This window comes from uncultured Amnibacterium sp., from assembly GCF_964250715.1.
Lineage (GTDB): Bacteria > Actinomycetota > Actinomycetes > Actinomycetales > Microbacteriaceae > Amnibacterium.
In genome coordinates this window covers 1-49186 of the sequence record NZ_CAXUGX010000014.1, presented here as the reverse complement: position 1 = coordinate 49186, position 49186 = coordinate 1, and the positions used below count along the sequence as shown (strand labels likewise).

General features: G+C 71.1%; 46 protein-coding genes and 3 tRNA genes. 21 read left to right on the top strand and 28 right to left on the bottom strand.

Annotation, left to right across the window (positions count from 1 at the left end):
• Positions 1-74, top strand: a tRNA-Ile gene (locus ACFE7H_RS12630).
• A gap of 348 nt (positions 75-422) precedes the next feature.
• On the opposite strand, the gene ACFE7H_RS12625 is transcribed toward ACFE7H_RS12630, so the two are convergent.
• From ACFE7H_RS12625 to ACFE7H_RS12605, 5 genes are all read right to left on the bottom strand, one after another.
• Positions 423-495, bottom strand: a tRNA-Ala gene (locus ACFE7H_RS12625).
• Positions 496-541: 46 nt separating this feature from the next.
• Positions 542-1933, bottom strand: a complete 1392-nt coding sequence (locus ACFE7H_RS12620; RefSeq protein WP_375401593.1) for a S8 family serine peptidase — start codon at positions 1931-1933, stop codon at positions 542-544.
• A gap of 110 nt (positions 1934-2043) precedes the next feature.
• Entirely contained in the window at positions 2044-3816 is a 1773-nt protein-coding gene (locus tag ACFE7H_RS12615) for an endonuclease/exonuclease/phosphatase family protein (protein WP_375401592.1), read from the bottom strand.
• 233 nt (positions 3817-4049) lie between these two features.
• Positions 4050-7511: a bifunctional proline dehydrogenase/L-glutamate gamma-semialdehyde dehydrogenase gene (locus ACFE7H_RS12610; protein ID WP_375401591.1), complete on the bottom strand. Its 3462-nt coding sequence runs from the start codon at positions 7509-7511 to the stop codon at positions 4050-4052.
• Positions 7512-7647: 136 nt separating this feature from the next.
• Entirely contained in the window at positions 7648-8355 is a 708-nt protein-coding gene (locus tag ACFE7H_RS12605; RefSeq protein ID WP_375401590.1) for a hypothetical protein, read from the bottom strand.
• Positions 8356-8505: 150 nt separating this feature from the next.
• On the opposite strand from ACFE7H_RS12605, the gene ACFE7H_RS12600 reads away from it, so the two are divergent.
• Positions 8506-9045, top strand: a complete 540-nt coding sequence (locus ACFE7H_RS12600; protein WP_375401589.1) for a peptidylprolyl isomerase — start codon at positions 8506-8508, stop codon at positions 9043-9045.
• Between the two features lie 54 nt (positions 9046-9099).
• Positions 9100-9837 carry a rhomboid family intramembrane serine protease gene (locus ACFE7H_RS12595; RefSeq protein ID WP_375401588.1) on the top strand — a complete coding sequence of 246 codons (738 nt, stop codon included), beginning with the start codon at positions 9100-9102 and terminating at the stop codon, positions 9835-9837.
• A 128-nt stretch (positions 9838-9965) separates the two neighbouring features.
• Here the strand turns inward: ACFE7H_RS12595 and ACFE7H_RS12590 are convergent, their stop codons facing one another.
• Entirely contained in the window at positions 9966-10214 is a 249-nt protein-coding gene (locus tag ACFE7H_RS12590) for a cell division protein CrgA (RefSeq protein WP_375401587.1), read from the bottom strand.
• Between the two features lie 67 nt (positions 10215-10281).
• Between ACFE7H_RS12590 and ACFE7H_RS12585 the strand changes: the two genes are divergently transcribed.
• Complete coding sequence (locus tag ACFE7H_RS12585) at positions 10282-10929, top strand: anthranilate synthase component II (RefSeq protein ID WP_375401586.1); 648 nt, start codon at positions 10282-10284, stop codon at positions 10927-10929.
• On the opposite strand, the gene pknB is transcribed toward ACFE7H_RS12585, so the two are convergent.
• The 7 genes from pknB to ACFE7H_RS12550 are packed head-to-tail and all read right to left on the bottom strand — an operon-like array spanning position 10907 to position 19808.
• Positions 10907-12649 (bottom strand): Stk1 family PASTA domain-containing Ser/Thr kinase, encoded by a 1743-nt coding sequence (gene pknB / locus ACFE7H_RS12580; RefSeq protein ID WP_375401585.1) that lies wholly within the window; start codon positions 12647-12649, stop codon positions 10907-10909. The two genes, ACFE7H_RS12585 and pknB, sit on opposite strands and share 23 nt — an antisense overlap.
• Before the next feature lie 10 nt (positions 12650-12659).
• Positions 12660-14495, bottom strand: coding sequence for a serine/threonine-protein kinase (locus ACFE7H_RS12575; protein ID WP_375401584.1), 1836 nt, complete (start codon positions 14493-14495; stop codon positions 12660-12662).
• Entirely contained in the window at positions 14492-15949 is a 1458-nt protein-coding gene (locus ACFE7H_RS12570) for a peptidoglycan D,D-transpeptidase FtsI family protein (protein ID WP_375401583.1), read from the bottom strand. The genes ACFE7H_RS12575 and ACFE7H_RS12570 overlap by 4 nt, the downstream gene beginning before the upstream one ends.
• Positions 15950-15951: 2 nt before the next feature.
• Entirely contained in the window at positions 15952-17343 is a 1392-nt protein-coding gene (locus tag ACFE7H_RS12565) for an FtsW/RodA/SpoVE family cell cycle protein (protein ID WP_375401582.1), read from the bottom strand.
• Entirely contained in the window at positions 17340-18581 is a 1242-nt protein-coding gene (locus tag ACFE7H_RS12560; protein ID WP_375401581.1) for a Stp1/IreP family PP2C-type Ser/Thr phosphatase, read from the bottom strand. Before ACFE7H_RS12560 ends, ACFE7H_RS12565 begins: the two co-directional genes overlap by 4 nt.
• Positions 18578-19108, bottom strand: coding sequence for an FHA domain-containing protein (locus ACFE7H_RS12555; RefSeq protein ID WP_375401580.1), 531 nt, complete (start codon positions 19106-19108; stop codon positions 18578-18580). The genes ACFE7H_RS12560 and ACFE7H_RS12555 overlap by 4 nt, the downstream gene beginning before the upstream one ends.
• A 22-nt stretch (positions 19109-19130) precedes the next feature.
• Positions 19131-19808 (bottom strand): FhaA domain-containing protein, encoded by a 678-nt coding sequence (locus tag ACFE7H_RS12550; RefSeq protein ID WP_375401579.1) that lies wholly within the window; start codon positions 19806-19808, stop codon positions 19131-19133.
• Between the two features lie 180 nt (positions 19809-19988).
• Here ACFE7H_RS12550 and ACFE7H_RS12545 point away from each other — a divergent pair.
• Positions 19989-20072, top strand: a tRNA-Leu gene (locus ACFE7H_RS12545).
• A 215-nt stretch (positions 20073-20287) separates the two neighbouring features.
• Here ACFE7H_RS12545 and ACFE7H_RS12540 read toward each other — a convergent pair.
• From ACFE7H_RS12540 to nucS, 10 genes are all read right to left on the bottom strand, one after another.
• Entirely contained in the window at positions 20288-20476 is a 189-nt protein-coding gene (locus ACFE7H_RS12540; RefSeq protein WP_375401578.1) for a hypothetical protein, read from the bottom strand.
• Between the two features lie 73 nt (positions 20477-20549).
• Positions 20550-20759, bottom strand: a complete 210-nt coding sequence (locus tag ACFE7H_RS12535) for a DUF2945 domain-containing protein (protein WP_375401577.1) — start codon at positions 20757-20759, stop codon at positions 20550-20552.
• 77 nt (positions 20760-20836) lie between these two features.
• The gene (gene zwf, locus ACFE7H_RS12530; protein WP_375401595.1) at positions 20837-22312 is read right to left on the bottom strand and encodes a glucose-6-phosphate dehydrogenase; all 1476 of its coding nucleotides are present in this window, start codon (positions 22310-22312) and stop codon (positions 20837-20839) included.
• Between the two features lie 60 nt (positions 22313-22372).
• Positions 22373-23041 carry an HAD hydrolase-like protein gene (locus ACFE7H_RS12525; protein WP_375401576.1) on the bottom strand — a complete coding sequence of 223 codons (669 nt, stop codon included), beginning with the start codon at positions 23039-23041 and terminating at the stop codon, positions 22373-22375.
• 59 nt (positions 23042-23100) lie between these two features.
• A complete protein-coding gene (locus ACFE7H_RS12520; RefSeq protein ID WP_375401575.1) occupies positions 23101-24105 on the bottom strand; it encodes an NADP-dependent oxidoreductase in 1005 nt (334 codons plus the stop codon).
• A 100-nt stretch (positions 24106-24205) separates the two neighbouring features.
• A complete protein-coding gene (locus ACFE7H_RS12515) occupies positions 24206-24922 on the bottom strand; it encodes an anti-sigma factor (RefSeq protein ID WP_375401574.1) in 717 nt (238 codons plus the stop codon).
• Complete coding sequence (locus ACFE7H_RS12510) at positions 24903-25454, bottom strand: RNA polymerase sigma factor (protein ID WP_375401573.1); 552 nt, start codon at positions 25452-25454, stop codon at positions 24903-24905. The genes ACFE7H_RS12515 and ACFE7H_RS12510 overlap by 20 nt, the downstream gene beginning before the upstream one ends.
• Before the next feature lie 190 nt (positions 25455-25644).
• Entirely contained in the window at positions 25645-26382 is a 738-nt protein-coding gene (locus ACFE7H_RS12505; RefSeq protein ID WP_375401572.1) for a DUF4397 domain-containing protein, read from the bottom strand.
• Between the two features lie 110 nt (positions 26383-26492).
• Positions 26493-26978, bottom strand: coding sequence for an SHOCT domain-containing protein (locus ACFE7H_RS12500; RefSeq protein WP_375401571.1), 486 nt, complete (start codon positions 26976-26978; stop codon positions 26493-26495).
• Positions 26979-26999: 21 nt separating this feature from the next.
• On the bottom strand, positions 27000-27695 hold the full coding sequence (gene nucS, locus ACFE7H_RS12495) for an endonuclease NucS (protein ID WP_375401570.1): 696 nt from the start codon (positions 27693-27695) through the stop codon (positions 27000-27002).
• A gap of 99 nt (positions 27696-27794) precedes the next feature.
• Here nucS and ACFE7H_RS12490 point away from each other — a divergent pair, with 99 nt between their 5' ends.
• Together ACFE7H_RS12490 and ACFE7H_RS12485 are read left to right on the top strand one after the other, a co-directional pair.
• Positions 27795-29729, top strand: a complete 1935-nt coding sequence (locus ACFE7H_RS12490; RefSeq protein WP_375401569.1) for a M13 family metallopeptidase — start codon at positions 27795-27797, stop codon at positions 29727-29729.
• On the top strand, positions 29726-30634 hold the full coding sequence (locus tag ACFE7H_RS12485) for a serine hydrolase (protein ID WP_375401568.1): 909 nt from the start codon (positions 29726-29728) through the stop codon (positions 30632-30634). Before ACFE7H_RS12490 ends, ACFE7H_RS12485 begins: the two co-directional genes overlap by 4 nt.
• Before the next feature lie 45 nt (positions 30635-30679).
• On the opposite strand, the gene ACFE7H_RS12480 is transcribed toward ACFE7H_RS12485, so the two are convergent.
• Positions 30680-32035 carry a glutamyl-tRNA reductase gene (locus tag ACFE7H_RS12480; protein ID WP_375401567.1) on the bottom strand — a complete coding sequence of 452 codons (1356 nt, stop codon included), beginning with the start codon at positions 32033-32035 and terminating at the stop codon, positions 30680-30682.
• Positions 32036-32157: 122 nt separating this feature from the next.
• Here ACFE7H_RS12480 and hemE point away from each other — a divergent pair, with 122 nt between their 5' ends.
• The 11 genes from hemE to ACFE7H_RS12425 all read left to right on the top strand — a co-directional run bounded on the left by hemE (position 32158) and on the right by ACFE7H_RS12425 (position 41690).
• The gene (gene hemE / locus ACFE7H_RS12475; RefSeq protein WP_375401566.1) at positions 32158-33204 is read left to right on the top strand and encodes a uroporphyrinogen decarboxylase; all 1047 of its coding nucleotides are present in this window, start codon (positions 32158-32160) and stop codon (positions 33202-33204) included.
• Positions 33201-34553 carry a protoporphyrinogen/coproporphyrinogen oxidase gene (locus ACFE7H_RS12470; protein WP_375401565.1) on the top strand — a complete coding sequence of 451 codons (1353 nt, stop codon included), beginning with the start codon at positions 33201-33203 and terminating at the stop codon, positions 34551-34553. The genes hemE and ACFE7H_RS12470 overlap by 4 nt, the downstream gene beginning before the upstream one ends.
• A 105-nt stretch (positions 34554-34658) precedes the next feature.
• Positions 34659-34946, top strand: a complete 288-nt coding sequence (locus ACFE7H_RS12465) for a YtxH domain-containing protein (protein WP_375401564.1) — start codon at positions 34659-34661, stop codon at positions 34944-34946.
• An 8-nt stretch (positions 34947-34954) separates the two neighbouring features.
• A complete protein-coding gene (locus ACFE7H_RS12460; RefSeq protein WP_375401563.1) occupies positions 34955-35374 on the top strand; it encodes a phage holin family protein in 420 nt (139 codons plus the stop codon).
• Complete coding sequence (locus ACFE7H_RS12455; protein WP_375401562.1) at positions 35364-35666, top strand: DUF3618 domain-containing protein; 303 nt, start codon at positions 35364-35366, stop codon at positions 35664-35666. Before ACFE7H_RS12460 ends, ACFE7H_RS12455 begins: the two co-directional genes overlap by 11 nt.
• Positions 35667-35738: 72 nt before the next feature.
• On the top strand, positions 35739-36401 hold the full coding sequence (gene hemQ / locus ACFE7H_RS12450) for a hydrogen peroxide-dependent heme synthase (RefSeq protein ID WP_375401561.1): 663 nt from the start codon (positions 35739-35741) through the stop codon (positions 36399-36401).
• 13 nt (positions 36402-36414) lie between these two features.
• A complete protein-coding gene (locus ACFE7H_RS12445) occupies positions 36415-37575 on the top strand; it encodes a ferrochelatase (protein ID WP_375401560.1) in 1161 nt (386 codons plus the stop codon).
• Positions 37572-38546: a hydroxymethylbilane synthase gene (gene hemC, locus ACFE7H_RS12440; protein ID WP_375401559.1), complete on the top strand. Its 975-nt coding sequence runs from the start codon at positions 37572-37574 to the stop codon at positions 38544-38546. The genes ACFE7H_RS12445 and hemC overlap by 4 nt, the downstream gene beginning before the upstream one ends.
• Positions 38543-39334, top strand: coding sequence for a uroporphyrinogen-III synthase (locus ACFE7H_RS12435; RefSeq protein WP_375401558.1), 792 nt, complete (start codon positions 38543-38545; stop codon positions 39332-39334). Before hemC ends, ACFE7H_RS12435 begins: the two co-directional genes overlap by 4 nt.
• Positions 39331-40311: a porphobilinogen synthase gene (gene hemB / locus ACFE7H_RS12430; protein WP_375401557.1), complete on the top strand. Its 981-nt coding sequence runs from the start codon at positions 39331-39333 to the stop codon at positions 40309-40311. The genes ACFE7H_RS12435 and hemB overlap by 4 nt, the downstream gene beginning before the upstream one ends.
• Positions 40308-41690 carry a glutamate-1-semialdehyde 2,1-aminomutase gene (locus ACFE7H_RS12425; RefSeq protein ID WP_375401556.1) on the top strand — a complete coding sequence of 461 codons (1383 nt, stop codon included), beginning with the start codon at positions 40308-40310 and terminating at the stop codon, positions 41688-41690. The genes hemB and ACFE7H_RS12425 overlap by 4 nt, the downstream gene beginning before the upstream one ends.
• Before the next feature lie 20 nt (positions 41691-41710).
• Here the strand turns inward: ACFE7H_RS12425 and ACFE7H_RS12420 are convergent, their stop codons facing one another.
• The gene (locus tag ACFE7H_RS12420; protein WP_375401555.1) at positions 41711-42889 is read right to left on the bottom strand and encodes an esterase-like activity of phytase family protein; all 1179 of its coding nucleotides are present in this window, start codon (positions 42887-42889) and stop codon (positions 41711-41713) included.
• 190 nt (positions 42890-43079) lie between these two features.
• Between ACFE7H_RS12420 and ACFE7H_RS12415 the strand changes: the two genes are divergently transcribed.
• The 3 genes from ACFE7H_RS12415 to ACFE7H_RS12405 are packed head-to-tail and all read left to right on the top strand — an operon-like array spanning position 43080 to position 46119.
• The gene (locus tag ACFE7H_RS12415) at positions 43080-43838 is read left to right on the top strand and encodes a sugar phosphate isomerase/epimerase family protein (RefSeq protein WP_375401554.1); all 759 of its coding nucleotides are present in this window, start codon (positions 43080-43082) and stop codon (positions 43836-43838) included.
• Entirely contained in the window at positions 43835-44959 is a 1125-nt protein-coding gene (locus tag ACFE7H_RS12410; protein ID WP_375401553.1) for a Gfo/Idh/MocA family protein, read from the top strand. The genes ACFE7H_RS12415 and ACFE7H_RS12410 overlap by 4 nt, the downstream gene beginning before the upstream one ends.
• A 17-nt stretch (positions 44960-44976) precedes the next feature.
• The gene (locus ACFE7H_RS12405) at positions 44977-46119 is read left to right on the top strand and encodes a Gfo/Idh/MocA family protein (RefSeq protein WP_375401594.1); all 1143 of its coding nucleotides are present in this window, start codon (positions 44977-44979) and stop codon (positions 46117-46119) included.
• A gap of 30 nt (positions 46120-46149) precedes the next feature.
• Here ACFE7H_RS12405 and ACFE7H_RS12400 read toward each other — a convergent pair whose 3' ends face one another.
• The 3 genes from ACFE7H_RS12400 to ACFE7H_RS12390 form a co-directional block, all read right to left on the bottom strand.
• Entirely contained in the window at positions 46150-47514 is a 1365-nt protein-coding gene (locus ACFE7H_RS12400; protein WP_375401552.1) for a DUF222 domain-containing protein, read from the bottom strand.
• Between the two features lie 345 nt (positions 47515-47859).
• Positions 47860-48894, bottom strand: coding sequence for a Gfo/Idh/MocA family protein (locus ACFE7H_RS12395; RefSeq protein WP_375401551.1), 1035 nt, complete (start codon positions 48892-48894; stop codon positions 47860-47862).
• Positions 48891-49186: sugar phosphate isomerase/epimerase family protein (locus ACFE7H_RS12390; protein WP_375401550.1), on the bottom strand; the 296-nt coding region annotated here is incomplete at its 5' end. The genes ACFE7H_RS12390 and ACFE7H_RS12395, both read right to left, overlap by 4 nt.

The following is a 49186-nucleotide window of genomic DNA, read 5'->3' as shown; positions in this document are numbered from 1 at the left end:
GGGGCTATAGCTCAGGCGGTTAGAGCGCTTCGCTGATAACGAAGAGGTCCCAGGTTCAAGTCCTGGTAGCCCCACGTGCCCATGGCGCCGCCGCCGCTCCTGCGGCGGCGCGTCGTGGGCAGTCCGCTTCGGCCGGGAACCGGCCTTCGCTCCCGTTCCAGAGGTCGGCCGGCGGGCCGTCGTCGGCGGTCCGAGCCGGCGTTGGGCGGCGGGAATCGGCTCTGAGCGAAGGACCCGGACTGCCCACGACACGCGCCGCAGCCGACCTCGGGTACGGAAGCGGAGGCCGGTTGCCGGCCGCAGCGGACTACCCACGACCCGCGCCGCCGCCGACCTCGGGTACGGGAGCGGAGGCCGGTTCCCCGCCGCAGCGGACTACCCACGACCCGCGCCGCAGAAGCGGCGGCGCGGAAATAAGCACGTGGAGACGAGGGGAATCGAACCCCTGACCTCCTGCTTGCAAAGCAGGCGCTCTACCAATTGAGCTACGCCCCCGGGCGGTGACTCCATGATGCCGTACTCGGCGTGCGGGTGACGGGCGTCAGTTGTGGGACTTGGCGAGTGCCTTCACGAACTTCGGGGCGTTGATCGTGCCCCAGCCGGAGGCCAGGTCGTAGCCGCGCTTCGCCGTGTAGCCCTTGATGCCGCCGAAGGAGTTGTTGCCGCGAGTGACATCCACGATGCCCTTGCTCGCCTTGCCATCCAATTTGTACAGGGCGGCGTTGATGGTGCCGAGCCGATGTTCGGCGAGCTGGTCGGCCAGGGCGACGACGCCGGCGAAGATCGGGGTCGCCTCGCTGGTACCGCCGACCAGGTAGTAGCCGGCTGGCAGGTTGGGGACGTTCGGCAGTCCGAGGTAGACGAGCGCCGAGCCGTCGACGGCGGCGCTCATCGAGATGTCCGGGGTGCCGCGATGCGACCCGGTGATCTTCTTGACTCCGTTCTGGAACGCGGGCCGGGAGAAGACCTTCGACGTACCGCCACCGCCGGCGCCGTAGCCGTCGTTCCACACCACGTCCTTCTGCAGCCGATCGCCGGAGAGGGCGAGCGAGAGCTGCGTGCCGCCGATGCTGGTGACGAGCGGGTCGCTGGATGGCCAGGAGTCGACGCGGTGGGAGTAGAGCGTCTCGCCGTCGCGCTTGACATCGGTGACGCCGGTGTCGCCCGATGCACCGAGGACCGTGATGTGCGCTTTTGCGGCCGACTTGAAGACGGCGCGCAGCCGCCCGATATCGCCCTTGGGATCGGGGAACGTGTTCTCGGTCGCTCCGAAGCTCTGGCTGATCACGTCGGCCAGGCGATGGTCGACCACGTACCGCTCGGCCTGGACGATCTCTGGAAACCCCTGGATGCCCTCGGCCTCCGAGACCGGTGTCTCGACCAGCAGGATTGTCGCATCCGGCGCGATCGCGTGGGCGTATTCGACGTCGAGCGTGGTCTCGAACGCCCAGTCCTGCTGCTCGATGTTCGACGGATCGAACGCCGGCACTACCCCGACGGGCTGGATGATCTGCACCTGCGTGTGGGCCAGCCCGAAGTCGGTATCGAAGACGTCGAGGTCCTGCTGGATGGTGGGCGACCCGAACGCGTCCACGATGGCGATGGTGCGGCCGCGCCCGGTGACGCCCTGTCGGTACAGGGTGTTGAAGCCGTACGCCCTGCGGTACTGCTTCGGCGAGTAGCAGGCCACGCCGAAGGCGGTCTGGCAGTTCGCGGTCGTCGGCGGCGTCTCGGCGCGGTGGGTGAACTTGTGCGGCACGTTCGCCGACGCGGGGACGGGCACCGGGAGCGGGGCAGCCGAGGCGGGCAACTCCGTGCCTGCTGCGCTTACCCCCGATGCGCCGACCCCCGATGCGCCGACCAGGACGACGGCGATGGCGACCGCGGTCACCGACGCGGCGAGCCGTCGTCGGATGTGGGAAGCCAGGCGCACGGACGCTCCTCGAGTCGCAGGGGTGGGTGCGCTCAACCTACGAGCAGGTGCCCGCCCCGCCAAACGCCGACGCGGGATCGTGACCGATCAGGACCGGATCGGCTCCCGAGTCACTGCGGGTCGCCGATCCCGATGCTCGCCAGCTGCAGGTTGTGATCGCTGCCCTGGTACGACTTCTGGAATCGTTCGCCGTCGATGTGCAGCACGTTCGCGTACGAGTACGACCTGGCGTTGCCGTGCGTCAGGATGAAGTCGATGCGGCTGGTGTTGTAGCGGTGCGGCACCGCGGTGGTCGGATAGCCGGGGTCGGTACCCCCGCCGCCGTTGTGGCCGTTGAAGGTCGCGTAGCGCGCTCCTGTGCGGTGCGACGTCGCAGCCGCGTCCGTGTAGCCCGCCTTCACCAGAATGGCGGTCGCCGGCTTCGCGTTGCGGATGGGGTCGCTGTTGAAGTCGCCGCCCATCACGATCGGCAGGTTCGCCGAGTCCATCTGCGCGAGGTACGCCGCTGCCGCCGTGGTGACGGCCGCGTGCATCGCGGTCATGTTCGGGCCCGAGTCGATCGCGGGAAGGTGCACGGCGACCGCGTAGAACTCCCGGCCGGACGCCAGCTTGAACTTGGCCCAGGACCACCACCGGTCCTGCACGCCCGACTGGCGGATGCCGAGGTCGATCGCCGGCGACAGGAACCCGTGCGACTCCAGCGTCATCGCGGCCGGGTTGTAGAAGATCTGGGCGCCGGAGGTGATCTGGCCCCCCAGGTTGTGCTTGGCGGATTGCGCCAGCACCTGCTGGTACGCATCGCCGGTCGCGGCCTTCAGCGGCGTGGCGCCGCTGTTCAGCAGGGAGGCCAGCTCCGACAGCGCGGTGGCGCAGTAGGTGTGCGGACCCTTGGTGTTATGGGTGTGGTTGACACACTTGGGGTCGATCTTGTGGGTGTCGAGCTCGGAGGTCAGGAACAGGTCGGGCTGCGCCTTCAGCACGGTCTTGGCGATCCGCTCCTTGCGGGCGCTCCACTGGTCGGTGCTGGAGAAGTGCTCGGTCGCGGTGTAGCTCTGCACGTTCAGCTCGGCGACCTTCAAGCGGTCGGCGGTCGCCGGTGCCGGATCCGACCCGGCGAGCGCGGATGACGCGAGCGTCGAGATGCGGTAGGAGTCGCCGATGTCGAAGTGCAGATGCATCGCCGGCTTCGCCGCGGTCGAGTTGGACTGCACGACGCGCACGAACACGAAGTTGCCCGTGCCCGCGCCGAGCGACTTGCGGTACTTCTCGGGCACGGTGAGCAGCACGCTGTGGGTCGTCGCGGGGTACCAGGCGCTCCGGAAGTGCATCGCGGTCGTGGTGCTCTCCCCGCCCGCGATGATCCCGACCTTGGTAGCCCGGCCGCCGCCCGACCACGTGACCTGCACCTGGTCGGGTCCGGCGGGTGAGGCGTGCACGTCGCTGACCGCGTACGGGTAGCCGTCCGCCGGCGTCGCGTGCGCGGTCGCCGCAGCCATGGCGGTGGCGGGGCTGACGGCTCCGGTGGCACGGTTCGCCGTGACGGCCACGAAATAGCGCGTGCCGTTGTGCAGCTTCGTCAGCTGGACGTGCTGCGTCGTGGTGTGTACGGAGTGGGCGCCCGCGAGGGACGCCTTGGCGGCGTAGCGAACGGTGTAGCTGGCCGCACCGGCGACCTTGGACCAGGCCGCGGTGACGGTGTGGTCGCCGGCGGTCAACTGCACCCGGGGTCCGGCGACCGCTGCCTGGGCCGCATCGACCGTGGTCAGCGCGACCGCCGCCGGAAGCAGGCCGATGGCGAGTGCGATGGCCGTCGCCCGGCGTCCGCGCCGCGGTGAAGCGGTCGCGCATCGCGCCACCGACCTGGGCATGTCTGATCTGCGCATGTCGTTTCTCCCCCAAGAACCGCAACTGCAAGGGGCGAACGTACCCCGGGCGGGGGCAGGGGTCTGTACCCCAGTGCGTGTGTCAGCACTTAGGGGGACCCTGAATACTCACCCCCTGTACCCCGTTTCGGCCGGTCATCCCGCGCGTGTCGCGAGACGTGCCGTCTTTTGGGGGTGAGCTGAGGGCTGCTCGACGCGCGGCGCTCCTCGAGGAGGCGCTATTCGATGCGGTCCTATCGAACGAATTCGGCGCGCTCGCCGATCAGGTCGTCGGTCAGGGCGTCCGGAGTGCCGAACCGGTGCGCGCTGATGCTGATGGACTGCTCGTGCAGGAAGGGCAGCAGCTCGATCCGCCCCGCCGTGGTGACTGGATCGCCCCAGACCGCCAGGTCGGCCGACCCGCCTGCGCTGCGCAGTGTCGCGGCGGTCGATCCGCCGATCAGCCGCACGCGTCCCCGCAGGGCGGGATCGGCTTCGATGCGCACGGCGATCCCCAGATCGCGGAGCAGATCGGCGACACCCCGCTCCGGCGGCTGGGCGGCCGAGACGACCAGGTCACCGCCGGCCCGAAACCCTGCGGCCAGGACGCGCAGCACGTCCCGATTCTCGGAATCGGCCTCGACGCGCACGGTGACCGGTACCGGCAGATAGCGGAACAGGTTCCGTTCGGCCGTCAGGCCGGCGAGTTCGCGTGTGCGACCGAACTCCCGCTGCCACCAGGCGGCGTCCGATTCGATCGCCGCGCGCAGCCACTCGACGTCCGGTTCAGGCAGTCGCGTCGCTGCATCGAGTACGGCAGCGATATGGCCGATCGGCCGCTCTGCCGCACGCTCCACGGCCACCCCGTCCGGCTCCCAGCGACCGAGTCCCAGCAGATAGTTGGGTCCGCCGGCCTTCGTGCCCGGTCCGACCGTGGAGCGCTTCCAGCCGCCGAAGGGCTGCCGCCCGACGATCGCTCCGGTGGTACCGCGATTCACGTAGAGATTCCCGGCCTGCACGGCGCCGAGCCACGTGCCGATCTCGTCGGGTTCGAGCGACTGCAGCCCGGCGGTCAGCCCATAGTCGACCGCGTTCTGCAGCTCGAGCGCCTGCTCCAGGGAGTCGGCCTGCATCAGCCCCAGCACCGGGCCGAAGTACTCGATGCGATGGAACTCGGAGCCGGGCCGCACGCCGGTGCGGATGCCGGGCGTCCACAGCTTGCCCTCGGAATCCAATTGCTTCGGCTTGAGCAGCCACCGCTCCCCGTCGCCGAGGCTCGTCAGCCCTTCCAGCAGCTTGCCCTGCGCCGGCTCGACGATCGGTCCCAGCTTGGTGGTCGGCACGTCGGCGGCACCGACGGGCAGGGACGCCACCGCGTCGGTCAGCTGCCCGAGGAACCGCTTGGAGTGGCCGACCGAGCCGACGAGGATCGCCAGGCTCGCGGCGCTGCACTTCTGGCCCGCATGGCCGAACGCGGATGAGACGAGGTCCTTGACCGCCAGGTCCAGATCCGCCGACGGCGTGATGACCATCGCGTTCTTGCCGCTGGTCTCGGCGAGCATGGCCAGGTCGGGCCGGATGCGGCGGAACAGGGCGGCCGTCTCGTACGCGCCGGTCAGGATCACCCGGTCGATCCGCGCGTCACCGACAAGTTCGGACCCGAGCGAGTCCTCGTCCACCTGCAGGAAGGTCAGCACGTCGCGGGGTACGCCCGCGTCCCACAGGATCTCGGCGAGCAGCGCGCCGCAGCGGCTCGCCGGACCGGCGGGCTTCAGCACCACCGCGCTGCCGGCGGCCAGCGGGGCGAGCGTCGACCCGGCAGGGATCGCCACCGGGAAGTTCCAGGGCGGCGTCACCAGCGTCAGCGCCGCCGGAGTGAAGCGCGCGCCGTCGACCTGCTCCAGTTCCAGCGCCCGCTCGGCGTAGTAGTGGGCGAAGTCGATGGCCTCGCTGACCTCGGGGTCGCCCTGATCCAGGGTCTTGCCCGTCTCGGCCATCATCACCTGGATCAGGTCCGCGCGACGCGCCTCGAGGGCTTCTCCGGCCCGGTGCAGGATCGCCGCACGCTCTGCGGCGGGCCGGGCGCCCCACGCGTCGCCTGCCGCCCGCGCGGCACCGAGCAGCCGATCGAGCTCGGCCGGATCGGTGACGGTGTGGGTCGCGAGGGTCTCGACGCCCAGGTCGGCGGTCGCCGCATCGCGGTGGATCGCGGCACCCCACTCGCGCACGGCACCCACCGACGGGTCGCTGTCGATCGCGTTCGTGAACGGGGAACCGGTCACGGTCGGGCGCAGCCCGTCGCGGTGCGGTGCCGGCACGGTGTCGTCGAGGGCCGCGAGCGAGTCGACGAAGCGCTGCCGCTCCCGTTCGAACAGCGCCTCGTTGGTGCTGAGGTCGAAGACGGACGACATGAAGTTGTCGTCGCTCGCCCCCTCCTCCAGCCGCCGGACCAGGTAGGCGATCGCGACGTCGAACTCCTTCGGATGGACGACGGGGGTGTAGACGAGCAACTCGCCGACGTCCTGCCGCACCGCCTCGGCCTGCCCGGTGGCCATGCCGAGCAGCATCTCGAACTCGACGGCGTCCCGCACGCCGCGGTCGCCGGCCAGCAGCCAGGCGTGGGCGGCGTCGAACAGGTTGTGCCCGGCGATGCCGAGCCGGACCGCGTCGGTGCGCTCCGGGGTCATCGCCCAGTCGAGTACCCGCTTGTAGTTGGTGTCGGTCTCCAGCTTGGTGTGCCAGGTGGCCAGGGGCCAGTCGTGCAGGGACGCCTCCACCTGCTCCATGGGCAGGTTCGCGCCCTTGACCAGGCGCACCTTGATCGGTGCTCCGCCACGACTGCGACGATCGGCGGCCCACTCCTGCAGGCGCATCATCGCGCCGAGGGCGTCCGGCAGATAGGCCTGCAGCACGATGCCGGCCTTCATCCCGGTGAACCGCGGCGTATCCAGCAACCGCATGAACACCGCCATCGTGGTGTCCAGGTCCTTGTACTCCTCCATGTCCAGGTTGATGAAGGTGCCGGAGCGCAGCGCCGTGTCGTACAGGGGAGTCAGACGCCGGACCACGTCGTCGACGGCGGCATCGAACGCCCAGGGGCTGTGCGGCGCGACCGCGGCGGAGACCTTGATGGAGACGTAGTCCACGTCGGGCCGGCGCAGCAGGGCGAGCGTGCCCTTCAGCCGTCGGTCGGCCTCCCGCTCCCCGAGGACGGCCTCGCCCAGCAGGTTGACGTTCAGGCCCAGCCCGGCCCGGCGCAGCCGGGCGATACTGCGGCCCAGGCGGCGGGGTGTGGCGTCGATGACCAGGTGCGCCACCATCCGGCGCAGAGCGATGCGGGCCGCCGGTACGACGATCCAAGGGAGGATCGGCGCGACCAGTCCGCCGAGCCGCACCAGCAGCTTGAGCGGCAGGGGCAGGAAGCGCGGCACGTTCGGGGCGATCTCGGCCAGCCGCTTCGCCGCTGCGCGAAGATCCTCTGGGCGGACGACGCCGTCGACGAAGCCGGTGGTGAACTTCAGGCCGCGGGGGTCGCGCAGCACACCGGCCAGGCGCACCGCGGCCGCGTCCGGCCGCACCGACGAAGCGCGCTGCAACCAGGTTCGGACGAGTGCGATGGATCGGTCGGCCAACTCGGGGTCGTCTGCGCGCTCAGGCACAGAGAAAGCCGCACCCGCGTGCTCGACGGTCAGTCGGGGGGTCTGGTCCGTGGTCATCCGTCGAGTCCGTTCCGCTTCTGTCGTGGTCAGCCTGTGTGGGGGATCTCCTGCCCGCCTGAACAGCGACGGCTGATCACTGCGACGGCTGGCATTGCGACCGTCGAACAGAGCGACGGCCGAATACAGCGGTGGGCTACGCGACCGGCGTATCCGTGCCCGGAGCGATCTCCGGCTCATCGTCGGCGACCCACAGGTCATCGTCGGCGCGCAACGTCTGCCACACCGCGTAGCCGATGCCGATGAGGGCCAGGATTCCGAGGGTCAGGCCGACGATGGAGCCGGTCCCCGGGCCGCTCTTCTTCGTGGGCAGCGCCTTCTGTGCGACCTTGACGGTGGCTGCACCCTTGGCGGCCTTCACGACCGCGTCACGGCCCTTGTTGCTGCCGGCGACGGTCTTCGCTGCCTTGGTGGCACCCTTGGCGCCCTTGCCCGCGACCTTCGCAGCGCCCTTGCCGGTGAGCTTGGCGCCCTGTTTGGTCACGACCGAACCGGCTTTGCCGGCCGCGTCGGTCACGCGGCCTCTGGCGGTTCCGCCGAGTGCAGCGGCCGCAGCGGCGGCGCTCGCCACTGCGGGGACCGCGCCGTTGAACACCGCATTGTTGGCACCGGCCGCAACGGTGGTGGCGAACTCGGCGCCCCGGGTGACGGCCGGCCCCACCCGGTCGGCGTAAGTGGTCTTGGCTCGCGGCGCCCACTCCTCGCGGCTGAGGTGTCCGGCCTGCTTGCTCGCCTCGCGGGCCACGCCGGTCGCTCGCGACAGGACCGCCTGCTGGTCGCTCCACAGCTGGCTGGCGTCCGCTCGCAGCGCGTTCAGTTCCTTCGTCCGTTGTTTGGTGACCATGGTCGACCTTCTCTCGTGCGGTGGGCCGTGAACGTCCGACCTATCCTGCCATCGGACGCGCTGCACGAGACCTGAAAGTCGCCGATGCGCGGATGCGGAGCTGCACGCCGCCCGACCTGTGCGGGGGAGCCGCGATGCCAGACTGAACCAATGACGCAATCGACCGCCACAGCCACCCTGCACACCACCCAGGGCGACATCCGGGTGAACCTGTTCGGCCTGCACGCACCGAAGACGGTCCGCAACTTCGTGGGCCTCGCGACCGGCACGCAGGAGTGGAAGCACCCGCAGACGGGCCGTCCGGGCGATGGCCCGCTGTACGCCGACATCGTGTTCCACCGCATCATCCCGAACTTCATGATCCAGGGCGGCGATCCGCTCGGCACGGGGACCGGCGGTCCCGGGTACGAGTTCGACGACGAGATCAATCCCGAACTCGACTTCACCAAGCCCTACATGCTCGCCATGGCGAACGCCGGCAAGCGCGGCGGTCACGGCACCAACGGGTCGCAGTTCTTCATCACGACCGCGGCGACCACCTGGCTGCAGGGCGCGCACACCATCTTCGGCGAGGTGGCGGACGCCGAGTCGCGGACGGTCGTCGACGCCCTCGGCGCCGTGCCCACCGACCGGGCGGACCGCCCCGTGCAGCAGCAGGTGCTGACCTCCGTCTCGGTCGATGAGGTCTGACGATCGCTCCGCGGCACCGGTGACGCCGGCGAGGTCGCCGATCAGGGTGCGGCGATGAGTACGGCGATGACGGCGCGCCGACTGTGGCGACGCTCGGGTCGATACCGGCCGCACACCATGACCGGGGCCGTCGTCGCCGTGACGGTTGCGGTCTACGTGGTCGAGGTGCTGTTCCCGGGGCCCGTGGTCGGTGCGCTGGCGTTCAGCCCGGCGAATGCGCTGGTGCAGGCAGACAGCGGCTTCCAGCCGTGGCGGATGCTGACGACGATGCTGGTGCACGCGCCGATCGACCTGCCGTACAACGTGCTGCCGATCACGCACATCCTGTTCAACATGTACGCGCTCTACCTGTTCGGCAGGCCGCTGGAGGACCTGATCGGCCGCGGCCGCTTTCTGGCGCTGTATCTGCTGAGCGGATTCGGCGGCTCGCTGGCGGTCGTCGTCGCCGCGCTCGCCGGCGTGCCCATCGGATCGGTGGTCGGTGCCTCCGGAGCCGTGTTCGGCGTGCTCGGCGCATCGGCCGTCGTGCAGCGCCGGCTCGGCGGCGACGTGCGCTACCTGGTCGTGCTGATCGCGATCAACTTCGCTCTGGCGTTCTTCATCGGCAACATCGCCTGGGAGGCCCACGTCGGCGGCCTGCTCGTGGGTGCGCTCACCGGGTGGCTGTTCGTGCAGAACCGGGGGCCGCGACGGCGCAACCGCGCGGTGCTGATCGGCGTGCTGCTCGGCGTCGGCCTGCTGGTGCTGACCGCGCTCGCCAGCGTCGTGTTCGGAGTGATCGCGCAGCGCTGAGCGCACTCGCCCGGGGGCTGTGGGCGGAGTTATCCACAGCGACACCCACAGTGTGCAGAACTACAGATCTGTGATTCCGTCGAGAACAGCGGCCGATCAGGCCTTCTGGCCGTCGGGGACGGAGGCTGTCAGCGCCAGCGCAGCGTCATCAGAAAGCCGACGAACGCGATGCCGAACCCGATCACGATGTTCCAGGAGCCGAGGCCCTGGATCGGCAGCATGCCGCCGCTGATGTAGTAGACGACGATCCACAGCAGCCCGAGCAACATGAATCCGAACATCACGGGCTTGAACCACACCGCGTTCGGCGCGTCGTCGCCGGCGAATTCGCGCTCCTGACGGCGGCCGGGCGAGGTCGTCTTCGCTGCGCGGGCCATGCCGGGCAGTGTAGCAACGCCGTGCGGAGCCGGATCGGTGCGGCGCACCCGCCTACACTCCGTACGGGTGACCCGCATTCTGGTCCTCGACAACTACGACAGCTTCGTCTACACCCTGAACGGCTACCTGCGTCAGTTGGGTGCCGAGACCGAGGTCGTGCGCAACGACGTCATCGATCCCGCCGAGCTCGGCGCACGCCTGCGCCAGTACGACGGCGTGTTGATCTCCCCCGGTCCCGGTACGCCGGGCGATGCGGGCGTCTCGGTTCCCGCGGTGCTTCGGGCCGCCGAGTCGGGCGTCCCCCTGTTCGGCGTGTGCCTCGGTCACCAGGCGATCGCGGAGGCGTTCGGCGCCACCGTGACGACCGCGGAGGAGTTGATGCACGGCAAGACGAGCACCGTGCTGCACGACGACAGCGCGCTGTTCGACGGGGTGCCGCAGCGCTTCACCGCGACGCGATATCACTCCCTGGCGGTCGTCGACGGCACCGTGCCGGATGAGCTGACCGTCACCGCGCGCACCGACGGCGGCGTCATCATGGCCGTGCAGCATCGGACCGCGCCGATCTGGGGCGTGCAGTTCCACCCGGAGTCGGTGATGACGGAGGGCGGCCATCGCATGCTGGGCAACTGGCTGGCGGCGACCGGGCTGACCGGTGCCGGCGCGGCGGCCGACGGACTGAGCCCGCGGCTCACGTCCCGTCGCAGTAGGTGATCGTGATCGTCGACCGCTGATCGACCGGCCCGGCGGGCTTGGACTGCTGGATCACCGTCTCGGAGGCGGGGCCGCATCCGCCCTTGGAGGTGAGATCGACCGACAACCCCTGCGCCTTCAGGTCGTCCGAGGCGTCCTGCACCGACTCGCTGATGACACTGGGCAGCAGTACCTGGCCGTCCGAGACCACCAGGTCGACCGTGCTGCCGGCGGACACCTGCTGGCCCGATTCCGGGTCGGCCCGCAGCACCACGTCCTTCGGGACGGTGGCCGAATGGTCGGACGTGATCGCTCCGGCCTTCAGGCCCGCCGCGTGGATGGCGTCGAGCGCCGCGCTCTCGACCCGCCCGTCGAGGCTCGGCACGCCGACCTGCTGCGGCCCCATGGACACCCACAGGTCGACGGCGCTGCCCCGGGTGATGGGAGCGTTCTCGGCGGGCCGGGTACGGATCACCGTGCCGGCGGGCGTGCTGTCGCTGGCCTGCTGATACACGAGCCCCTGCAGCTGCAGTCGCTGCAGGGCGGTCTGCGCGCTGGACTCGGTGGAGCCGACCAGCCCCTTCGGCACCGTGACGGAATCCGCCCCGAAGCCGCCGGTGGTGAGGCCGACGATCCAGATCGCGACCGCGAGCACCACGACGATCACGACCGCGATGCCGCTCCAGATCCAGGCGACCGGGGGCCGGCCGGAGGTACGCACCCGGGTGTCGTCGTCCAGGCCCAGCTGCCGGATGGCCGAGTCGGCGGTCGGGACCGCTCCGCCGAACAGCTGGGTCGCCGAGTCGACCCTGGGTAGTCGCGCGACCGGCTTACGGCCGGCCAGCACCGCGTCGACGTCGTCCCGGAACGCCGCCGCGTCCTGATAGCGGTCGGCACGGTCCTTCTCCAGGGCGCGCAGTACCACCGCGTCCATCGTCTCGCTGATGCGCGGATCCACCTCGCTCGGCGTCTCGGGGCGCTCGCTGACGTGCTGGTAGGCCACCGCGACCGGGGTCTCGCCTCGGAAGGGCGCGCGCCCGGTCAGCATCTCGTACAGCACGATGCCGGTGGAGTAGAGGTCGGAGCGGTTGTCGACGGATTCGCCCTTGGCCTGCTCCGGCGAGAAGTACTGGGCGGTGCCGAGGATGGCCGTGGTCTGCGCGACCGTGGCCGAGGAGTCGCTGATGGCCCGTGCGATGCCGAAGTCCATCACCTTCACCTGGCCGGTGCGGGTCACCATCACGTTGCCGGGTTTGATGTCGCGGTGCACGACGCCCGCCCGATGGGAGTACTCGAGGGCCGTCAGGATGCCGCGCACGATGTGGGCCGCCTCGGGGGCGCTCATCGGCCCGTCGGCCACCATGTCCTTCAGCAGGCGGCCGTCGACGAACTCCATGACGATGAACGGCAACTGGGCCTCGCCGCCACCGGACTCCAGCACCGTCTCCTCGCCCGCGTCGAACACCCGCACGATGGTCGGATGGGTCATCCGCGAAGCCGCCTGTGCCTCCTGCCGGAATCGGATGCGGAACGTGGGGTCATTGGCGAGCGACGAGCGCAGCAGCTTGATCGCGACCGTCCGGCTCAGCCGGGTGTCGAAGCCCAGGTGCACCTCGGCCATGCCACCGCGGCCGATCAGACCGTCGATGCGGTACCGCCCGGCGAGGGTGCGGTCGCCGGGCGTGTTGGCCGGCAGGCGCGCGTTCGCGCCCGCGGTCACCGTGGGTGCCTGCTCGTCCATGGGTGTGGGATCAGCCGTTGGTCGGGGGTTGGGAAGCGGGGTCGCTGGCCGCGGGGTCGCTCGCGATCGGGGCGGATGTGGCCGAGGGTACGGCTGCGACCTTGACCTTCAGCTTGGGTGAATAGGCCGACATCGGCTGCCCGCAGAGTACGGCGTACTGCACGGTGATCGTCCCGTTGTCCCCCGCCACGATAGTTGCCTGCTCGGTCTTGGCCGGCGTCTCACCGTTGTCGTCCCGCGCCCCGCTGATCTTGATCTCATACCCGGATAAGGCATCGCCGCCGGCGGGGCAGGCGGTGCTCGGAGGTCGCGGCCAGCTGACCGTGAATGTCGATCCGGGGGCCACCGGGCTCGTGAACTGCGAATCCAGCACCGGCGCGGAGCCGGGGGCCGTCGGGTTCGGGACGGCGGTGTAATAGGTGACCGTCACCGATGTGCCTGATTCCACGGAGCCGCTGCTGGGGTCGAGCAGGTAGACCTGCCCGACCTGGCTCGAGTCGCCCGTCGCTTTGCCGGCTACCGCGGTCGGGGCGAGTTTCAGGGCCGTCAGGTCACTGACGACCTCTTTGTACGGCCGGCCCACGTAGTCGCTCGAGACGATGGTGATCGGAGTCGCGGACGGGGACGCTGCGGCGCTGCTGGCGGACGCACGGCTGGACGCCGGCTGGGAGGCGCTGCTGTTCGAGGACGACGGCGTACCGCCGAACCGGATCGCGACGATCGCGATCGCGATGACGACCAGGATCACGATCAGCGTGATCAGCGGGACGGTCCAAGGGCTGCGCCGCCTGCCGTCCGGGTCGTAGCCGCCGCCAGCCGCCACCGCCGACCTCTGCTGGGTGGGCGGCAGCGGCGCGGCGGGCGCGACGGTGGTGGCCGCGGTGGGCGAGACGCCCATCATCGTGGTGTCGAATCCGGCCGCCTGCGCGAAGCGCGTAATCTGCGCATCCGTCTGCTGCATGGCCATCGTGGGTGCGGCGACGCCTGCCGGCAGCACCGCGGGCACGGCGGACGCGGCGGCCAGCACATCGCCGCGGCGCAGCGCCCGGGCCGCGCGGGCGAGCAGGGCGGACGTCGTCGGCCGGTCGGAGGGGTTCTTGGCGATGCACGACATCACGAGGCGCCGCACCGGCTCCGGTACCGAGCCGGGCAGGTCGGCCGGGGTGTCGTTGATCTGCGCCATGGCGATGGCGACCTGGCTCTCACCGGTGAACGGCCGACGGCCCGCGAGGGCCTCGTACGCGACGATGCCGAGGGAGTAGACGTCCGTCGCCGGGGAGGCTGCATGCCCGCTCGCCTGCTCGGGCGAGAGGTACTGCACGGTCCCCATCACCTGACCGGTCGCGGTCAGCGGTACCTGGTCGGCGATGCGGGCGATGCCGAAGTCGGTGATCTTCACCCGGCCGTCCGGGGTGATCAGCATGTTGCCGGGCTTCACATCGCGGTGCACCAGGCCCGCGGCGTGTGCGGCATGCAGTGCCGTCGCGGTCTGCGCGACGATGTCGAGCACCCGGTCGGCGGGCAGGCTGTGCTCCCGCTCCAGGACCGACGACAGCGGTTCGCCGGGCACCAGCTCCATGACGAGGAACGCGCTGCCCTCCTCCTCGCCGTAGTCGTAGACGTTGGCGATGCCCTCGTGGTTCACGAGGGCGGCATGCCGGGCCTCGGCCCGGAACCGCTCGAGGAAGCCCGGGTCGCCCAGGTACTCGTCCTTCAGGATCTTGATGGCCACCGGGCGTCCGATGATGAGGTCGGTCGCCTCCCACACCTCGCCCATACCGCCGATGGCGATGCGCGACGACAGCTCGTACCGTCGGCCGAAGGTGACTCCCGCGATCGGTCTCACCGGTTCACCACCGCCTCCAGAACAGCCTTCGCGATCGGCGCGGCGACACTGTTGCCGGTCCCCGTCTGCCCCAGCCCGCCGCCGTTCTCGACCACCACCGACACCGCGACCTGTGGGTCGTCCGCCGGGGCGAACCCGGTGAACCAGAGCGTGTACGGCTTGGTCGGCCCGTTCTGCGCGGTCCCGGTCTTGCCCGCCACGTCGACCCCGTCCATTCTTGCATTCACCCCCGTGCCGTCGGCCACCGACGACACCATCATGGTTTTCAGTGCCTGCGCCGTGGCCGCGCTGACCGGCCGCGAGAGGACCTGCGGCGTCATCTGCTGCACGGTGTCGAGGCTGGGGCTCAAGATCTTCTGAACGAGGTTCGGTTTCATCAGCACGCCGCCGTTGGCGATCGCCGCCGAGACCATCGCCATCTGCAGGTCGGACGCCTGCACACTGCTCTGGCCGAACGCCGACTGGGCGAGTACGGCCGGGTCGGTGTTGAGTGGATACACACTCGGCGTGACCGGAACCGGGATCTCGATCCGCTGACCGAACCCGTACTTCGTCGCCATGTCGCTGATCGCCTGCGCTCCCAGCCGGTCGCCCAGTTCCGCGAACGGGATGTTGCACGACAGGCGGAGCGCCGTGGCCAACGTGGTGGTCTTGCCGGTGCCGCACTGCTCGCCGTCGGAGTTGGCGATCACCGTGTTCGTCCCCGGCAGCCGCAACGTGTTCGGGCTGGGGAAGCTGCTACTCACCGTGTACTTGCCGCTTTCGAGTGCAGCGGAGGTGACGATCAGCTTGAAGGTCGATCCCGGCGGGTTCAGCGCACCGGCCGTGGCGCGGTTGACCAGCGGACTCGGGTCGGCCTTCACCAGCTTGTCGTAGGAGCGGATGACCTGTCGTTGGTCGTGCGCCGCGATCACGTTCGGGTCGAACGAGGGCGAGCTGACCATCGCCAGCACCGCACCGGTCTTCGGGTTCAGAGCCACCACCGCGCCCCGTCGGGTTCCGAGGGCGGAGGCCGCCGCCTGCTGCACCGTCGGATCGATGGTCAGTTGCACCGAGTCGCCCTGCGGGTCGTGGCCGGTGATCGTGCTGCGCAGCCGGTCGAAGAAGGACGCGCCGCCGGTGCCGGCCAGCTGCTGGTCGAGCGCCGCCTCGATACCGGTCGCCTGGCCGTTGACGGGGCTGTAACCCGTGACAGCGGCGTACAGCTTCGGCTGCAGATAGGTGCGCTGGAACCGGTACTCGTCGTCGTCCGGCTTGGAGGTGACGATCGCCTTGCCGTCGGCCAGCAGGATCTGGCCGCGCTGCACCTGGTAACTGTCGTCACGCGCGCGGGTGTTGCGGGCGTCGGCGGCCAGCGGGTCGGTCTGGAAGACCTGGATCACCGACGAGGCGACGAACAGGGAGATGAACATGATGACGACGAGCGCGCTGATGCGCTTCAACTCACGGTTCACGGTCAGATCACCATCCTGCGGCCGCCGCGCACGGTGTCCGAGACCCGCAGCAGCAGGGCGGCGATCATCCAGTTCGCGATCAGCGAGGAGCCGCCGGCCGCGAGGAACGGCGTCGTGAGGCCGGTGTTGGGGATCACGCGCATGATCCCGCCGACGACCGTGAAGACCTGCAGGGCGAACACGAACGAGAGGCCGACCGCGAAGAGCTTGCCGAAGTCGTCGGGACCGGCGAAGCCGACGCGGAATCCGCGCGAGACGAAGAGCAGGTACAGGCAGAGGATCGCGAAGACGCCGACCAGGCCCAGCTCCTCGCCGATCGACGCCATGATGAAATCGCTGGCTGCGACGGGCGTCAAGTCCGGACGACCCTGGCCGAGGCCCGTGCCGAACAGACCGCCGTGCGCGAGGCCGAAGATCGCCTGCACGATCTGATAACTGCCGCCCTGCGCGTTGTACACCGACGGGTCGAACGCGTGCAGCCAGTTGTGGAAGCGATCGCCCACGTAGTCGAGCGCCCGTGACGCCACCCACGCGCCCAGTCCGGCGAGCACCAGGCCGAGCAGGATCCAGCTGGTGCGGCCCGTCGCGACATAGAGCATCGCGACGAACATGCCGAACAGCAGCAGGCCGGTGCCGAGGTCGTGCTCGAAGACGATGACACCGACCGCCAGCACCCAGACGACCAGGATGGGGCCGAGGTCCCGCGCCCTCGGCAGGCGCAGGCCCAGGACCTTCGGCCCGGCCATCGCCAGCGAGTCCCGCCGTGCGACCAGAAAGCCGGCGAAGAAGACCGCCAGGGCGATCTTCGCGATCTCGCCGGGCTGGAAGCTGAGGTCGCCGACGTGCACCCAGATGCGGGCTCCGCGGACGTTCTCGCCGAACCCGGGGATCAGGGGCAGCAGCAGCAGGACGATGCCGACCAGCATCGCGATGTAGGTGTACCGCTGCAGCACCCGGTGGTTGCGCACCACGAGCAGGGTCAGGATCGCCGCACCGATCCCGAGCGCGGTCCAGGCGATCTGGTGGGTGCCGTCGTCGGTGTGGCGCGCCAGCCCGGTCGGGCTGATGTCGATGCGGTAGATCTCCGCGATACCGATGCCGTTCAGGGTCGTGACGATCGGCAGGATGAAGGGATCCGCGTCCCGGGCCGCGAAGCGCAGGACGACATGCATCGCCAGCACCAGCACCGCCAGCCCGCCGATCAGTGTGAAGAGGTGCGGATCCACGTGCCCGAGCGCTCCGAACTGCACGAGGAGCATGGCGGCGGCACCGACCGCCAGGGCGAGCAGCAGCAGCCCGAACTCGACGTTGCGCAGCCGGGTCGAGGGCCGGGTGACGTGCATCCGCTCCTCGGGCCGAGCGACCGCCGTGGTGGCCTGCAGGTCGGCGCTCACGGCGCCTGCCCCAGGCGGGTCGCGACGATCGTGCGGGCGTCGGCGAGGCTGCTCGCCTGCACGCCGGCCGACACGCGAGCGCGGTAGAACTGCTGCAGGTCGTCGCGGGTCAGGTCGGTCTCCTCCTTCACGTGCGAGAGGCGGATCGGGCCGAGCTGTGGCTGCACGCCCTGGAAGATCGCGACCCGGTCCCCGTCGAAGCCCACGTAGTACTGCGTCTGCGTATAGCTGTAGCCCGCGATCACCGCCACCAAGGCGCCGATCACCACGATGAGCACCGCGAGCAGCCAGAACAGCCGACGGCGCCGGATGCGGCGGGCATCCTGCCGGATCAGCGCGTCCAGGTAGTCCTCGCCGGCCGGCTCGAAGACGGCCTCCCTCGGCGAGCTGCGCACCGGATGCAGCAGCAGGCTGGGCAGCCGCAGGTGCTGGCGGTGCGGATCGGTCTCCTCCAGGTTGAGGGGCTCGGCAGCGGAGCCGACGACGACCTCCGAGCCCGCCGGTTCGCCGGCGTGGTCGATGTCGACCGCGATCACCGTCACGTTGTCGGGGGCGCCGTGCTCCAGCGCCTCCCGCACCAGCCAGTCCGCCGACTCCGCCGCCGACCCTGCAGCGGAGAGGACCGCGAGGATCCGCTCCTCGCTGACGTAGCTGCTGAGGCCGTCGGAGCAGATCATCCAACGGTCGGCCGGCACCGTGCCGATGATGCTGGTGTCGATCTCGGGCGCCTGGTCGATGTCGCCCAGCACGCGCATCAGCACGCTGCGGCGCGGGTGCACCGCCGCCTCCTCCGGGGTGATGCGGCCGGTCTCCACGAGCCGCTGCACGAAGGTGTGGTCGTTGGTGATCTGGCTGAGTTCGCCGTCACGCAGCAGGTAGATGCGCGAGTCGCCGATGTGCGCGGTCACCACCGTGTCACCGACCCGCACGAGCGCGCTGACGGTCGTCCCCATCCCGGTCAGCTCCGGATGCCCCGACACGGTCTCGTTGATCAGCTGATTCGCCGCGACGAGCGCCGACTGCAGCGCGAACTCCGCCTGCTGGGGCGTCGAGAAGGTGAGCGCGTCCGCCTCCGCGATACGGGTGACGGCGATGGCGGAGGCGACGTCGCCGCCGGCGTGGCCGCCCATCCCATCGGCGACGACGAACAGGTTGCGTCCCGCGTAGCCGGAGTCCTGGTTGTTCGCGCGCACCCGGCCGACGTGCGAGACCGCCGCAGCCGCCGTGACGATCGTCATGCCGAGGTCCGCAGCTCGAACGTGGTGGCGCCCACCTTGACGCTCGTGCGCAGCGGCACCGTGGTGGGCTGCTCGATGCGTCGCCCGTCCACGAAGGTGCCGTTGGTCGAGTCGAGGTCCTGGATCACCCAGTCCTGCCCCCAGAGCAGCAGGCGCGCGTGGTGCGTGGAGGTGTAGTCGTCGCGGATCTGCAGCCCGGAGTCGCTGGCCCGGCCGATGGTCAGGGGGTCGCCGTCGAGCGGGATCTCCAGCCCGCTCTTGCCGCCCGAGGTGATCACGAGCCGCGTCGCCGCTCCGGTGAGCCCGCCGGTGCCGCCGCCCGGCGTGACCACGGGCGACGTCGGCAGCGACTGCACCGCCGGGGGAGCCGCGACCGGACCCCGCACCGCCGCGACCGGCTCGGCCGGCAGCTTGCGCACCCGACCGCCGAACAGGTCGCTGCGCAGGGCGTAGACGACCGCGAACACGAAGACCCAGAGCAACGCCAGGAAGGCCACCCGCAGGACCAGCAGCGTCAGATCGCTCATCGGGCGGCGCAGTCGGTCGGAGTCATCGGGTGGGCCCTCCGGTCTGCGCGAGCAGGCGGAACACGATGCGGGTGCGCCCGATCTGCAGCACCGAATCGTTGGCCAGCGGCGCCCTGGTGAACCGCTCGCCGTTCAGCCGGGACCCGTTGGTCGACTTCAGGTCGCGCGCCTCCGCCCGCCGCCCGTTCCACAGGATCTCCAGGTGGTGCCGGCTGATCCCGTCGTCGTCGATCACCACGTCCGCATCGGACCCTCGGCCGATCACGGTGCGTTCGGCGATCGGGTGGCGCTTGCCGTCGATCTCGATCGCCGGCGCCCACGTCACCTCGATCCGCTCGCTCGCCGAATCCACCTGCAGCATCCCGACCGCCAGCGACTCGTCCACCGCCAGGGTGATCACGGTCGCCCCCGCGGCCTGATAGCCCTGCTCCCGGGCGTGCGCGTCGACCAGACCGGTCAGTTCCTCGATCAGCGGCGCCCCCATCGCCGACATGCGCTCGTGATCGGCCGGATTCATCCGCACCGTGAACCGGTTCGGCACCAGGATGCGGTCCCGCGCGACCGGCGCAGCCCGGGTGTCCTGCTCCCGGCGCAGCGCGGCCGTGATCTCGACCGGCTGCAGCCCCGACCGGAACGTGCGGGCGAACGCGCCGTTCACCGCACGCTCCAAGCCGCGCTCGAAGCTGTCGAGTAAGCCCACCGGTCCACTTCCAAGCCTGTCGTGGATGCTCGCGCCTCTTGGGCCCGCGCAGTGCGGCCGATGCTAGCGCGGGGGCCTTTCCCGCCCGGGCAGGCGGCGGCGCGCGCCCGCGGAGTGCACGATCACGGGTCGTGCTAGCCTCATCCGGCTGCACGTCCACTCGGTGGACTCGCGGCGCGCGCGCGAGTGGCGGAATAGGCAGACGCGCACGGTTCAGGTCCGTGTGCCCGAAAGGGCGTGGGGGTTCAACTCCCCCCTCGCGCACAGTGTTGGTTGCTGCGCCGCCGCTTCTGCGGCGCAGGTCGTGGGTTGTCCGCTTCGGCGGCGGAGCCGCCTTCGCTCCCGTACCCGAGGGCGGGGGGACGGGCCGGTCCTCATCGTGAGTACCGGGATTTTCCCTGACTGCATCTCCGTAGTTGTGCGTGCTCGTCCGTAGTTGGGTGGACAACACCGCAGAGGGACTGCGGAGGAGCGGGCAGTCAGGCGGGGTCGGCGGCGTTGCTCAGTTCCTTGCAGCGTTCCAGGGCCCGGTCGGCGGCCTGGCGGTCGTCGTAGCCGTCCTCGTCCGGCCAGCCCGGGATGCTCCGCCGCTCGTTCGTGACGATGCGATACAGATTCGTCACACCGGACGCGTAGGGCTCGATCCGGCCCTCGAACTGGAACGCCATGCGCGCACGCTAGCGGTGCCGTCTCGGCGGACGATCCGAACCAGGCTCGAACCGGGTCCCGAGTGCCGCCGGCTCACTCCTTCTTCAACGCCCCGGGCTTGTGCACGGCCTCGCCGCCGCTCTTCGAACTCTTCACGAGGTACTGCGGGTCGTCCTTGGACGCCTTCACGGTGCGGCCGCCCGCCTCGGTCTCGGTCGTGATCTTCTTCTCGACCTCGCCCTCCGCGGTGCCGCCGTGCGACTTCCAGGAGACCTCGTCGCCCTTCTTGAACTCATCAGCCATGGCTGGACGCTACGGAACGGTCCTGACCATCACGCGAGAGCGAGAGCGAGAGCGAGAGCGAGAGGCGACCCGACTGCTCAGCTGCCCGCTGCCTCGGCGCTGCCGCGCCAGCCCCGCTCGAACGGCAGTCGCCAGGCGTACGGCGCGATCAGCTGGTGGATGGCGTTCGGGCCCCAGCTGCCGGCGGAGTAGGGGCGCACCGGCGGCGGGTCGTCGAGCAGGCCCTGCGAGACCTCCCACAGCCGCTCGATGCCCTCCGCTGTGGTGAACAGGGTGTGATCGCCGCGCATGGCGTCGAGGATCAGCCGCTCGTACGCCTCCAGCATGTCGCGGGCGCCCTCGGCCTCCTGCATCTCGAACTGCATGCTGATCTTGTCCAGCCGCATGCCCGGCCCTGGCCGTTTGCCGTAGAACGACAGCGACATCTTGGCCGCGTCGGCCAGATCGAAGGTCAGGTGGTCCGGGCCCTTGGTGCCGAGCCCGCTGCCCGGCGGGAACATCGACTGCGGCGGCTCCTTGAACGCGATCGAGATGATGCGCTGCCCCTCCGCCAGCTTCTTGCCGGTGCGCAGGTAGAAGGGGACGCCGGCCCAGCGCCAGTTGTCGATCTCGCACTTCAGCGCCACGAAGGTCTCGGTGTCGCTCTCCGGAGCAACACCCGGCATGTCGCGGTAGCCGTGGACCTGCCCGCGCACCACGTTCTGCGGATCTACCGGCAGCATCGAGCGGAAGACCTTGTTCTTCTCCTCGCTGATCGCGCGTGGCTCCAGCGCCGTGGGCGCCTCCATCGCCACGAAGGCGAGCACCTGGAACAGGTGCGTCACCACCATGTCGCGGTAGGCGCCGGTGGACTCGTAGAACGCCGCCCGGGTCTCGATACCCAGGGTCTCCGGCACGTCGATCTGCACGTGCTCGATGAAGTTGCGGTTCCAGATGGGCTCGAACAGGCCGTTGGCGAAGCGGATCGCGAGGATGTTCTGCGCCGGCTCCTTGCCCAGGAAGTGATCGATGCGGAAGATCTGGTCTTCCTTGAACGTCTCGTGCAGTTTGTTGTTCAGGTCCACCGCCGAGGCGAGGTCGGTGCCGAACGGCTTCTCCATGATGATGCGGGAGTGGTCCACCAGGTTGGCCTTGTCGAGCATCTCGACCGCTGCGAGTGCCGCCTTGGGCGGCACGCTCAGGTAGTGCAGGCGCTGGGCGCCGGCGCCGAGCCGCTCCTCCGCCTGCTGCACCGCGGCGGCGAGGGCCTCGGGGCCGGCCTTGGACGGGACGTAGTGCAGCTTGGCCGAGAAGGTCTGCCACTCCTCGTCCGTCAGGGTGCGGCGATCGAACTCGTCGAGCGCCTTCTTCGCTTCCGCGCGGAACGACTCGTCGTCCAGCTCCTCGAGCGACGTGCCGACGATCTCGATGCTCGGCGCCAGGGAGGACAGTGCCAGGTTCGCCCAGGCCGGCACCAGCTTGCGCTTGGCCAGGTCGCCCGCGGCTCCGAAGAGCACGACGACATGCGGCGCGGTCTTCTGTGCGACCCGCTGATACTGGCGTTCAGCCTGCATGAGACTCATGGGTCGATGGTGACAGCGGGGCGCGCCGATCGCGAGTCGAAGTGAGAATGTTCACAGCGCCGACACGAGCGCGGCCACCTCGCCCGGCCGGTGCGCGATCGCCAGCGTGCCGACCGCCTCCTCGGCGGCGCCGTAGCCCCAGCCGGCGAAGATCGTCGGTATGCCGTGCACGCGGGCCCCGTGCACGTCGTGGGAGCGATCGCCGATCATCACCGGCCGGCTGGTATCCACCCCCTGATCCCGCAACTGCGCGAGGGCCCAGGTGATCACCTCGTGCTTCGCGCTGCGGGTCTCGTCCTCGGACGCACCCGCGATCACGACGAAGCGGTCGGTGAGCGAGAAGTGCGCCAGGATCTGGCGCGCGATGTGTTCGGGCTTGGACGTGGCGACGGCCAGCGGCAGCGAGGTGCGCAGGGCGTCGAGCATCGCCGGCACGCCCTCGTAGACGCGGCTGTCGAACGCCCCCGTCACGCGGTAGCGCTCGCGGTAGTACTGCAGTGCGCGAGCGGACTGCTCGGGGTTCAGGCCGATCACGTCGCGGAACCCGTCCAGGATCGGCGGGCCCACGAACGCGACCAGTTCGGCGGGTGCCGGAACCGGGAGCCCCATGAGGCGCAGCGTGTGGGCGAGCGTCGCCAGGATGCCCGGCGCGGAGTCGGTGATCGTGCCGTCCAGGTCGATCAATGCCACGGTGAACGGCACAGCTGCGGCATCCGTCACACGCCCGAGCCTAGGGACCGGCCGGGTGCCGACCGTGCTCGGGCAGCCGATCCGCCGTGTCAGGCGACCGACTCGTGGAAGGCCCGCGCCTTCTGCCCCAGGTAGTGCGACGACACCCCGGCACCGGTGACGGCGGTCTTCATCCCGACGATGACCTTGCCGCGGGAGTGCCGGGCGTCCAGATCGGCGGTCGCCTGCTGCAGGTACTGGAACGGGTAGAAGCCCGAGACCAGCATGCGCAGGCTGTGCTGCTCGATCAGGCGCACCAGGTGCCGCAGCAGATCGGCCGGCTCGGGATCGATGCCGTCCGCGGTATAGAACTTCAACTCCACGTCGCGGCGGTCCTCGGTGGAGACGAAGCGGCTGCGGACGACGCCCAGCTGCTCCGCCAAGTCGCCCGAGCTGCCGTGGTTGTCGATCAGCGCCGTGATCGGCCGGTCGTGGGCTGCCGTGCGGATGCGCTCGATCAACCCGTCGCCGTAGGTGACGGGCACCGCGCCGAGGGAGCGGATGTAGTCGTGGTTATGCGCACTGCCGGTACCGATCACGGTGGCCCCGGCGGTGATCGCCAACTGCACCTGCAGGTGCCCCACTCCGCCGGCGGCGGCGGTGATGACGACCACGTCGTCCGGCCCGACCCGCAGATTCCGGATGATCGCGAGGGCGGTCGTACCGGCCAGATAGAGGCCGCCCGCCACCTCCCACTCCACCGTCGGCGGCTTCAGCACCACGGCGGTCGCCGGGACGACGACATAGCTCGCGTGGGCGCCGTTGCCCACGGCGTGCCCCAGCACGTCGGCCCCGACGGCGATGCCGTGCACGTCTTTGCCCCGGGCGCGCACGATGCCGGCGAAGCACGAGCCCTGGCGTGCCGGGAAGGTGAGCGGGACCTCCGCGGCGAAATCGCCCGCGCGTACATAGCTGTCGAGGTGGTTCAGTCCGGCTGCGACGACCTCGACCACCAGCTCGTCCCGCGAGGCGGTGGGCATCTCCTGCGGTACGAAGTGCAGTTCGTCGACCGCGCCGTAGCGATCGAACTGCACGGCCTGCCCCGCGCGCTTCATGCTGCGCCCTCGGCCATCGGAGCTGTCATGGATGAAGGGTGCGGCCGTCGCCTGGGACGGGCCTGGCCGCGGTCTGCGAGTCGGCCGCCGCGCGGCACCGTCACAGGTTCAGCGGACCCCGCACGATCGAGTTCCCCGAGTGGTGCGGGTCGCCGTCGTGGGGTTCCGCCGACACATCCACCAGGTCGTAGTGGTCGAGGTCCACGCCGGGGGGCACCCGGAAGGAGCCGGATTCTCCCGGCAGCACTCCCAGGCTGATCAGCGCGTGCTGATCCTTCGTCATCAGCCAGACCTGATCCGAACGCGTCGCCGTCGGCGTCACGTTCACGGTGACGGTCACGGTCCGGGTCCCATCGGCCGAGCGCTGCACGGTCGCGCGGCCCTCGGCGCTCGGCCACTTCGGGAACGGACTGAGGATCGCGCTCGCCACGGTCGTCGGCGGTCGGAGGCGCTGCACGGCGACCAGTCCTGCCGCCAGCACGGCCAGCCCGGCGGCGACCGAGAGCACGATCACCATCGCCCGCCGCGGACGGGAAGGCTGCGGGCCGATCCGACGAACGGCCGAACCGCGGCGCGGTCCGGAAGTCGCGTCGAGCTGCGGCCCCAGCTCCTGCTGCACGCGCTGCCACACCCGCGGGTGCGGCGCATGCAGCGGACCGAGCGCATTCGCCCGGCGGCCGGCTGCGACCGCCGTGGCGAACGTCCGAAGATCGGCGCTGCACGTCTCGCAGCCGTCGACGTGGCGGCGCTCGCCGTCCGAGCCCACGTCCTCCCCGAGCGCCAGCAGGGCGAGCAGATCAGGATCCACGTGCGGCATCGCCCACCTCCAACCGCGTGCGGATCCGAACCAGGCTGCGCCGGATGTGGCTCTTGACGGTACCGAGGGGCAGCCCCAACCTCTCGGCGATCTGCCGGTGGGTCAGGTCGTCCAGGAACGCCATCCGCACCACCCGCTGCGCCTCGGCCGGCAGCCGATCGATCTCGTCGGCGACCAGGAGTCGGTCGACCAGGTCGTCATCCGTTGACACGTCGTCGGCGCGGACCGCGGAGAGCGACTCGTGCAACGCGGCGGAGCGGCCACGGGAGGCGAACACGTCGGCGACCTTCTTGCGCGTGATGCCGACCAGCCAGGCCGGCAGCGGCGCCCGCTGCGGGTCGAAGGACGCACGCGACCGCCATGCTGCGACGAACACGGCCTGCGTCACATCCTCGGCATCGGCGATATCACGCAGCGACTTGAGTGCGAGCGTGTGCACGAGCGGCGCCCACCTGCGGAACGCCACGCCGAGCGCATCCGCATCGCCCGCGGCGAAGGCGGCACCGAGAGCGTCGTCGGACGGCTCGTCCATCGCCACCCTCCTTGTCGCTTGAGGCGGCGTGGCGCTTCGGCGGGCCGCCGGCCCATGCTAGGACCCGGCCGAAACCGCTGAACGAGAGGTGGCGCTCCACTCCGCGGGCGCCGGCCGTGCCGGAGCCGGCGACCGCGGAGTTCTGGATCGGTGCTGCGTGGATCGGCGCTGGTGGATCAGCGCCGGGATATCAGCCCTGGTAGGGCTTCAGTCCGATGAAGGACGTCGGCGCGTACCATCCGTGACCGAGCTTGATCACCTGCACCGCGAGGGCCAGGTTGGCGTCGGCCGCGCTGCCCCAGGCGTAGGCGATGGTGTCGGCGTTCTTCGCGATCGGCAGGGTGGCCGGGCCGATGACCGGCGCCGTGGTGCCGGCGAGGGCGACCGCGACCTGGTAGGTGCCGGCCGGGACCTGCGCCTTGGACTGGTGCGGGTTGTGCAGGCCCTTCATGGCCGCCGCGCCGTTCACCAGGATGTCGACTGCCGGGGCCGCCGCGTCATGGCGCACGATGATGCGGCCGTTGCCGGGCGCCACGTGGCGGATCGTGTTGAAGTAGCTGGTCGCGGTCGGTACGCCGGCGGCGGTCAGGTGCGCGACGACGGTGTAGTTGCGGTGCGCCCCGAACGAGACCTTCAGCGGGCCGATGACCGGCTTCTTGTCGTTCTTCGCCGTCGCAGCGGTGATGGTCACCGTGTACTTGCCCGCGTCGACCTTGAGCGGACCGGCGTAGCTGCCGGGCTGGAAGTCGTTCAGCAGGCGCTTGTGGTTCAGGTAGACGTCCACCGGCACGTTCGGCACCTCGTGCAGGATCGAGACCGCAGCCTGGGCCGGGTGGTGCTTGGCGACCTGCGCCTGCGCGGGTGCAGCCAGGCCGAGGGTGGCGACGACGCCGATGACGGCGCCGGTGACAAGTGTTCTTCTCCGCACGGGAGCTCCTTCGTCTGTGTTCGGGGTAGGAGGGGGTCCTCTTATCGGTACTTCCCTCGCGGGGGCCTCGGCGGATGCAGTGGATCGGAAACGATTTCAAGGAACAGCACTCAGTCGAGCAGGCGCCGCTTGGCTGCGGTGAACTCCGTGTCGCTGATCGCGCCGGTGGTGCGCAGCTGCTCCAGGCGTTCCAATCGGTCCAGCACGGAGGCGGAGGGGGTCGCCGCCGCCGCGTCGGAGCGCAGGCCGAGGCGCGCGCGGCCGGCGTCGATCGCCGCTGCGACCCGCTGCACGTCCGCGGGCAGGCCGGCGAAGACCCACTCGTCGCCGAGCACGCCCACGTGCAGCTCGCCGGCGATGCGCCTGGCCGCGCCGGCGGGAAGCGCGACACGAACCTCCGTCAACATGGCCATCGGGAACGACTCCTGGGTCTGGGTGAACATCCCGAGGCCGGTGAACAGCACCCGCCGGTCGGTCACCATCAGTGCGCCGCGATGGTCGCGGCCGGACAGGGTCGCGGCGACCCAGACCTGCTGGGACTCGTCCGCCTCCAGCATGCTGGAGAGGATCGCGACGTGCCGGTGCACGGAGACCACGGCTCGCTCCCGATCGTCCGGTCAGAACAGCTGCGCGCGGGTGCTGTCGGTGCCCCGCATCGCGTCGTAGTCGAGGACCACGCAGCGGATGCCGCGGTCCGTCGCCAGGGTGCGCGCCTGGGGCTTGATCTCCTGCGCCGCGAAGACGCCGGTCACCGGGGAGAGGTGCGGGTCGCGGTTCATCAGCTCCAGGTACCGCGTCAGCTGCTCCACCCCGTCGATCTCGCCGCGGCGCTTGATCTCTACGGCGACCGCCGCTCCCCGGGCGTCGCGCGCCAGGATGTCGACCGGTCCGATCGCGGTCATGTGTTCGCGGCGGACCAGCACGTGACCGTCGCCCAGCAGCGCGATCTGCTCGGCGAGCAGGCGCTGCAGGTCGGACTCCACCCCGTCCTTGGTCAGGCCGGGATCGATCCCGAGCGCGTGCTCGGTGTCGGAGAACACCTCGTGCAGTCGGATCAGCAGTTGGTCGCCGGTCTTGGCGTGCGCCACCCGCCACAGCCGGGTCACGCCGGCGCTCCGCTGGTCGGCGTCGGGCTGCTGCTCGGTCAGCGAGCACGGCGGGCTCATCCAGTTGAGCGGCTTGTAGGAGCCGCCGTCCGCGTGCACCAGCACACTGCCGTCCGCCTTCAGCAGGATCAGCCGATCCGCCAGCGGTAGGTGCGCGGACAGCCGCCCGGAGTAGTCCACCGAACACCGCGCCACCACCACCCGCACGCGGAGCACCCTAACCGTCGCCGCGTGCGCAGGCCGGGTGGGGGCGCCCGTGGGCGGGGCGCGAGGTTCGGACCGCGGGTGCGCGAATAGGGTTGACAGGTGCCCAGTCCTTCTGCTTCCGTGCGCCCGCAGGACGATCTGTACCGCTCCGCGAACGGCGAATGGCTCGAATCCGCGGTCATCCCGGCGGACCGGGCACGCACCGGCGCCTTCATCGAGCTGGTCGACGGGGCGGAGGAGGCGGTGCGCGAGATCCTGCTCGCGGCCGCCGACGCCGAGCCCGGTTCGGAGGCGCGCAAGATCGGCGACGCCTACTCGGCGTTCCTGGACGAGGAGCGGATCGAGGCGCGGGGCGCTGCTCCGCTCGCCGACGACCTGGCGCTGATCGCGACGACCACGTCGATCGCCGAGGTCTTCCGCGCACTGGGCAGGCTGGAGCGCACCGGAGTCGCGGGGCTGCTGCAGCTGTTCGTCGACACCGATCCGGCGCAGCCCTCGCGCTACGTGGTCTTCGTCGAGCAGGGCGGCCTCGGGCTGCCGGATGAGCGCTACTACCGCGAGGACGACTTCGCGACCCACCGCGAGGCGTACCGGCTGTTCGCCGAGACGATGTTCTCGCTGGCCGGACTGGACGAGCCCGCCCAGCGGGCGGCGCGCGTGCTGGCGCTGGAGACCGAGATCGCCGCCCACCACTGGGACGCGGTGCGCACTCGCGATGTGCAGGCGACCTACAACCCCGAGACGTGGGCGGGCCTGCTCGCCACGGCCAAGGACGCGGCCCCGCTGCTTGCAGGGTGGGCGCAGGAGTTCGACGCTCCGGCAGCGGCACTGGATGCGCTGGTCGTCCGGGAGCCGAGCTTCGTGGCCGGCGCCCTCGAGCTGCTCACCGACAGCCGGCTCGACGCCTGGCGCGACTGGCTGACGCTCCGCGTCATCCGCCGGGTCGCGCCCTACCTGTCCAGCGCCTTCGTGGACGCCAACTTCGCCTTCACGGGAACGGCCCTGTCCGGGACCGAGCAACTGCGGGACCGGTGGAAGCGGGCCGTGGGCTTCACCGAGGGGATCCTGGGCGAGGCGGTCGGCCGCCTCTACGTCGAAGCCCACTTTCCGCCGGACGCCAAGGCGCAGATGGACGTGCTGGTGGGCAACCTGGTGCAGGCCTACCGCGACTCCATCGGCACCCTGGACTGGCTGGGTGAGGCGACCCGGGCCGAGGCGCTGACCAAGTTGTCCAAGTTCACGCCCAAGATCGGCTATCCGGTGCGCTGGCGCGACTACAGCACGCTGCAGGTGCATCGGGACGACCTGGTGGCGACCGCCAAGAGCGCCGCGGCGTACGAGTTCGCCCGCGAGCTGGGCAAGCTCGGCACCCCGGTGGACCGCGACGAGTGGTTCATGACGCCGCAGACGGTCAACGCGTATTACAACCCGGGCATGAACGAGATCGTCTTCCCCGCAGCGATCCTGCAGCCGCCGTTCTTCGATCCGGACCGGGATGCGGCGGCGAACTACGGCGGCATCGGCGCGGTGATCGGGCACGAGATCGGGCACGGCTTCGACGACCAGGGCGCCCAGTTCGACGGCGACGGCAAGCTGCACGACTGGTGGACCCCGGACGACAAGGCGGCTTTCGAGCAGCGCACGAGGGCACTGATCGCCCAGTACGACACCCTGGTGCCGGAGGGGCTGACCGCCCACGTGAACGGCGCCCTGACGGTCGGCGAGAACATCGGCGACCTGGGCGGGCTGACCATCGCCTGGCGGGCATACGTGTTGTCGCTGGCCGGAGCCGAGCCGCCCGTGATCGACGGGGTGACCGGAGCGCAGCGCTTCTTCCTGTCGTGGGCGGCCGTGTGGCGGGAGAAGCGCCGGCAAGCGGAGGCGATCCGGCTGCTGACGATCGATCCGCATTCGCCGCCGGAGTTCCGCTGCAACCAGATCGTGCGCAACCTCGGCGAGTTCATGGACGCCTTCGACGTCAGCGAGACGGATGCCCTGTGGCTGCCGCCGAACCAGCGGGTCGCGATCTGGTGACGCCGCCGGCCTCGGCACCGCTCAAGCGGCCGAGGAACACCGGCGTCGCCCTGGCGAAGCACCGCGGCACGGCGGTGCCGTCCAACTTCACGAGCGGATTCACCGCGCTGGCCGGCCTGGCGCTGACCGGCGCGCAGGTGTCCGCCCGCGTGATCGATCTGAACTCGGGTCGGGAGTTGTTCTCGGTGGACGACCACGTGGTGCTGCCCACCGCGAGCGTCGGCAAGGTGCTGCTGCTGCTCGAGGTCGCCGCCCGGCTCGGCGACTCCACCCGCACCCGGTACGACCTGCTGGATCGCATGCCGGAGGACCTCGTGAACGAGGCGGGGCTCTGGCAGTACCTGCACGCGCCGAGCCTGCCGCTGATCGACCTGGCGACGATGGTCGCGGCGACCAGCGACAACCTGGCCACGAACGTGCTGCTGCGCGAGGTGGGGCTGGAGGCGGTGCGGGCGCGGGCGGAGACGCTCGGGCTGCGGCGTACCGCGCTGCTCGACCGGGTGCGCGACCGTCGCGGACCGGACGACGCTCCGGAGCTGTCAATCGGATCCACGGGGGAGCTGACCACGCTCTTCGCCCGGATCGCGCGCGGCGAAGCGGTCGATCGGGGCGTCTCGTCGCGCGTCAGCGACTGGCTGGCGCTGAACGTGGACCTGTCGATGGTCGCCAGCGCGTTCGCGCTGGATCCGCTGGCTCACGTGCGCAGCGAGCACGGGCTGAGTCTGCTGAACAAGACCGGCTCCGCCCCGGGGGTGCGCAGCGAGGCCGGCGCCCTGCGCGGCCCGCGCGCGTCGGTCGCCTACGCCGTGACGATCCAATTCGAGGACGCGAGCCAGATGCGGCGGCTGGCCGTGCTGCAGGCGATGCGCACCATCGGCCTGGACATCCTGGAATACGTCATCTGACGCCCTCCCCGCCAGAGCACGTCAGCAGGACAGGGTCAGAGCACGTCAGCAGGACACGGTCTCGTCGGCAGGTCCGTCGTCGACCAGGGACCTGCTGACGGGACGTGGTCCTGCTGACGGAACGGGGCCGGGGGCGTCGATTCCGACGTCGAGCCCGGCGTCGAGGCCCAGGCCGTAGATGGTCTGCAGTGCCGCGACGAAGGTCGGGCCCTCGCCTTCGGCGGCCAGTTCACGGGCCCGGGCCGACGGGGTGTGCACCAGCACGCTGGCAAGATGCCGCAGCGCCCGCTCGGCCGCCTCGGTGCTCTCGCCCCGGCGCCGCAACCGCTCCAGCTCGTCGTCGACCAGGGTGAACACGTGCGTGCGGAAGGCGACCACCGCCGGGGTGACGGCTGTCGCCTGCTGGGCGGCCCGATACTCGTCGACCGCCGCGTCGACCATCGCACGGGCGTCCTCGGTCGCTGCGAAATCGGGCAGCGGCGCGTGCAGGCTGATCGTCTCCAGGTCCAGCAACTCCACGCCGACCACCCCGCCGACATCCGGGCAGATGTTGCGGGGCAGGCCGAGGTCGATGACCATCTGGGGCCGCGTGCGGCCGACCGACTCGCGCGCGGCCGTCAGCGCCGCGGCGTCGAGCACGGGGACAGATGCGACGCTGCAGGCGATCACCAGGTCTGCCCGGCCCAGCACTCCGGGCAGCGCATCGCGCTCGACGGGCACCACGCCCTCCCGTCCGGCGAACCGTGCGGCGCGTCCGCTCGGGGAGAAGACCGAGACGGCGCGCACGCCGCGTCCCCGCAGCGCCGCGAGCGTGGCGCCCGCGTAGCTGCCGGTACCGATCAACAGCACGCCGGCCTCCGACCAGTCCGTGATACGGCTCTCGACCAGGTCGAGCGCCAGGCGGACCATCGATCGGCCCTTGCCGCCGATCCGCGTGCGGAACTGCACCTGATTGGAGGTGTGGGCCGCGCGCTGGAAGACCTGCTCCAAACCCGGCGTGGTGGTGCGGGCTATGCGCGCGACTTCGAGCGCGCGGCCGACCTGCCCGCCGATCTCGCCCTCGCCCAGCACCACGGACTCCAGGCCGCTGGAGACCGCGAAGAGGTGTGCGGCCGCGTCGGCGTCGTCGAAGGTGCGGAGCACCGGGGTGACTTCGCCCGTGCCGACCCCGGTCTGCTGCGCCACCGCCGTCAGCAGGGCGCCGGCCGCCGCGTCCCGCGCCTGCGCGTCCGTCACGTCGAGGTAGGCCTCGAAGCGGTTGCAGGTGGTGAGTAACACGGCGCCGTCGAGGCCGACCTGCTGGCGGACCACATCGGCGACGAACTCGGGGGTCACGGTGGCGAGTCGCTCCAGCAGCTCGAACCCCGCGGTGCGGTAGTCCGCGGCGAAACAACTCAGCACACCTCCCAGTGTAAATCGCGTATCCGGCAGGGTCGGCGCGGAGGGAGGCGAGCGCTCGGCGGGTCCGGGTAGTGGCGACCCGACGCGGGCGGGGTCTCCGCGCCGTGGGAGGATCGGGCAACGTGACTGCACCTGCGACGCCGGCTACCGCGGTGGATCCGCCGATCGTCACGGCGTACCGCGGCCTGCGTCCGGCGGTGCTGCCGGTGTGGTTCATGCGCCAGGCGGGCCGCTCGCTGCCGGAGTACCGGCAGTCGCGGGCCGGGGTCGCGATGCTCGACGCCTGCCTGACCCCCGACCTCGCGGCCGAGATCACACTGCAGCCCGTCCGCCGGCACGGCGTGGACGCCGCGATCTTCTTCAGCGACATCGTGGTGCCGCTGAAGCTCGCCGGGGTCGACGTCTCCATCGTCCCGGGTCGCGGGCCGGTGTTCGGCAGGCCCGTGCGCGACGAGGCCGACCTGGCCGATCTGACCGCGCACACCCTGACGGACGACGCGCTCGTCGTCATCGAGCGGGCCGTGTCCGCCACGGTCCAGCAGCTGGGACCGGTCCCGCTGATCGGGTTCGCAGGAGCGCCGTTCACCCTCGCCAGCTATGTCGTGGAGGGCGGACCGTCCAAAGACCAGCTGCGTGCCCGCACGATGGCGCACGCCGACCCCGCCGCGTGGATCCGCCTGACCGACTGGCTGGCTGCGGTGTCGGGTGCGTTCCTGGCCGCGCAGGTGCGTGCCGGTGCTCGCGCGGTGCAGCTGTTCGACTCCTGGGCCGGGTCCCTTTCCGCCCGCGACTACCGCACCACGGCCCTGCCCGCTGCGACGCGCACGCTGGCGGCCGTGTCCGGCGTGCCGCGAGTGCACTTCGGCACCGGGACCGCGCTGCTGCTGTCCGCGATGCGCGATGCGGGCGCCGAGGTAATCGGGGTGGATCACCGCATCGACCTGCGCGAGGCGGCGCAGCGCACCGGCGGCGTCGTACCGCTGCAGGGGAACATCGACCCGGCCCTGCTCGCCGCGCCGTGGCCGGTGCTGGAACGACACCTGACCGAGGTGGTCGAGGCCGGCCGTGCCGCGCCGGCGCACGTGCTGAACCTGGGCCACGGCGTGCCGCCGGAGACCGACCCGGGCGTGCTCACGCGCATCGTCGAATGGGCGCACACCCGGCCGTGACCACCGTGGTGATCGGCGGCGGCGTCGCGGGCCTGACCGCGGCCCGGCGCCTGGCTGAGTCGGGGCGCGACGTCGTGCTGCTCGAGGCCTCAGCCGTGCTGGGCGGCCGGGTCGGGAGTCACGAGCTGGCCGGTATCCCTCTGGACAGCGGCGCCGAGAGCTTCGCCGTGCGGGGCGGCATCGTCGCGCGCCTGCTCGGCGAGGTGGGCCTCGCCGGCGACGTGGTGGATCCCATACCGGGCGGGGCATGGATCGCACTGAAGGACCGGACGGTTCCGCTGCCGGCGGCCGGGCTGCTCGGCATCCCCTCCTCTCCCTTGGCCGACGAGGTGCGACTGGTGCTGGGCGCCCGCGGCAGCGCTCGGGCGTACCTGGACCGGGTACTGCCCGTGCTGCACGTCGGCCGCTACCGGCACCTGGGTCCTCTGGTGCGCGCCCGCATGGGTACGGCGGTGCTGGAGCGGCTGGTCGCGCCGGTCGTGGAGTCGGTGTACGGCGCCGACCCCGACGAGGTGGAGATCGACGCGATCCTGCCGACGCTGAACGCCGCGATCACGGCCACCGGCGCGCTGTCCGCCGCGGTGGAACGGCTGCGTGCCGCGTCGCCGGCCGGCAGCGCCGTGCAGGGCGTGCAGGGCGGCCTGCTGCGTCTGCCGCAGGCGCTCGCGATGGATGCCCTCGCCCGTGGCGTGCGTCTGGTGACCGGCGCGCGGGTCACGACTCTGGCGCCCGGTCCGCTGCCGGGAACCTGGGAGGTCGGGACGGACGACGAGCGGCTGGATGCGACGAACGTGGTCGTGGCCGTCGATGGCGCCGCGGCGCTCGACCTGCTGCAGCAGGCTCTGCCGCACCTGCTCGCGCTCGCCCGGCCGGCGCCCGCCGACAGCCGCGTGGTGACCCTGCTCGTTGAGGATGCGCGCCTGGACGCCCGGCCCCGCGGATCCGGTGTGCTGCGCGCCTCCGGCCGAGCCGACGTGCGCGCCCGCGCTCTGACGCACCTGACGGCGAAGTGGCAGTGGCTGCACGATCTGCTGCCCCCCGGCCAGCATCTGCTGCGGCTGTCCTACCGTGGGGCGGATCCGGTCGACGACGCCGAGGCGGGCGCCGACGCGTCCTCCCTGCTCGGCGTGCCCCTGCCGGCCGCGATCGCGCGCGACGACGCGCTGTGGCGGGACACGCTGCCGCCGCTCGCCCCCGAGACCCTGGCTGCCCGGACGGCGGTCGACGCCCAGCTGCAGGCCGTGCGGGGTCTGGTGGTCACCGGTTCATGGCGGACCGGCACCGGTCTGGCCGCAGTCGTCTCGGGCGCGGAGCGCGCCGCCGCGGCGCTGACGGCGCGCAGAGGGTAGCCGTCTGGAGATCAGCGGAGAACCCGCTGAGCCCCCAGGATGTCGTCGCTAGGGTTGTCGGACAGCAATTGCAGACACCACCACTCACCATTCAGAGGAGCATTCATGCGAGGGCGAATTTTGTTCGTGGCCGGAGCCGGCGTCGGGTACGTCTTGGGCGCGCGAGCCGGTCGACGTCGATATGAGCAGATCAAGGCGGGTGCCGAGAAGCTCTGGAACGACCCGAACGTGCAGAAGAGCGTGGACCAGGTGCAGACGTTCGTGAAGGACAAGGCGCCGGAGGTGCAGTCCGCCGTGGTCGAGAACGCGAACAAGGTGGTCGACGGGGCCAAGAAGACCGTCGGCAAGGTCCAGAACAAGACCGGCGACGCCACGCCGTCACCCAGCATCTGACCGCGCTGATGAGTCGAGCCACCACCACCGAGCCGGACGACAAGAAGTCCGTCTTCAAGCTGATCGGCGAGATCCCGGGGCTGATCACCACCCTCATCCGGGACGAGATCGCGCAGCTTCGAAGCGAGCTGGTCACCCGGCTGAAAGCAGCGGGAATCGGCATCGGGCTGTTCGCCGCCGCGGCGATCTTCCTGAACTTCGCCGCCTGGGTGCTGATCGCGACCGCGATCCTCGGCCTGGCCAACGCCGTCGCTCCGTGGCTGGCGGCACTGATCATCGGCGTCGTGCTGCTAGTGATCGCCGTGATCCTGGCCCTGGTCGGCCTCTCCCGGGTCAAGAAGGGCGTCCCTCCGGTGCCCGAGTCGGCCATCGAGAGCGTCAAGAGCGACGTCAAAGCATTCAAGGGGACTGGCAACTATGACCGATGACACCAACGACAAGGACCGCGCGCTCTCCGAGATCCGCTCGGACATCGAGTCGACGCGCGAGCGGCTCTCGGAGACCCTGGACGCGATCGAGGACCGTCTGGACGTGCCCAAGCGCGCCAAGAAGGCATTTGCGGAGGGCAGGGCCGTCGCCGTGCAGGCCGTGAGCGACGGTCGCACCTGGTTCGAGACGCAGCGGCGGGACAATCCGGCGATCGTGTACGGCGTGCTCGGCGGCGCGGGCGCGCTGGTCGTGGGTGTCGGTGTGCTCATCGCCCGCGGCGGGCGCAGGTAGGCTCCGCCGAGCAGGCAGCGCGGCCCGGACCCTCTGCTCCGCCTCTCAGGGGGGCGGAGGGAGGATTGCCGGATGACTGACGACGGGTACGCCCTCTGGGCGGTGCTGCGCCGGGACGCCATTCGTACGCCGGCGGCTGGGCTCAGCATCGCCGAACTGGACGAAGTGCTCTTGGCGCTCGGGGCGCAGGGTGTCACCCTGCGAGGGTTCTACGACGTCAGCGGATTCCGTGCCGACGCAGACCTGATGATCTGGCTGCACGGCGGTGGCGCCGCAGCACTGCAGGCGGCACTGCGCCGATTACGCGCCGTCTCACCGCTCGACACGCTCGTGCCGGTCTGGAATGCGATAGGGGTACACCGCGATGCGGAGTTCAACCGCAGCCACGTGCCGGGCTTCCTGCGCGGGGAGGCTGCGCGAGGGTGGCTGTCTGTCTATCCGTTCGTCCGCTCCTACGACTGGTACGTGCTGCCGGAGGCGGATCGGGCCCGCATGCTGGCCGAGCACGGCCGCAAGGGTGCCGCGTACACCTCCGTCGTCGCCAACACGGTCGCCGCGTTCGCCCTCGGCGACTACGAGTGGATCCTGCCCCTGGAGTCGGACGAGTTGACCGACATCGTCGACATGATGCGCGATCTGCGCGCCACGGAGGCCCGCCTGCACGTGCAGGAGGAGACCCCGTTCTACACCGGACGGCGCATCGAGCCCTCCGAGATCGCCGAGGTACTGCAGTGAACGAGGTAATGGGTTGAGTACCGTCCTGTCCGCAAGTCCCGCCGCCGCGGCCGGCCCGGAGCACACGAGCGAGCCCGTCGCCTATGACGGCATCCTGCTGGCCAGCTTCGGCGGCCCCGAGGGACAGGACGACGTGCTGCCGTTCCTGCGCAACGTCACCCGCGGCCGCGGGATCCCCGACGAGCGGCTCGAAGAGGTGGCGCACCACTACCGCGCCTTCGGCGGGGTCAGCCCCATCAACGAGCAGAACCGCGCGCTGAAGGCAGCGCTGGAGCAGGAGTTGCAGCGCCGCGGCATCGACCTGCCGGTGCTGTGGGGCAACCGCAACTGGGCGCCGTTCCTCAGCGACACGTTGCAGGCGGCTGCCGACGCCGGTCACGCCCGGCTGCTGGCGATCGCCACCAGCGCCTACAGCTCGTACAGCTCCTGCCGGCAGTACCGCGAGGACTTCGCCACCGCGCTGGAGGCAACGGGGCTCACCGGCACCCTCACCATCGACAAGGTCCGGCAGTACTTCGACCACCCCGGCTTCGTCGGCCCATTCGTGCGCGGCGTTACGGCGGGGCTCGTCCAGCTGGAGCAGCGCCTGCCGGGCATCGACCTCACGACCGAGGCGCGTGTGCTGTTCTCCACCCACTCGATCCCCTCCGCCGATGCCGCCAAGTCCGGGCCCGACTTCCGCGGCTTCGGCGCCGGCGGCGCGTACGAGGCGCAGCACCGCGCGGTGGCCGAGGTCGTGATGGCCCGTGCCGGACGCGGCGTGGACTACGAGCTCGTCTTCCAGTCGCGCAGCGGCCCCGCCAGTCAGCCGTGGCTCGAGCCGGATGTGAACGATGTGATCCGTCGCCTGGCTCCGGAGGGGGTGCGGGGCGTGCTGATCGTCCCGCTGGGGTTCGTGTCCGACCACATGGAGGTCATGTGGGACCTGGACACGGAGGCGATGGAGACCGCCGACGAGGTGGGCGTGGTCGCGATCCGCACCCCGACTCCGGGCGTCGACCACGAGTACGTCTCGGGCCTCGTCGATCTGGTGGTGGAGCGCCGGGATGGCACGCCCGTCGAGGACCGGCCCGCCGAGACGGCCCTCGGACCCTGGTACGACGTGTGCCGGGTGGGCTGCTGCGCCAACGCGCGTCTCGGCTTCCGGCCGGCGGTCGCGGGGCTCACGCAGTGACCATCCGCGTCGGCACGCGGGGGAGCGCGCTGGCACTCGCCCAGGCGCGCGCGACCGCCGACGCACTGCATCGAGCCAGTGGCGAGCCGTGCGAGCTGGTGGTGGTGCGCACCGAGGGCGACACCTCCGCCGAGCCCCTCGCCGTCATCGGCGGCACCGGCGTCTTCGCCGGTGCGCTCCGCACAGCATTGCGCGCCGGGCGCTGCGACGTGGTGGTGCACTCCCTGAAGGATCTGCCCGTCGAGCCCGAGCCGGGCCTGACGATCGTCGCCGTCCCGATGCGCGAGGACGCCCGCGACGCGCTCTGCGCCCGCGACGGGGTCACGCTCGCCGCGCTGCCGACGGGCGCGACCGTCGGCACGGGCTCCCCGCGTCGCCGTGCGCAGATCGTCGCCACGCGTCCGGATGTGACCGTCGTCGATGTGCGGGGCAACGTGGACACCCGACTCCGCCTCGTGCGCGACGGTGACCTGCACGCGGTCGTCCTGGCCGCGGCGGGCCTCGGCCGAATCGGCCGCATCGGCGAGGCGACCGACCTGTTGCCGCTCGACACCTGGCCGACCGCCGCCGGGCAGGGGGCGCTCGCCGTCGAGGTGCGGGACGAGGACGCCGTCCATCTGCGCGAACCCGGCGTCGTGCCGACCGGCATCGGCGCCGCTGCCGCCGCGATCACCGACGCCGCCTCGTGGAGCGCGGCCGCGGCCGAGCGCACGGTCCTGCGCCGGCTGCAGGCCGGCTGTGCGGCGCCGATCGGCGTCGCCAGTCGCGTCGCCCGGGACTCCGCCGAGCTGTGGGCCAGCGTGCACCGGCCGGGCGGCGGATTCCGCATCGACCGCCGGCGCACGGCGACTTTTCCCGCCGGCGACGTGGCCGCCCGCGACGCGGCGCTGCAGCGCGAAGCCGGCGCGCTGGCCGACGACCTGCTCGCCGCCGGCGCCGCCGACCTGGCACCGCTCGGGGCGACGGCATGACGGCCGCGAAGCCGCTGCGCGGCTGGACGGTGCTGGTCCCCCGTGGCGGGCCGTGGGGTCACGGCGTCGCCGCCGAGCTGCGCAGTCGCGGCGCGACCCCGATCGTCGCGCCGACGATCAACTTCTCCTCCACCGCCGATGCGACGGCCCTGGAGCAGGCGCTCGACGCCCTGCAGCGCGGTGACTTCGACTGGATGTCCGTGACCAGCGCGACGACGGTCGACGTGCTGTCGGCGCACGGCGTCACGGTGCCGAGCACCACCCGCATCGCGGCGGTCGGCGAGACCACGGCGGCCGCGCTCGTCGCCGCCGGCTTCCCCGTGGACTACACGCCCACCCGCGACAACTCCGCGGCCGGCCTGCTGGCCGAGTGGGCCGACGCGACCGGCGGCGCGGTGCCGCAGCACATCCTGGCGCTGCGCAGCGACATCGCAAAACCGGTGCTGACCGACGGCCTGCGCGCGCGAGGCCACCACGTGGAGTCCGTCATCGCCTACCGCACGGTCGGCGTCCCCGTGGACGCGCGCATCATCGACGACGTCGCCACGGGCCGGGTGAACGCGATCCTGATCACCTCCGGCAGCGTGGCCGCGCAGTTGGCGGGGCAGTTCTCGGTGATCCCCGATACCACCGTCATCGCCTGCATCGGGCCGCGGACGGCGGCGGACGCCGAATCGAACGGCCTGCGGGTCGACATCGTCGCCCGCGAGCGCAGCAGCGCCTCACTCATCCGGTCGTTGGAGGAGTTCTCCCGGGAGCACGGCGCCCGCACGAGGGAGGCCGGATGACCGGCCCGACGGTGCGGCCGCGCCGTATCCGCCAGACGGCGGCGCTCCGCGGACTGGTCGCCGAGACGCACCTGTCGGCCGACCAGCTGGTGCTGCCCATGTTCGTCCGCGAATCGTTGACCGAGCCGCAGCCGATCGCGTCGATGCCCGGGGTGGTGCACCACACGATCGACAGCCTTCGTGCGGCGGTGACCGAGGCGGCCGAGGCGGGGGTCGGCGGCGTCATGCTCTTCGGCGTTCCCGACCGGCGCGACGCGATCGGTTCGGGAGCGACCGCCGAGGACGGCATCCTGAACGTCGCCACCCGTGCCGTCACAGCCGAGATCGGCGACGAGCTGGTGGTGCAGACCGATCTGTGCCTGGACGAGTTCACCGATCACGGGCACTGCGGCGTGCTCGACGCCGCAGGTGCGGTCGACAATGACGCGACGCTCGACCGGTACCGCGACATGGCGGTGGCGCAGGCCGCCAGCGGGTCCCGGCTGCTGGGCCTGTCCGGGATGATGGACGGCCAGGTCGCCGCCACCCGCGAGGCGCTCGACGCGGCCGGATTCCTCGACGTGCTGCTGCTCGGCTATGCCGCCAAGTACGCCTCCGGGTTCTACGGCCCCTTCCGCGAGGCGGTGCAGTCGGCACTCGTCGGCGACCGGCGCACCTACCAGCTGGATCCGGCCAACCGCCGCGAAGGCGTGCGGGAGGCGATGCTCGACATCGAGCAGGGTGCGGACATCGTGATGGTGAAGCCGGCGATGAGCTATCTGGACGTGCTGGCCGACGTCGCGGCGGCGAGTCCCATTCCGGTATGGGCATATCAGGTGTCGGGGGAGTACGCGATGGTCGAGGCGGCGGCCGCGAACGGCTGGATCGACCGGGAGCGCATCGTGCTCGAGACCCTGCTCGGCATCCGGCGGGCGGGCGCGGGCGCGGTCCTCACCTACTGGGCCGTCGAGGTCGCGCGCTGGCTGCGCCGCGCATGAGCACCGTCCTCGGCGTGGTCGGTGAGCACGACGACACGGCGCCCGGCGCCGGCGACGCCAACGTCCGGCTCTTCGCGCGCGCCCGTCGCTCCATCCCCGGTGGAGTCAACTCGCCGGTGCGCGCCTACGGCAGCGTCGGCGGGGCGCCACGGTTCTTGGCGTCGGCACAGGGTGCCACCGTCACGGACGCGGCCGGCCGCGAGTACGTGGACCTGGTCGCCAGCTGGGGCCCGGCACTGCTCGGGCACGCCCACCCCGCGGTCGTGGAGGCCGTGCAGCGCGCGGCGACGCGGGGGCTGTCGTTCGGTGCGCCGACGCAGGGCGAGGTGGAGCTGGCGGAGTTGGTCCGCGACCGCGTCCGCGCCGGTGCGGCGGCACCGCTGGAGCGGCTGCGACTGGTCTCCACCGGCACCGAGGCGACGATGACGGCGATCCGGCTGGCGCGCGGTGCGACCGGTCGCGACCTGGTCGTCAAGTTCGCCGGGCACTACCACGGCCACTCCGACGGACTGCTCGCCGAGGCCGGCTCCGGCGTCGCCACGCTGGGCCTGCCGGCGTCGGCGGGCGTGCCGGCGTCCATCGCGGCGAACACCCTGGTGCTGCCCTACAACGACCGGACCGCCCTCGCGCTGGCGTTCGAAGCCCATCCCGGCCGCATCGCCGCCGTGATCACCGAGGCGGCTGCAGCCAACATGGGCGTCGTCGCGCCGCTGCCGGGCTTCAACGCCGCTCTGATCGACCTCGCGCACGCCGACGGCGCCCTCGTGATCTACGACGAGGTGCTGACCGGGTTCCGGGTGCATCCCGCGGGCTGGTGGGGGCTGGAGGGAGCCGCCGATCACGCGCTCGACGTCGATCTGTTCACCTACGGCAAGGTGATCGGCGGCGGCCTGCCGCTGGCGGCGCTGGGCGGCCGCGCCTCGATCATGGACCGCCTCGCGCCGCTCGGCCCGGTGTACCAGGCGGGCACCCTCTCCGGGAACCCGGTCGCGGTCGCGGCGGGCCTCGCCACCCTGCGGGCGGCGGACGACGCCGTCTACCGCGCCGTCGACGCGGCGGCCGACCGGCTTCGCGACGCTGTACACACCGCGCTCACCGAGGCCGGGGTGGCGCACGTGCTGCCCCGCGCCGGCAGCCTGTTCAGCGTGGCCTTCGGCCTCACCGAGCCGCCGGCCGACTACGACACCGTGCGGGCGCAGGAGTCGTGGCGCTATCCACCCTTCTTCCACGCGATGCTCGATGCGGGCGTCAGCCTGCCGCCGTCGGTCTTCGAGGCATGGTTCCTGACCGCGGCGCACGACGACGACGCCCTCGGCCGCATCCAGGCGGCCCTACCGGCCGCGGCGCGCGCCGCTGCCGCCGCGACCCCGCCCGACTGACGATCGCGCCTGACTGACGCTCAGAGGCCCTTCGCCGCGAACGCGATGAACTGGGTCACCTGGGACGGGCTGAAGTTGTCGTCGGAGACGAGCAGCAGCAGGCGCCGGCCGTCCTTCAGGCGGGGACCGAGCGTGATCCCCTCCACGTTGTCGATGCGCGGGAGCCCCTTCACGTCGGCCAGGTCGACCAGCAGCCGCTTGTGCATCGGTGTCACATGGGCGGAGGCGGTCGAGTCCCGGGCCAGGATGTCCGTCGCGGCGTGGTCGTCGGCCAGGTAGATGCGGATGCGGTCGACGCCGGCGACGAAGGCCCGCTCGATCACGAGGAACCGCCCACCGCCGAGCGCTGCGATGTCGCTCAGGCCGTTGGTGTCCGTCGGCTCGGCGGCGGGCGGCTGGGCGAACAGCGGCTGCAGCGGGTAGGCGTACTGGGCGACCGGCAGGTGCCGCTTCGGGTCGAGTTGCGTCACGCGCACCAGGGCGCCCCGCGCCGGCGTGGGATCGGCTCCGTCCTGGTACAGCGGATCCTCCATCGCCGACCACAACTCGCGGCCGTTCGGGGTGAAGGAGAGGCCTTCCAACGTCTGGTTCTGGCGGGGGCCCACCTGCTGCGGGTTCATGTGCAGCTGCGGCACGAGCGCGTACTGGCCGGCGTCGCTGCCGCTCAGGGTGGTGGTGCGCACCCACGGGTCCTCCAGCACCGCCGGCGCGGTCGTCGACACGATCCGCTCGCCCTCGCTGCTCCAGGTGAACCGGTCGTGCTTGGGGTCGACCGCCAGGCCCTCCGGGTCGGGGGCGAGCGACGTCGTCACCCCGTTCGTGGTGACGGTGGGCGGGAAGACGCTGCCGTCGGGCTGCAGGAAGGGGTGCGTGCCGGTCAGGGTCACCGACTGCAAGCCGGCGGCGGTCGCCGCGATGCGGGCCGTGTAGAACCTGGCGGGGTTCTTGGCCGAGCGGTCGTCGCTGATCAGCAGGTACTGCTTGCGCTTCGCGTCATAGCTGATCGCGGACAGGCCGCCGACGGTCGTCCCCTGGAACTGCAGGGCGTTCGGCAGCTCGCGCTCCCCCAGGTAGGACAGCCGGATGCCCGCCGGTAGATGCTGCTTGACAGCGGCCGCCTGCCCCGGCAGCGCGGAGCCGACGGCGACGAGGGCGGTCAGGCCGCAGGTGAGCAGGGCGATGCGGGCAGGTCGGCGCATGGTCGGCAGCGTTGCACGGCGAGAACGCGTGGCGCCAGGCCGGTCACCGATCCGTCGACCGCTGTTCATTTGAGGCGGCTGTCCTCTCCGCACGTCGGGCCGCCGTGGGAGGATGATCGCCCGCCGGTCGCGCTCCCGGCACCCGGCTGATCAGCGCCCGGTAGAACGATGTCGTTCGAAGGAGTTCCACATGCCTCGAGGTCCCCTGTCCGTCCAGCTGTACTCGGTGCGGCAGCAGATCGCGGAGGACCTGGAGGGGACCCTCGAGCGCATCGCGGGCCTCGGCTTCACGGCGGTCGAGCCGTACGGCGACTTCATTCCCGGGTCGGACCGGTACGTCGCCGCGTTCGCCGCGACCGGGTTGACGGCCCCGTCCGCCCACGCACCGGTGCTCCAACTGGGCGACCCCTCCGGCGCCTTCGAAGCTGCGGTCGCCATCGGCGTGCGCACGATCATCGATCCCGCCCACCGCACCGAGGAGTGGGAGTCGATCGACGGCATCGCGCGGATCGCGGAGCGCATCAATATGGCTGCCGAGCGCGCCCGCGAGTACGGCCTGACGTTCGGCTACCACAACCACTGGTGGGAGCTGGAGTCGCGCCCGAACGGCACGCCCGCGCTCGAGCTGCTCGCGGCGCGACTCGATCCGACCGTCGTGCTGGAGGTCGACACCTACTGGGTCGAGGTCGGCGGCCTGAGCGCGCCCGACCTGCTCGGCCGGCTCGGCGACCGGGTCCAGTTAATCCACGTGAAGGACGGCCCGAAGACCCTGGAAACGACGGCGCAGCTGCCGGCCGGACAGGGCGTCATCGACATCCCCGCGGTGCTCGCCGCGGCGCCGCAGGCGACGCGTGTGCTCGAGTTCGACGACTACGACGGCGACCTGTTCAACGGCCTGGCCGTGTCGCTCACGTACGTGACCGCCCAGGACGCGGAGTCCGGCGAGTGACCGTCGGGGTCGGTCTGATCGGGGCGGGCGTGATCAGCGCGCACTACCTCGGCAACCTCACGACCTTCCCCGACCTGCAGGTGCGGTTCGTCGCGGACATCGACCTCGACCGGGCGAAGGCGCGCGCCGACGAGTTCGGCGTGCCGGCCTTCGGCACGGTCGAGCAGCTGCTCGCCGACGACGGCATCCAGATCGTCGTCAACCTGACGCTGCCGTCCGCGCATGCCGAGGTGGATCTCGCCATCCTCGCCGCGGGCAAGCACGTCTGGAGCGAGAAGCCGATCGCGACGACCGTGGAGGACGCGCGGCGCGTGCTCGACGCCGCCGAGCAGGCCGGGCTCCGCGTCGCGGTCGCGCCCGACACCGTGCTCGGGGCGGGCCTGCAGACCGCGTTCCGCGCGATCGCGGACGGCCGCATCGGAAAGCCGCAGACGGCGACCACCATGGTGCTGAACCCGGGCCCGGACCGCTGGCATCCGGCTCCGGAGTTCCTGTTCCAGCCCGGCGGCGGCCCGCTGCTCGACCTCGGCCCCTACTACCTGTCCACCCTGGTGACGGTCTTCGGCTCGGTCGTCCGCGTCTCGGCGGTCGGCTCCATCGCCCGTCCGCAGCGGGTCGTCGAGTCCGGGCCGCGCGCCGGCACGACGTTCGCGGTCGAGGTGCCGACCCACTCCGCGCTGCTGCTCGAGTTCGAGGGCGGCGCCTCCGCGCAGGCCACGTTCTCGTTCCAGTCGGCGATCCCGCGGGCCGGCTTCGTCGAGATCACCGGCACGGACGGCGCGATCGTGCTGCCGGACCCGAACATGTTCGAGGGCGCGTCCGAGCTGTGGACGACCGAGTCGTGGAAGGGCGTGACCGGGCAGGACAAGCCGGTTCCCGAGGTCATCGAGGCGGTCGGAGCGACGGCCGGCCGCGGTCTGGGTGTGCTGGAACTCGCCCGCGCGATCCGGGCGGGCGTGCCCGAGCGGGCGTCGGGCGCCCTCGCGGCACACGTGCTCGACGTCATGCTCGCCGCTGAGACCGCGGCGGCGTCCGGCACGTCCGTCGCCGTGTCCAGCCGCGTGCGCGCCCCCGAGCCGCTGCCTGCCGATTGGAACCCTGCCGAGCGGACCCTCGCGTGACCGACATCCGCATCGGTATGGCCGGCTACGGCTTCATGGGCGCCGCCCACTCGCAGGCGTGGCGCGTCGCCAATGCCTTCTTCGACCTGCCGCGGCGCCCGGTGATGGCCGCGGTCGCCGGCCGGAACGCGGCGGCCGTCGCGGCGGCCGCCGACAAGTGGGGCTGGGGCGAGTCGGTGACCGACTGGCGCGAACTGATCGAGCGGGACGACATCGATCTGATCGACATCTGCACCCCCGGCGACAGCCACGTCGACATTGCGATCGCGGCGCTGCAGGCGGGCAAGCACGTGCTGTGCGAGAAGCCGCTCGCCAACTCGGTCGCCGAGGCGGAGCGGATGGCGAGCGCCGCGCGTGCGGCGGCGAAGCGCGGCGTGTTCGCGATGGTCGGCTTCAGCTACCGGCGGGTACCCGCGATCGGGCTCGCGAGGCGGCTGGTCGAGCAGGGGCGGCTCGGCGAGATCCGGCAGATCCGGTCCGTGTACCTGCAGGACTGGCTGGCGGATGCCGCGTCGCCGATGACGTGGCGGCTCGACAAGTCGCTCGCCGGCTCGGGCGCGCTCGGAGACACCGGCGCGCACGCGATCGACCTGGCGCAGCATCTCTCCGGCCTGGACATCACGGCGGTGAGCGGAATCATGCGCACTTTCGTCACCGAGAGGCCCAAGCTGGCCGAGCGCAAGGGGCTCACCGGGATCGCGAGCGACGAGATCGGCACCGTGACCGTGGACGATGCCGCACTGTTCTCGGCGAAGTTCGGCGACGGCCCGCTCGGCTCGTTCGAGACCACCCGGATGGCGACGGGCCGCAGGAACTCGCTCCGCATCGAGCTGTCCGGCACCGACGGCGCGCTCGCGTTCGATTTCGAGGACATGAACGTGCTGCAGTTCTACGACGCGACGGCGCCGGCGGATACTCAGGGCTTCCAACGCATTCTCGCCACCGAGCCGACGCATCCGTGGGTCGGCTCGTGGTGGCCGCCCGGGCACGGCCTCGGGTACGAGCACGCCTTCACCCATCAGGTCGTCGACCTGCTCACCGACATCGATGCGGGGCGCCAGCCGCGTCCCTCCTTCGACGAGGGCCTGCGGGTGCAGCGCGTCCTGGACGCGATCGAGCGCAGCTCGAACACCGGCAGCGCCTGGACCCCCGTCGAGTAACTCGTCCGCGGGGATCCGTTCGTCCTTGGGTCAGAAGGGTGGCTCGTCGGGCAGTTCGACGGGCGTGCGTGCTTTCACGGTGAGGGCTGGTCGGACGATCCGTTTGCCGCCCCATTTGTTGTGCCATCGAATCGTCCCGTCGGGAAGGGTGGTGACGTCGAAGTAGCCCTCGTCCTTCATCTGGTGGCTCTTCCGGCAGAGGACTTGCAGGTTGTCGTGTCGGGTGCGTCCGTCGTGTTCGACTCGGATCACGTGGTCAATATCGGCGCGGTGTGCGGGGAGGCCGCAGTCGTCGCCCGCGCACGATGGGCTGCGGAGGTGGAGGAGTTTCTTCAGCCCGGTGGGGATGTACCGATCATGCGAGTCGATGCCGAGGATCGAGTCGTCGATGGGGTCGATTTCGACGCGAGTCCAGGTCTTGCTGTGCTCCACCACCTGTCGTGCGGTCTCTGCATCGATCGCCCCCATCCCGGCGAGCTCTGCGGGTGCATTCCCGTCACCGGTCGCGGTGTCCGCCGGCACGACGAGGAGGACCGTCGCCTGCACCGCCTTCCGGTGGGGTGCTTTCAACGATCCGATGCGTTCCATCGGGTAGGCGGGGTCGCCCATCTCGGGTGCGGGGACGGCGATGCCGTGGAGGACGACATCGGTGGCCACATCGGCCATCAACTGGCCGAGGGTGCGGTGTTCCCCGTCCCGCCCGTGCAAATCGACGGCCGCCTGACGGATCCCGTCGTACATGGCCGCGATATCGATGGCGGTGGAGTGCACTTCCAGGATGGCCATCCCGTCGCTGTCGGGTCGGGCACTGACCCACCGTCGGGTGGCGGCCTGTTCGTGTCGTTCGATCGCCCCGTCCGGGTCGAGCCGGTCCCGGAGGAGGCCGAGCTGCTTCTCGACCACCGTCGCCTTCACGGTCTGCACGAGGTCCGCTGCCTTCGCATCGAACTCGGCCAGCACATCCGGCTTCAGTCCGACCGTCTGGTGGGCGGCGGCGCGGACGGCTTCTTCGGAGGCGAGCCCGTCGAGGAACACCGCCCAGGTGGTGGGGAGCTTGTCCCGCGCGGTCCGGCCGTCATCGATGCGCCGCTCGACCGCATGCCGGGAGATCCGGAGCACGTTCGCCTGGTGCAGGCAGAACGCCCGCACCGCGGCATCATCCGGCCGCAAGGCCCGCCCGGTCTCGGCTTGCTCTTCGATGAGCATCGCGTCGAACCCGGCCAGCATCACCTGCAAGCGCATCGCCTCGGCCGTGTTCACGACCCGATCCGCCTGCTCCAACGCCGAGGTAAACAGAGCCTCCCGTGCATCCAACGCAGCGAAATCTGGCGGAGTGGGAGCGGAGTCGCCCGATCCGTCGTCGGACGAGTCGTCCGCCCCGTACTTACTCGTCATATTCGAAAGCATACCACACAAACTAGACTGACAGTAGTACAAATATACTAAAATGGTGAAGCAGCAGAAGCCGACATCGGCTGGATCAGATCCTCGAAGTACGCACGCGCCAGGGGGACGTCCATCACTCATTCACCGTGCAGCGGATAGGCGACGAAGGCGAAGCGGGTGACCAGTTGGGCGCCTCCACCAGCAGGTCGTGTGTCGTGAACAGGTGGGAGGCGGGTCCGCCGTCCCGCGGGGCGATCCACACCTCGCAGCGCTGACCCGCCGCAAGGGTGCGGGGCAGCATCGCCGCCGGCTCCGTCACCGCCGGAGTCCCGGGGTCGACCTGCGCCGGCTCGGTCAGCGTTCCTCGGGTACCGCGCCGAGCACCTGCGCCCGCACCGCGTCGATGGTGCGCAGCACGTCGATCGCCGCGTCGAGCGGGTGGACGGGGGAGTCGGTCAGCCCGTCGGTGATCGCGATCGCGATCGCGGTCGCCTGCCATGCCAGCCCGTCGCGCAGGCGCAAGTCGGTCGGGTCCGTCCAGACGTGCTCGTCGTCGCCGAGGCGCACGGCGAACCGGGCCGGGAAGACGAACGGGTCCAGGAAGCGGGCGGTGCCGCGCGTGCCGGTGATCGACGCGAGTCCCGTGTTCGTGCCGGCCATCGTGCTGGAGACCGTCGCGGCCCGCCCCTGCTCGCCGCGCAGCAGCGTGACCGCCTGGTCTTCGACGCCGCTGCCGATGGTGGTGCCGAGGGCGCGCACCTGCAGCGGCACGCCGATCGCGAACTGCGCGAACCAGAACCCGTAGACGCCGGCGTCGAGCACGGTGCCGCCGGCGAGCGCCGGGTCGGTCATCCGCGGCGCGGGGTCGTCGCCGATCCCCCAGCCGACGTCGGCGGTCGCGAGCCGCACGTCGCCCAGGTCGCCGCGGTCGATCACCTGCCGCAGCACGGCCGACTGCGGCAGGTACTGCGTCCACATCGCTTCGCCCGCGAAGACCCCGGCCGCCCGGGCCGCGTCCGCGATCCGTCGGCCGTCCGCCGCGCAGGTGGCGAGTGGCTTCTCGACGAGCACGTGCTTGCCCGCCTGGATCGCCAGCAGCGCGAGCGGCAGGTGTTCGGTGTGCGGGGCGGCCACGTAGACGATGTCGACCCCGTCGTCCTGGACCAGATCGTGGGAGGAGCCGGAGGAGCGCGGCACGTCGAATTCGACGGCGAACGCGGCCGCGCGATCGGCCGAGCGGGAGCCGACCGCGACGACCCGCTGATCCGTATTGCGGTGCAGCGTGCGCGTGAAGGCGCGAGCGATGTCACCCGGGCCGAGCACGCCCCACCGCAGCACCGGTCCGCCGCGCAACGGCGTGACGCCGGGCTCCGGAAAGAAGGAGGTCACGGTGCTGATGCCGCGCTGCTCGTCGAGAAGGCCGCATCGAAGGCCGCGGCGGGCGGCTGGATCGCGTTCAGCTTCCGGACGATCGCCAGCGCCTCCGGGGCGCCCAGGGTGCGTTCCATGCCGGCGTCCTCCCACTCGACGCTGGTCGGGCCGTCGTAGCCGATCGCGTTCAGGGTGCGGAAGATCCGTTCCCACGGCACCTCGCCGTGACCGACGGACACGAAGTCCCAGCCGCGGCGCGGATCCGCCCACGGCAGGTGGCTGCCCAGCCGGCCGTTGCGGCCGTCGAGGT

Coding starts and splice junctions, on each gene's coding strand:
- ACFE7H_RS12510 (WP_375401573.1), bottom strand. CDS start 25,454: ATGGACGAGCCGTCCGACGACGCTCTCGGTGCCGCCTTCGCCGCGGGC.
- ACFE7H_RS12535 (WP_375401577.1), bottom strand. CDS start 20,759: ATGGCTGATGAGTTCAAGAAGGGCGACGAGGTCTCCTGGAAGTCGCAC.
- ACFE7H_RS12465 (WP_375401564.1), top strand. CDS start 34,659: ATGCGAGGGCGAATTTTGTTCGTGGCCGGAGCCGGCGTCGGGTACGTC.
- ACFE7H_RS12590 (WP_375401587.1), bottom strand. CDS start 10,214: ATGGCCCGCGCAGCGAAGACGACCTCGCCCGGCCGCCGTCAGGAGCGC.
- hemQ (WP_375401561.1), top strand. CDS start 35,739: ATGACTGACGACGGGTACGCCCTCTGGGCGGTGCTGCGCCGGGACGCC.
- ACFE7H_RS12600 (WP_375401589.1), top strand. CDS start 8,506: ATGACGCAATCGACCGCCACAGCCACCCTGCACACCACCCAGGGCGAC.
- ACFE7H_RS12405 (WP_375401594.1), top strand. CDS start 44,977: ATGGCCGGCTACGGCTTCATGGGCGCCGCCCACTCGCAGGCGTGGCGC.
- ACFE7H_RS12610 (WP_375401591.1), bottom strand. CDS start 7,511: ATGACCACGGACCAGACCCCCCGACTGACCGTCGAGCACGCGGGTGCG.
- ACFE7H_RS12555 (WP_375401580.1), bottom strand. CDS start 19,108: ATGAGCGATCTGACGCTGCTGGTCCTGCGGGTGGCCTTCCTGGCGTTG.
- ACFE7H_RS12435 (WP_375401558.1), top strand. CDS start 38,543: ATGACGGCCGCGAAGCCGCTGCGCGGCTGGACGGTGCTGGTCCCCCGT.
- ACFE7H_RS12615 (WP_375401592.1), bottom strand. CDS start 3,816: ATGCGCAGATCAGACATGCCCAGGTCGGTGGCGCGATGCGCGACCGCT.
- hemB (WP_375401557.1), top strand. CDS start 39,331: ATGACCGGCCCGACGGTGCGGCCGCGCCGTATCCGCCAGACGGCGGCG.
- pknB (WP_375401585.1), bottom strand. CDS start 12,649: ATGGACGAGCAGGCACCCACGGTGACCGCGGGCGCGAACGCGCGCCTG.
- ACFE7H_RS12595 (WP_375401588.1), top strand. CDS start 9,100: ATGAGTACGGCGATGACGGCGCGCCGACTGTGGCGACGCTCGGGTCGA.
- ACFE7H_RS12560 (WP_375401581.1), bottom strand. CDS start 18,581: ATGACGATCGTCACGGCGGCTGCGGCGGTCTCGCACGTCGGCCGGGTG.
- ACFE7H_RS12400 (WP_375401552.1), bottom strand. CDS start 47,514: ATGACGAGTAAGTACGGGGCGGACGACTCGTCCGACGACGGATCGGGC.
- ACFE7H_RS12455 (WP_375401562.1), top strand. CDS start 35,364: ATGACCGATGACACCAACGACAAGGACCGCGCGCTCTCCGAGATCCGC.
- ACFE7H_RS12420 (WP_375401555.1), bottom strand. CDS start 42,889: ATGCGCCGACCTGCCCGCATCGCCCTGCTCACCTGCGGCCTGACCGCC.
- ACFE7H_RS12415 (WP_375401554.1), top strand. CDS start 43,080: ATGCCTCGAGGTCCCCTGTCCGTCCAGCTGTACTCGGTGCGGCAGCAG.
- zwf (WP_375401595.1), bottom strand. CDS start 22,312: ATGCAGGCTGAACGCCAGTATCAGCGGGTCGCACAGAAGACCGCGCCG.
- ACFE7H_RS12515 (WP_375401574.1), bottom strand. CDS start 24,922: ATGCCGCACGTGGATCCTGATCTGCTCGCCCTGCTGGCGCTCGGGGAG.
- ACFE7H_RS12540 (WP_375401578.1), bottom strand. CDS start 20,476: ATGGCGTTCCAGTTCGAGGGCCGGATCGAGCCCTACGCGTCCGGTGTG.
- ACFE7H_RS12605 (WP_375401590.1), bottom strand. CDS start 8,355: ATGGTCACCAAACAACGGACGAAGGAACTGAACGCGCTGCGAGCGGAC.
- ACFE7H_RS12425 (WP_375401556.1), top strand. CDS start 40,308: ATGAGCACCGTCCTCGGCGTGGTCGGTGAGCACGACGACACGGCGCCC.
- ACFE7H_RS12520 (WP_375401575.1), bottom strand. CDS start 24,105: ATGAAGCGCGCGGGGCAGGCCGTGCAGTTCGATCGCTACGGCGCGGTC.
- ACFE7H_RS12460 (WP_375401563.1), top strand. CDS start 34,955: ATGAGTCGAGCCACCACCACCGAGCCGGACGACAAGAAGTCCGTCTTC.